Source organism: Erythrobacter sp. SN021, from assembly GCF_021864455.1.
Genome location: NZ_JAKKUW010000003.1, coordinates 424,903 through 478,384, shown reverse-complemented (window position 1 = coordinate 478,384; position 53,482 = coordinate 424,903). Strand labels below are relative to the sequence as shown.

Here is a 53,482-nt window from a genome sequence, read left to right as displayed (position 1 = left end):
TGTCCGCGAACTGATCGACGGCGATAACGCCATGCTCGAATTCACGACCGAGATGGACGGCATTCACGTCAACGGTATCGACCTCATCCGGTTCGACGAGGACGGCATGATCGCCGATTTCAAAGTGATGGTGCGCCCGCTGAAGGCAGTCAACAAAGTGTGGGAACAGATGGCCGCGATGCTGGAGAAGATGAAGGGCTGATCGGCCTTCCCTGTACCTCCTCCTCGGCGGCATGGTCGAATGGAATGCAGGGCAGCAATCCAGCACAGATAGCCGCTGCCATGCATTCAACCGCATGGCCCATCCACCGAGCACCGACGATTACATCCTGACCTCGCGTAGCTGTTTGCGCGCCACGTCCGCTCCGATCCAAATCGGGCAGCACTGCATCCGGTCCCGCCTGCTGTAGACGCATGCCCAAAGAGCCGAAAGATATCGGCATCTTTCAACAGGCGGGACCGAGACGCTACTGATTCATCGTCGCGAAGAAATCTTCGTTGGTCTTGGAATCCTTCATCTTGTCGAGCAGGAATTCCATCGCGTCGATCGTGCCCATCTGCATGAGGATCCGGCGCAGGACCCACATTTTCGAAAGCTTGTCCTTCTCGACAAGCAGCTCTTCCTTGCGCGTCCCGCTCTTGCCGACATCGAGCGCCGGGAAGATGCGCTTGTCCGCAACCTTGCGGTCGAGCACGATTTCGCTGTTGCCCGTGCCCTTGAACTCTTCGAAGATGACCTCGTCCATACGGCTGCCGGTATCGATCAGCGCGGTCGCGATAATCGAAAGCGATCCGCCCTCTTCGATATTGCGGGCGGCGCCGAAGAAACGCTTGGGGCGCTGCAATGCGTTTGCGTCGACACCGCCGGTCAGCACTTTGCCCGAGCTGGGCACCACCGTGTTGTAGGCACGGCCGAGACGCGTGATCGAGTCGAGCAGGATAACCACATCGTGCTTGTGTTCGACGAGGCGCTTGGCCTTCTCGATGACCATTTCGGCGACCTGGACGTGCCGGTTTGCAGGTTCGTCGAACGTGGAGGAAATCACCTCGCCTTTGACGCTGCGCTGCATGTCGGTGACTTCCTCGGGCCGCTCGTCGACGAGCAGGACCAGCAGGAAGACTTCCGGGTGATTATCCGTGATCGCTTTGGCGATGTTCTGCAGCAACACCGTTTTACCGGTGCGCGGCGGCGCGACGATCAGCGCACGCTGGCCCTTGCCCTGCGGCGAGATGATATCGATCACGCGCGCCGACTTGTCCTTGACCGTCGGATCGAGCGTGTCGAGCGTGAGCTTTTCTTCCGGATAGAGCGGCGTGAGGTTGTCGAAATTGGTACGATGGCGAACCGCGTCGGGATCGTCGAAATTGACCTTGTACAGTTCGGTCAGCGCAAAATAGCGCTCGCCCTCCCTCGGCGCACGGATTTCACCTTCGACCGTATCGCCGGTGCGCAGGCCCCATTTGCGGACCTGATTGGGCGAGACATAGATGTCGTCGGGTCCGGCGAGATAATTCGCCTCCGGGCTACGCAAAAATCCAAAGCCATCCTGCAGCACCTCGATGGTGCCGATGCCCATGATCTTTTCTTCGTAGTCCTCGTCCTCGGCCAGTTCGCGCAGAATGCAGAACATCAGGTCCTGCCGGCGCATCGTCGAGGCACCCTCGACACCCAGCTCCTCGGCCATTGCGACCAAATCTGCCGGAGTTTTTTCTTTCAAATCCTTGAGATGCATGTGTTTTACTCGGTATTCTCAGTTTGGGTGTCCGACGGGTCGGTATGGGCTTGGAGAAAGCGGACCCGGCCTCGTGCGAATGCGAGACCTCTAGCCGGGAGATGGCAGTGCAGTTACGCCCGCGCCGAATGGGCGTCAATCGGCAAAGCGATATTGCGGTGCCTCATGGGCGCCAAGCGAGCACGGAATATCGCAATGGCGCGGGTCAGAACGGCTTGACGACCACCAGCACCACGATGATGGCAAGCGCGATCCCCGGAAATTCCCCCCAGATACGCAGTTGCTTTTCGGTCATCGGTCGTTCGCCCGCGATCATTTTCTTCGCCCGCGCAACCATGATTCCATGGAAAGCCGTCAGGAGCACGACAAAGAGCAATTTTGCGTGGAACCAGCCCTGGTCCCAGGCGCCGATCGCCATCGCCAGGAGCAGACCCAAGACCCAGACCACAATCAGGCTGGGTGTCAGGATGACCTTGCGAAGCAGCCCCATTCGTTTCGCCCACAGGGCGGACGCCTCGGATCCCTCGGAGGCAGGGTGAAGATAAATCATCTGCCGTGGCAGCATGAACAATCCCGCCATCCAGAACACCATGAAAATGATGTGGCCGGCTTTGAGCCAGAAATAGGTCATCGCGAGAACATCCTGCATTGCACGATCATCTAGGGGCCGCGCCCGCCTCCGTCACCCTCGAAATCGCGAACCACTGCAATCAGTCGCTCGACATGCTCGATCGGAGTGCGGCGATCGATACCGTGGCCGAGGTTGAAGACATGCGGTCGGTCGGCAAATGCCTCCAGGATGAAGCGCGCGCGGCTTTCCAGGCGCTCGCTGCCAGAAAGGAGCAGCAGCGGATCGAAATTGCCCTGTACCGGCATGCCCTGGGGCAACTCGCGATGCGCCCAGACCGGATCGATTGTCTCGTCCACACCGACCGCCTGTACGCCCGTCTCGCGGGCATAGGCCGACAGCTTTTCGCCTGAGCCTTTGGGAAAGCCGATCACCGGCGTCGCCGGGTGGCGCCTGCGCAGTTCGGCAACGATTTTCGCATTCGGAGCGATAACCAACCGCTCGAACTCATCGGGAGCAAGGCTGCCCGCCCAGCTATCGAACAGTTGCACCGCTTCCGCACCGGCTCCGATCTGGCCGGAAAGATAATCGATGGTTTCTGTAACGATCCGATCGAGAATCGCATCGAGCTTGGCCGGATCGCGATAGGCCAGCGCGCGCGCTTCGTGCTGGTCGCGGCTTCCCTCGCCGGCCACCATGTAAGTCGCCACGGTCCACGGGCTCCCGGCAAAGCCCAGCATCGTCACCCCTTCGGGCAGGCGCCGACGACAGAGGCGTACCGTCTCGTAAATCGCGTCATAGCGCAAGGGATCGGGAGTCAGCCCTTCCAGTGCTGCATCGACAAGCGGCGGCGAGAGCTTGGGACCTTCGCCAGCAAGGAACTCCAGATGCTGGCCGATGGCATGCGGCACGATGAGGATGTCGGAAAACAGGATCGCCCCGTCGAAACCGAACCGCTCGATTGGCTGCAAGGTAATCTCGCAGGCCGCCTCGCTATCATAGGCCAAGGCGAGAAAACCGCCCTTTTCGGCGCGCAGAGCCCGATATTCGGGAAGGTAGCGACCGGCCTGGCGCATGAGCCAGAGAGGGACGCGTGCCCCCCGTTTGCCATTCAACGTGTCGAGAAGGAGACCGGGCATCGATGAGTCCAATCCAATAAATAATAGTATTTATATAGAGGTAGAAGGAGTCTGTTGGCCCTGTGGATTTCAGGGATAAGCGGCCCCTGCCCGATTTCTCCCGCGCTGCAAAGGGTGGAGCCGCAAATCCGACTCGCCAGCGGCCCTGAGTCGAGTCAAACTTATCCTCGCTGTCCCCACCCCTGCGCACAACTTCCATTTGCTGTGCGGGAATCGGCCCGCGAAGGACTCGTATCGGGGAGGTTTTTTGGTCCCGAACTTGTCGCCAGCTTTCTCCCGTGGTTTATGCCTCGCGTTCTCCACAGGCCCTAGGGTATCGAAATCTCCAACCGGATTCATCTCCACCTGCTGTCCGATTCCACCGGCGAGACGCTCGAAATGCTGGCGAAGGCGGCGCTTGCGCAGTTCGAGGATGCCGACGTGGTGCGGCATTTCTGGCCCATGGTCCGCAGCCGCCAGCACCTCGAACGCATATTGCCCGAACTCAAGGCCAATCCCGGTCTGGTGCTGTTCACCCTGGTTAATCCCGAAACGCGCGAACGGCTGGAACAAGCGTGCACGCAGTCGGGCCTTCCGGCGGTACCGATCCTTGATCGCGTGACCGAAGCGCTGGAAAAGGCGCTCGGCCAGGAAGCGCACGGGCGTCCCGGTCGGCAGCACGCCATGGATCAGGCCTATTTCAACCGGGTCGAGGCGATCCAGTTCACCATCGCGCATGATGACGGTATCGGATGGGAAGACTGGGAAGAGGCGGATATCCTGCTTGCGGGGGTTTCGCGCAGTTCCAAGACACCGACCAGCATCTATCTCGCCAATCGCGGCTACAAGGTGGCCAATATACCTCTGGTCGTGGAAAGTCCGCCACCCTCCAAACTGTTCGAGCTCAAACATCCGATGGTGGTCGGGCTGACCACCGCGCCCGAACGTCTCGTGCAGATCCGGCGTAACCGCCTGCTGACGCTCAATGAAGAGCGTCAGACCGATTATGTCGATAACGAGCGGGTGAGGGATGAAGTCAAGTTCGCCCGCCGGATGTTTGCCGACAATGGCTGGGCGGTAATCGACGTGACACGCCGCTCGATCGAGGAAACCGCCGCCGCCGTGATCCGCCTCTATAACGAACGAAAGGCGCGCGGAACGCGTCAGGGAGCCAAACCGATATGACACGGATCGCAGGGAGCGGTTTGATCCTTGCCTCCAACAGCGCCTCTCGCAAGGCGATGCTGGAGGCGGCGGGTATCGCTTTCACGGCAAAGGGCGCGGATGTCGATGAACGCGCCCTCGAAACCGAAATGGATGGAGCCGAGCCCGGGGAAATCGTGCAGGCGCTGGCCGCTGCCAAGGCTGCGGCGGTCTCCAACGGGCAGGCCGATGCCTTGGTGCTAGGGTCTGATTCTCTGGTCGAGGTCGATGGCAGACGGTTCGATAAACCCTCCAGCCGGGAAAATGCGGCAGAGCATTTGCGGTTCTTTTCCGGCAAGATCATGACGCTGCATAGCGCTGCGGCACTTGCGCGTGACGGCCAGATCCTCTGGGTCGGTTCCGATTTCGCGCGCTTGCGGGTGCGTGACCTGTCGGACGATTTCATCGCCGCCTATCTCGATGCGGAGTGGCCGGCAGTGAGCTATTGCGTCGGAGTATTCCGGATCGAAGGGCCGGGCGTGCAGCTTTTCGATAGCATTATGGGTGATCAGTTCACCGTGCTGGGTATGCCCTTATTGCAGGTTCTGGACGCTTTGCGCGGGCAAGGTGCGTTGCTGTCGTGACTCGATATGCCGAAGTGATCGGCGATCCGATCCGCCAGTCGAAATCCCCCGCGATCCATGAATTTTGGATAGAAAAGCTCGGTCTCGCGGCTGAGTATCGCGCGAAGCATGTCGAATCCGCCGCGCTCGAGGATTTCATCGCCGAACGACGCGGCGATGCGGACTGGCGCGGCTGCAATGTCACCATGCCGCACAAACAGGCGATCATGCCGCTCATGGACCGGCTCGAACCGCTCGCCAAACGGGTCGGAGCAGTCAACACGGTGGTAAAGGCGTCCGATGGCAAATTGGTCGGGCGGAACACCGACGTAGCGGGATTTCTGGAACCGCTGTCGGTTCGCCTGCGCAGCAAGCACTATTTCCGCATGGCTCGCGTGATCGGAACCGGCGGCGCGGCCCGGGCCATCGTGGCTGGATTGGCCGGAGAGGGGTTCACACTGGTTCTGGCGGGCCGAAACCCGGACAAGGCGCAAGCTCTGCTCGACGAGCTGGATCCGAGGGGGGAACACCATGCCGCTCCGCTAAGCCATTTTGCCGACGTCACCGATTTCGCCTTCGATGACCGGGAGGGATGCTGCGATCTCGTCGTCAACGCCTCCCCGCTGGGCATGCGCGGGCAACCCCCCCTAGCCTTTGATTGGTCCCACGCTCCGCCTGGCTCGATCGCTTACGATATCGTCACCGATCCGGTGGAAACCGAGTTCCTGCGCAAGGCGCGCGAGGCCGGCTTCGAAACCATAGACGGTCTCGCCATGCTGATCGGCCAGGCCGCCGCGGCGTTCACCCACTTCTTCGGTGTCGAACCGCCGCGGGATCATGATGCGGAACTGCGCGAAAGGCTGATGACGTGACTCGCCCCCTTATTATCGGCCTGACCGGGTCTATCGGCATGGGCAAGTCCACCGTGGCCGCGATGTTCGAAGCGGCGGGCGTTCCGGTGTTCGATGCCGACGCGGAGGTCCGCGCCATGCAGGGGCCAGGGGGCGCATTGGTCCCGGCCATCGAAAAGGCCTTTCCCGGAAGCACGGACGAGAACGGCGTTGCGCGAGACAAGCTTGGGGCACTGGTGTTCGGCGATCCGGAAAAGCTCGCCCGGCTCGAGGCGATCGTCCATCCTGCCGTCGCGGCAAGGCGGGAAGCGTTCCTGATCGAGCATGTCGGCGCGCCGATGGTGGTTTTCGATATCCCCCTGCTGTTCGAAAAGGGCGGTGCCGAAGCGGTCGATCAGGTGATCGTCGTTTCCGCGCCCGCCGAAACGCAGCGCATGCGGGTTCTCGCCCGGCCTGGCATGACCGAGGAAAAGTTCGCCCACATACTCGAACTCCAGGTCCCCGATTCGCAAAAGCGCGCCCGCGCCGATCATGTGATCGATACCGGGACGACCTTGGAGAAAACCGAAGACGCCGTGATTGCCCTGATCGCCGAATTGGGCGATTCGTACTCCGCTCGTCAAGCACCGTAACCCCCTTGTAATCTTGTTCGGCGAAGCCGATAGAAGACCCGATGCGTGAAATCGTGTTCGATACCGAAACCACCGGACTCGATCCCAAGACGGGGGACCGGATGGTTGAGATCGGCTGCATCGAGCTGGTCAATCTCGTGCCGACCGGCGAAAGCTACCACGCCTATTTCAATCCCGAGCGTGACATGCCTGCTGGCGCCGAGGCCGTGCATGGTCTGTCGTCGGCGTTCCTGTCCGACAAGCCGTTGTTTGGCGATCTGGCTGGCGAATTGCTCGATTTTATCGGGAGCTCTCCGCTGGTCGCGCACAATGCGGGGTTCGACTTTGGATTTCTCAATGCAGAACTGACACTCATCGACATGGAGCCTGTCTGCACCAGCAGGATGGTGGATACGGTGGCTCTTGCGCGCAAACGCCATCCCGGCGCCAAGCTGTCGCTCGATGCGCTGTGTTCGCGTTACGGAGTCGATCGGAGCCACCGGGTAAAGCATGGAGCACTGCTCGATGCCGAATTACTGGCGCAGGTCTATGTCGAGCTCAGGGGCGGCCGCCAGATCGGTCTCGAACTCGCGGCAGAGGCAGCTGCGGCACACATTTCCCGGCCGGTCGAAATCTCGGCAGTGCGTAAGGCACCTGTCGGCCCTCGGCGCGAACCGCGCCGACATACTCCCAGCGAGGCCGAACTGGCGCGACACAGGAACTTCATGGCCGGGATCGAGAACCCTTTATGGGGCTAGATCGCGGGCCATCGGGAACCGGCGGTGGGGCCGGGGATTTGGGATCGCTCGGGGGACGGTAAAGGAGAAAACGACAAGATGGATATACGTGTTTCCGGCCACCAGATCGATACCGGCGCAGCCTTGCAGGAGCATGTCGGCGATCGTTTGAACTCCATCGTCGAGAAATATTTCAACCGCGCGATTTCCTCGCACGTCACTTTCGGCAAGGGGCCTGGAGGTTCCTTCACGTCGGATATCGTGACTCATGTGATGCAGGGCCTGATCCTCAAGGGCCATGCCGAGGCGCATGACGTCCATCAGGCGTTCGACGCGGCGGCAGGCAAGATCGAAAAGCAGCTGCGCCGTTACAAGCGCCGCATCCAGGACCGTCACAAACAAGCCGCGCATGCGGTCCGGGAAGAAGAAGCCGCCTATACGATTTTCGGGGTGCCGGAACCCGACAATGACGAAGAAATCACCGCCGACAGCCCGCCGATCATCGCAGAAACCAAGGCGATCATTCCCGAATGCAGTGTGGCGGATGCCGTGATGCTGCTGGACCTCCAGAATGCCAATGGGCTGCTGTTCAAGAATGCGGGTAGCGGCGAACACAATATGGTCTATCGGCGTCACGATGGCTCGATCGGCTGGGTCGAGCCGCGCTGAGGGAGACCGCATTACCGTGACCGGGGCCGCAACCAGCGGGGCACAGCGCCATTATCGCGCGCTCGAGAGCCTCTATGCATCGGCGCCGGTCAATGCGCTGTTTTCCTCGCGGCTCGAAATAACCGGCGAAGGTACGGCGCGGATCACCTTCGACATCACGGAAGAGGTCTATCACGCGGCCGGGGCGGCGCATGGCACGATCTATTTCAAGATGCTCGACGATGCCGGGTTCTACGCCGCCAACACCTTCGTTACCGACCGTTTCCTGCTGACGACTTCCTTCAATCTGCATTTTACCAAACCGGTACGGGTGGGCGAAGTCGTGGCCGAGGGGCGCTGGGTGAGTGGACGCAAGCGCGTGTTTGTCGCCGAATCGCGGCTGGTCGATGCCGAGGGTGACGAGATCGGCCGCGGAACCGGCACATTCATGCGCTCGCACATCCCGTTGTCGAGCCTGCCAGGCTATCTGGCAAATCGCTGATTTGTATGGACGAACGTCTGCCTTCCCATATCGAGGTTTCCGGCCTGATCAGAGCGGTGGAAGGTGCGGGGGGCTTCGGAATGGTGCTGCAAAAGGGCGAGAAAGACGCAGGGGTCATTCTCGTATTAACCACACATAGTGGCAAAAATACCCGCCTGTGGGAGCGCATGCCCCAGCTCGACGGGTCCCGGCGCTTCATATGTACGCGTGAGCAAGACTCTGAAAATCGGGGAGAATTTGACGAGTATGTCGCGAAAAGGCGAGCTTCCGACCCCGATTGCTGGGTGATCGAGCTGGACGTCGAAAATGCCGAACGCTTCGTCGCAAGCGCGGTCGATTGACTTGACTTGATTTCAGTTGCGACTATTTGGCCGCCAACTTCGATGCGCAGGCGGCGTAGGACGGCAATGGGGTCGGCACGCTAGCACGCAGACGGGGGGTGGCCGGCAGGCCCGTTAACGGATCCGCCATCAAGGACGCAATCAACGCGCCATGGGTCCCAGCCTGCGACAGACCACCAACCGCTTAGTTGTCTGCCAATAATGATTCGCAAGTTCACTGGTTTCACCGCGCTTGTCGCGGCGATCGCCCTTACGACGTTTGCCGGAGCGGAAGGTTCCGGCGCCAACGCCCAGGTTGCGGCGCAAGCAACCGAAACAGCTACCACCGAAGCCCCCCTCACCGAGGAAGTGGTGCCGGTCTTCGTTGAAAACGAGGTGGTACAGGAGCTTCCCGCCCAGGCGGAAGCCGAATCCGAGAATTTCGCCGATGACGTGCCGCAAGCCGACAGCCTGCGTGCCCTCATCGATGCCATGCCCGCTGCGGGGCAGTTGTCCGAAGAATTGCAGTGCCTCGCCGGTGCGGTCTATTTCGAATCGCGCGGCGAACCGCTCGAAGGCCAACTCGCCGTCGCCAAGGTAATTATGAACCGCGCCGAAGATCGCCGTTGGCCCTCAAGCTACTGCGCCGTCGTGTATCAGCGGTCTCAGTTTTCCTTCGTCAAGAACGGCCGCATGCCGCGCATCAAGACCGGATCGGCGGCGTGGAAGCGCGCGCAGGCCATTGCGCGTATCGCCCATCGCGGCCTGTGGGACAGCAGCGCGGAGGATGCGGTGTATTTCCATGCGAAATATGTGCGCCCCGGCTGGAGCCGCCGCAAGGTAGCCGTGGCGACGATCGATACCCACGTCTTCTATCGCTGAGCCCGAGTTTCGCACAGGGATGCAGGGGCTGCCGCTTGCGCGGTGGCCCCTTCTCCTTGGGCTAGGTCAGCGTCAGTCTCGCAAGTCGGCCCATACGGGTGCGTGATCGCTGGCTTTCTCGCGTCCGCGATATTCCCTGTCGACACCCGCCGCGTTCATCCGGTCGGCCAATTCGGGCGACAGCAGAAGGTGGTCGATCCGGAAACCATGATCGCGCTGCCAGGCGCCCGCCTGATAATCCCAATAGGTCCATACGCCGCCCCGCGGGTTGAGCGTGTCGATTGCGTCCGTCCATCCGTCGGCTAGCAGTCGCGCATAGGCATCGCGTGATTCAGGTTGCATCAGCGCGTCCGAGGCCATCGCGCGGACCGACCACACATCCTTGTCTTCGGGGATGACGTTAAAATCGCCCAGCACCACCGCCGGAACCTGTTCTTCCCAGATGGCGCGCAATCTCGTGCGCAATTTCTGCATCCAGGCCAGCTTGTAATCGAATTTCGGCCCTGGCTGCGGATTGCCATTGGGCAGGTATAGATTGCAAATGCGCACGCCCCTTACCTCCGCCTCGAGATAGCGGGCCTGTTCGCCCTCTCCATCCTTCGGTCCGTCGATGCCCAGGCCGCGCTGAATCTCCACCGGCTTTTCGCCATCGGCAAGGATGGCGACGCCATTGAAACTCTTCTGGCCATGCCAGATCGCCTGGTAGCCGATGCTTTCGAATTCTTTGGCCGGGAAGCCCTCATCCATCGTCTTGATCTCCTGCAGGCAGGCGACCGTGGGGCGGGTTTCCTCGAGCCACTCCTTCAGGCGCGGCAGGCGGGCCTTGATCCCATTGATATTGAAACTGGCGATACGCATGGCGTGGGTCTTATGGCGTCGCCCCGGCCTTGGCTAGCATCAAGGCCGGCCGACACACGCGTTCTGCGCGTTACCCTCGCCAAGTGGGGGCCGGGCTGCGCAACCGACTGTGTCGCGGCGCCGGGGGAGCGTGCTAGCCTTTCCGAACAGGCGGGCGGGACCTTTAAATCCCGAAACTGGACCCACAGCCGCAACCGGCGGCCGCTTGGGGATTCTCGACCTTGAAAGCAGCCCCGCCGAGCGATTCGACGAAATCGACCGTGCTTCCGGCGACGAGGTCCATGCTGACTGCGTCGACCACCAGTTTCACACCGTCATTTTCGCTCACCGAATCGTCGCCTTCGGGCGACTCCGCGAGATCGAATTTATATTGGAAACCCGAACACCCGCCCCCTTCGACCGACAGGCGCAAGATTGCAGGCTTGGCCTGCTTCGCGGCGATCGCGGCAATGCGGGCCGCGGCGGCATCGGTCAGGGTCGGGGCGGTGGTCATGAGCTGGATGTAGGGAGCGCTGCGGCCGGTCTCAAGCGGTCTGGATATATTCGCGCATCGCTTCCGCCTCGTGCTGGATCTCGTCGAGCCGAGCCTTGACGAGGTCGCCAATCGAAATGAAGCCGCACATCTCGCCTCCATCGACGACCGGAAGGTGGCGAATGCGGCGGCGTGTCATCAAGGCGAGCGCTTCGAGCACCGGCGTATCGCGGTTCACGGTGATCGCCGGCGCGGTCATCACGTCGCCAAGCGGTCTGGAGAGGCATGCATCGCCTTCATCGGCAAGGCGGTAGATTACGTCGCGTTCGGAAAAGATGCCGACCACTTTCCCGTGTTCGGTTACGGGTATGGCGCCGATCCGTTTCGAGGCCAGAAGAGCGATGGCTTCGCGGACAGGTATGTCCAACGCACAGGAAATGATGTCCGAACTCGCGCGCCCTTCGATCAACCTGCGGATTTCCATACGCCATATCCTCCTGTGATGAAGTGGTCAGAATGCCATTTTCGACTCGAAAAAGCGAATCGGATTGCGGGGAAGCGTTGATTATCATGCCGGTGCGCGCCATGTGGCTTCGCGATGACGCAAAAATCCCTCCTCGACGATCCGGAAAGCGCGGCCTTTGCCTGGGCTCGCTTCAGGCGCATCATGCGCTTCATGTTCCTGCTGACCGTCGGGATCGTCGCGATCGCGCTGGCGCTGCTTTACAAATTCGGCGACGAAGAGGTGTCGATTCACTTCTACATCGCCACCGCACTCGGCGTCGGCTTCACCATGCTGCTCACCAGCGCGCTGATGGGGCTCGTCTTTCTGTCTTCGGGTACGGGGCATGACGAATCGATCGAGGAAGCGCGCAAGAAAACCGACTAGTCGCCCGGTCGGAGCCGGTATTCCTCGACCGGCACACCGCCGATCAGATGACGTTGGATGATCGCCTCGAGCACCTCCGGTTCGCACGAATGGTACCAGACATTGTCCGGCCAGACGACGGCGATGGGGCCTGAATCGCAGATTTGCAGGCAATCCGCCTTGGTGCGCTGAACCGTTCCTCCGCTCCCCGCCAGACCCAGCTCCTTGAGCCGCCGCTTCAGATAGTTCCAGGCCTCTTTCCCATCCGCGCGGCTACAGCATTTCTGCTTTTCCGACAGGGCGCAGAGAAATATCTGGCGTTCCGCGCGCGCACCGCCCGTCTTGGCCAGCGCTCGTTCGGCCTTGCGCAGCGATTTAGGCTTCACGGTCAAGGTACTTGAAGGCGCGCCTAGCTGCGCTTGCCGGCGATCCGGGATATCTCGGCCTTGACCAGCTCTTCGACCATTCCGGGAAGATTATCGTCGAGCCATTGCGCAAGCATCGGACGCAGCATCTCGCGAACCAGGCCCTCCAGCGAGGTTTCCCCAGAGCGCACGATTTGCGGTTGCTTGCCCGGTTCGGCCAACATGGCGAGCGCGGCGAAGTTCTGCCGCATGGCTTCGCGCGTATCGCCCCGGGTCAGCGCGTCTTCGGCGCTATCGTCATCGTCGAGAGCGGTTTCTTCCGGCAGCTCGAACACTTCTTCCGTCTCGCCGGAAGCGGCCGGTTCGGTTGCTTTTTCAGCGGGCGCTGCGCGTTTGCGCCGCTCGAGGATCGCACCGTCGCGATTGTCGCGCGCGATCACCTTCTTGATTGAGTCGAGAATTTCTTCGACCGAGGGTTCACCCGGTTGCTGCATCGTCTCTCAAGCCCCTGCTGGCGAATCGGTACGCCCCGATTCGGTACATTCCCTCAATAGCCTGATTCGGTCCCGGTTTCATCCTCTGGCGGAACATCGGCGTTCGGGGCCGGTACCGCAACGGTGCTGGTCGAGATCGCGACCGGTTCGGGATCGCGATCCCAATCCCATACGCGCCCGCGTACTCGCTCGTAATTTTCCGCCGGATCGTAAAGCAGGCCTTCGCCGATGAAGCCGAGGTCGCGGGCCTCTGCACGGCCCATCGCCGCGAGCAGCGTGAAACCTGCGACATAGGCATTGCGGCGAGCGGTGACGAGTTGGACGCGCGCATTGAGCAGTTCCTGCTCGGCATTGAGCACATCGAGAATCTGGCGGCTGCCGATCGAATTTTCCGCGCGCACACCCTCGAGGCTGAGAGCGGCCGCATCGACGGCGATCCGACTGCTTTCGATCACGGCGAGCGACGCCTGCCAGCTCGACCAGGCGGCCCGCACCTGCGCTATGATCTCGCGCTCGGTGGCGATCACCTGTTCCAGCGCTGCCGTCTCACGCGCCTGTGCCTGACGCTGGCGCGCCGCGGGCAGACCACCCTGGAAAATCGGAATGGTTACCCGCACGCCGGCATTGGCCGTCGTCTCTTCCTGAGCGATACCGCCCGCGCCACCGGCAAGAGTGTCGAAATAGTCGGTATAGGCCGTGTTTGCGAACAGGGACACATTCGGCAAGCGCCCCGAACCGGCCGCTTCGCTATCGAAACCGGCGGCCTCGGCCCGTTCCTTGGCGGCGATCAGATCGGGATTGCTGGCCAGCGCGGTATCGACTGCGGTTTCGACATTGGCCGGCAGATTGGGAAGCGGCGGCGGCGGCTGCAGGTTGGTCGGGGCGTCGCCTACCAGACGGATATAGGTTTCGCGAGCGCTGATGAGCGTGGCCTCTGCATTACGCAGATCGCCCTGAGCCAGTGCGAGGCGCGATTGCGACTGGGCCACGTCGGTACGGGTGAGGTCTCCGATTTCGAAACGGTCGCTGGTCGCCTGCACGTTGACCGACAGGACCTCCACTTGATTGGCGGAAAGCGAAACCAGCGCCTCGCTGCGCAGAACATCCATGTAAGCGGCGACAACCTGGTTGAAGAGCGCGCTTTCTATGGCGCGCAGATCGGCCTGCCCGGCAGTCACGCGTTCCTTGGCCGCCTTGACTGCGTTGCGGATCGCCCCGCCGGCATAGATCGGGACTTCCAGCCTGGGTCCGATCTGCAAGACCCTTTCCGGCGCGGTAAAGCTGTTGGGCGAATTCTTGATGAACTCGGTATAGGTCGCAGTCGTATTGATGCTCGGAATACCCCGGGCTTCGTTGATCGGTACATCTTCGTCGACTGCGCGTTGGTTGGCGCGGGCGGCAAGCAATGTCGGATTGTTCCGATAGGCCTGCGTCAGGGCTTCCTGGAGAGTGTCCGCATGGGCCGGCGCGGACAGTGCCAGCGCACCTGCGCTTACCCCCAGGACAAGATTTTTCGAAAACCCTCCGCGACGCATTCAGAAACTCCAGCTTTGCGGCCGGTCGAATGCGCCGAGCCGCGGGATCCCCATTTCGGCAAGCGGCAACAATGCCAGCGCCTTGCCCGATTTGCGGCCGGTGGCGAGACGGGTGACGCCGCGCTCGACCATGCCGGTTACGATCCGCCCGCCATCCGCCACCAGCTTGGCCAACGCGGCGGGCACATGTTCGATCGCCCCGTCGACCAGGACGAGCGTGTAGGCGCCCCGCTTTGCGCCATTGGCAGCCTTGTCGGGCGTGACCGTGTCGAGCTTCGCAACCAGCGGCTCTACCAGTGCGGGCAGATAACCGCTCCCGCCGTCGATCACGAGGACGCTGTCGTCCATCGTGGGGCGCGCTTCGGCCAGCATCGCGCCATGAAACAGCGGGGCGGGCAGGAATCCACCGCTCTCCAGCCTAATCGCGCGGTCCATATAGGCCGTGGCCTTCGCGGCCTGGGGGACGAAATCCTCGCGCGCCACGGTGCCCATGCGTTCGAGCACGAAAACGTCGTTGACGCCGCTGGTTCGCAACTGGCTGTCGAGCATCGCCTTGCGGGCGGCGGCATAATCGAGGCGGGTAGTGGTCAGGGTCATGGGTCGTTCCGCGAGCTGTATTACATCAATAACACGCTTATGCAAGCTCCGGTTGCCTTAGGCGCAAGGCCCGTTGTGGCCAAGCGCTTTGACCGATGGCGGCAAACGCGCCTATCGGGGAGCGCAAATCTGCAACATGGGAATTTGCGGCGATGAGCGACATGACCGTCATCAGCGAAAACGACTTGATCGAGAGCGTGGCCGACGCACTCCAGTATATCTCCTATTACCATCCGATGGACTACATTCGCGCGCTGGGCGAAGCCTATGAAGCGGAAAAAGGTCCGGCAGCGAAGGATGCGATCGCACAGATCCTCACCAACAGCCGGATGTGCGCCGAGGGGCATCGACCGATCTGCCAGGACACCGGCATCGTCAACGTCTTCGTCAAATGGGGAATGAATTGCCGCCTCGATAGCGACCGGTCCTTGCAAGAGGTCGTCGATGAGGGCGTGCGCCGCGCCTACAATCATCCAGACAACAAGCTGCGTGCCTCGATCCTCGCCGACCCGGCCTTCACTCGCCGCAATACGCGCGACAACACGCCGTCGGTGCTTTCGGTCGAAATGGTGCCGGGCAGCACGGTGAGCATCGATGTGGCCGCGAAAGGCGGCGGTAGCGAGAACAAGTCGAAGTTCAAGATGATGAACCCGTCGGACAATATCGTCGACTGGGTGATCGAGCAGATCCCGTCGATGGGTGCGGGCTGGTGCCCGCCGGGCATGCTCGGCATCGGCATTGGCGGCACGGCCGAGCATTGCATGAAGCTCGCCAAGCTGAGCCTGATGGATCCGATCGACATGGGTCAGCTCAAACAGCGAGGCGCGCGGAACGATATCGAGCAGCTACGCATCGACATCTTCGATGCCGTCAATGCCATGGGCGTCGGCGCGCAGGGACTGGGCGGTTTGTCGACCGTTCTCGACGTGAAAATTCTCGACGCACCCTGCCACGCGGCGGGCAAGCCGGTGGCAATGATCCCCAATTGCGCCGCCACGCGCCACGCGCATTTCACTCTCGATGGCTCAGGCCCTGCCTATCTCGAACCGCCCAGGCTCGACGAATATCCGCAGGTTACCTGGAAACCCGATGCGGCAGCCAGGCGAGTCGATCTCGATGCGCTCACTCCCGAGGAAGTGTCGAGCTGGAAGCATGGCGATCGCCTGCTGCTCTCCGGCAAGATGCTGACGGGGCGCGATGCGGCGCATAAGCGCATCAAGGACATGCTCGATGCGGGCGAAGAGCTGCCGGTCGATTTCGGGGGCCGGGCCATTTATTACGTCGGGCCGGTCGATCCGGTGATGGGCGAGGTGGTCGGCCCCGCCGGTCCGACCACCGCCACACGCATGGACAAGTTCACCGAGATGATGCTCGATCTCGGCCTCCTCGCCATGATCGGCAAGGCGGAACGCGGGCACAATGCGGTAGAGGTCATCTCCAGGTTCAAGGTTGCCTATCTGATGGCGACGGGCGGCGCTGCCTATCTGGTCAGCCGCGCGATCAAAGGGGCCAAGGTCGTCGCTTTCGAGGATTTGGGGATGGAAGCGATCTACGAATTCGAGGTGGAGGATATGCCGGTTACCGTTGCAGTCGATGCAGCGGGCAATAACGTCCACACACTCGCACCGGCCGAATGGCGTCGGCGGATCGCCGAAGGGGACCTTGAGCCCGCCGAATAGCAGGGCTCTCGACCAACCGCACAACCCATTCGACCGCCGCGCTGGCAATTGCGCGTTCGAATGGGCACATCGCAAAGCGTGTCGATCGATGAACGCCAGATGAATCCGCCAGATGAACGCCTGCCCGGCAAAGTTGTCTTTGCCTCGATGGTCGGTCTGTGGCTCTGCTATTTCCTTCTAATCACGCTTCGCGGTGTGGTTGTCGGTCTTGAATTCCAGGACGAGCTGCTCTGGCGCCGCGCGCTTGTCAGCGTGATCGGCGTAGGGGTGACGGCGCTCTTGTGGCTGTGCCTGCGTGCGGTGGAGAACAGGGCGCTGGGCATTAAGATTGCCGTTGCGCTGATCGCGGCAATGCCGGGCGCCATGATGATCGCGCAGGCCAATCGCTGGGTCTTTGATTCGATCGAAGCCAGGGTCGAGCAGCAAATGGGCAAGGAACGCGGTATCGCGTTGCGCCGCGACGATGCCGGGAATCTCCTGATCGACCTTCCGCGCAGCCAAATGGGCGAAGAGGTGGAAGAAGCGGAGCAATCGGTGCCGCAGAGCGTGGTCATCGCGCCCGCGCCCACCTCGCTCGATCAATGGCGGATGACATTCGACCTTGCGATCGGGCGGTATTTCCTCCTGCTTGCCTGGGCGGCGCTATTTCTAGCTCTCCTTGCCGGCGCACAGGCGCGTGCCGCGGAACGTCGGGGAGAACGGTTCCGTAGCGCGGCGAAGGCGGCCGAGCTGCGCTCCTTGCGCTATCAGGTGAATCCGCATTTTCTGTTCAACACGCTCAACTCGCTCTCTGCGCTCGTCATGACGGGCAAAGCCGAACGCGCCGAGCAGATGATACAGACGATATCCCGGTTCTACCGCCACAGCCTTGCCGACGATCCGACCGGCGATGTGACTCTGGAGGACGAGATCGATCTCCAGGAACACTATCTGGAAATCGAATCGGTCCGCTTTCCCGAGCGCTTGAAGGTGAAGGTCGATCTCCCGTCCGAACTGGCCGGTTTCAAGGTCCCTGGCATGATTCTACAACCACTCGTGGAAAATTCGGTAAAATACGGCGTCTCGGCATCAAGCAGGCCAGTGACCGTCACGATCGCTGCGCGCGAGGAATATGGGCGGCTCGTGCTCACCGTTGGCGATGACGGGCCAGGTGCCTCCGGGAATCACGGCTTCGGCATAGGTCTGGCCAATGTCCGCGACCGCCTCGAAGCCCGGTTCGGCAATGCCGCGACGATCGTTTCCGGGCCATCGTTGACCGGCTATGAAACCGAGCTGAGGATACCGATGGTGAAGCATGGCTGAGGAAGAAACCGAAAAACTCAAGACCCTGATCGTCGATGACGAGCCCCTGGCAGTCGAGCGGATGCAGGTGATCTGTTCGAAGATCGGCGAGCTGCAGGTCGTCGGCACTGCCAGCGATGGCGCGCAGGCCCTGCGTCTGGTCGATGCGCTTACGCCCGACCTCATCCTGCTCGATATGACCATGCCGGAAGTGGACGGAATGTCGGTGGCCAAATCGCTGGCCAAGAAAGCGGAGCGACCGGCGGTGGTCTTCGTTACCGCGCATGACAATTACGCGGTCGAAGCTTTCGATCTCGATGCCGTCGATTACGTGCTCAAGCCGGTCAAGCCCGAGCGGCTGGAACGGGCCGTGTCGCGCGCGCTCGCCCGGAGAGGCGATAGTGAGAGGAACGACAGCACGTGGTTGGACGAGTTGTGGATTCCGCACCGTTCGGAACTGATCCGCATTGCAACGTCCGAAGTTGGCCGGATCGATGCAGAGCGTGACTATGTCCGCCTGCATGTCGGGGAAGGCGAGGCCGCGAGGACCTATCTTCTCCTGCAGACCATTGCCGGGCTGGAAAAGCGGTTGGACCCCGCGAAATTCATCCGCATTCACCGCTCGACCATCCTTCGCAGAGATCGCATTACCGGCCTGCGGCATGATGGTCTGGGGGTCTGGTCGGTCGAACTCGCCGACGGGGAGGCGCTGCGGATCGGCCGAACCTATCTGCCGAAGGTGAAGGCGATGGCTGGGCGCTAAAGGCGCCCGCGCCCTACATACCCGACATTGTGAAGCGTGTCAGAGATGCGTGTGAGACATGCCGAGCGGCGGTGTGCTCGGCCTGCCCACTGCCCGCTCGATTGCAGCGGACAAAAAGTGACCCCGGCCGGGGGACTGCATCCGGCCGGGGTCGGTGGTTGGGCGGACTGGGGGTTTCAGCCGCCCAAGGACTCGTCCTTGATGCGCGCTGCGATCTGCTCGCTGGCGCTGATCTTGACCGCCTCATAACACTCGCGTGAGCTTGGGCTGCGGACCCTGGTTCCAGTGCGCTGGCCTCGGAAGCCGCATGCTTCACGCGCTGCTGCATCGATACGTCGTTCGAGAATCTTCTGCCCTGCTGCCGTGTCGAGATTGAGATCCTTGTAGGCGACGCTTACCGATTCGGCCTGCGCCGTGGTAGCGGACAGGGCGAGGCCCAGGGCGGCGAGTGTAGCGAGAGGTGTCTTCATGGTATCATCTCCGGGTCTGCGGCCGACTCTATCGATGAGGGGAAACGCCTGCCGCACCAACTGTATTACATGGCTACATCTGTAATCACACCTCCCGTTCGACAGGCAGCACAGCGATTTGACCGGAGGTGTAGATTTGCCGACCAATGGTATTTGGCCATCGGCGGACGACGAGCGTAAGACACTCGTCCTATGTCGCTCGGTATTATCTTCATGCTCGGGATCGTGAATTTCGCGCTTCACAGGGCAGTTCTCGATTCGAACCACCCCTTGCTCGATACGCTGCCCGCCTCTTTCCGATCGGGTGGTGGGCGATTTGCCCTGGCCTTCGAATTCGTGGTTTTGCTCACGGCCATGCTTCTGGCCGGTCATGGCTGGCCCGCAGCGGCCTGGGCATATGGGTTTTACAGCTTCCTCAACGGAATAACCGCGTGGCTGATACTGAATGGCCGTATGTGACTGCGGGAACCGGGCGCGCGTTTCGGCGCTTCATCGTTATGGGTTCCCCACGTTCCTGGTTGGTCGTCAATTCGCGCAGCGGTAGCAATAGTGACGCCGCGTACGATTCTTTGCTGGGCGCGTTGGCCATGCGCGGCTTGTCTCCAGATCGGATTGTGGAGTTTCCCGCTCAGGCTTTGCCAACGCCGACCAGCCTTCGGGATGATGGAGTGACGCGTCTGGTCGTCTTTACCGGCGACGGTAGTCTGAATGCGGTGATTGCCGCTCTGTCAGGATGGGACGGCGAGATTCTGGTCCTACCCGGTGGCACGATGAATCTCATGAGCGCGCGCCTTCACGGGCAGGATGTCGCATGCGAAGAGATACTCGATTGCATTTCCCGGGGTGCCTACCGCCCAATTCGCCCCATGATGGCGCGTTGCGACGCAGGCAGTGCGCTTGCAGGCCTTCTGGTAGGCCCTGGGACGGCATGGGCGGAAGTGCGCGAGGCGATGCGTGACTTTGACGTTGCTGGTTTGGCCCAGGGTGCCGGCGAGGCCATAGCCGAGACGACCGGCGGCTCGCGCGTGCGTCTGATCGAACCGGTGATCGGCCATAAGGATGGCTATCCGCTGATCGAACTGACTCCAAGCCATCGCGGGCTGCAGGTCGACGGCTATCGTCCCGAAAGCGCCAGCGATATCCTGCAGCAAGGCTGGGCGGTTCTGCGGCGACGATTTCGCGAAGGGCCTCATGAGCGGCTGGGTCTGCTCGACAGGGTGCGAATGGAAAACTGCGCCGGCGAACCCTTGCAGGTCCTGATTGACGGAGAGCCGGCGACTCTCCCCTCGCAGGCGGAATTCACTGTAGCTGATTGCCCCGTCGACCTGCTAGCGACATCCCATGGCTTCTGACTTCCGGCGGATTTTTCACCTCTCCGACATTCATTTCGGGCTGGAGAACAATCGCGCGCTCGACTGGGTAAAACAGGAAATCGCGGAGAAGAGGCCCGATGCGGTCGCAATCACAGGCGATTTGACGATGCGAGCGAGGCATCGCGAATTTGCCGCGGCAACCCGCTGGATCAACTCGCTAGAGGCGCCTGTCACGGTCGAAGTCGGCAATCACGACATGCCGTACTTCAACCCGATCGAACGGTTTTTTGCGCCCTACAGGCGGTTTCGCGGAATGGCGGAAAAGGTCGAGAAGGAGCTCGATCTCGGCAGACTCGCGATTATCCCGCTCAAAACGGCGGTCCGCATGCAGCCGCGGCTCAACTGGTCGAAGGGCTGGGTGAGCAACAGAGCACTTGAGCGGTGTCTTGATGCACTCGACGCTCTTCCCAGCGGAACGCGTGCGCTGGTGGCAGTGCATCATCCCTTGCGTGAAGTCGGGACTCAGGGAACGGCCCTTACCAAGCATGGCGGCAAGGCGCTGCGCGAACTGGCGAAACGCAATGTCGAAGCCGTTCTGTCAGGTCACGTCCACGATGCCTTCGACATCTTGGAGAAGACCAGCGAAGGACCGGTTCGGATGATCGGTGCGGGCACCTTGTCCCAGCGCACGCGATCCACCCCGCCCAGCTTCAACGAGATCGAGTGGGACGGCGAGAAACTGAGCGTCTATGTGCGCAATCTGCAGGATGTGGACACGCGAGACATGCAGATCGACGACGTTCCGGAGAACGCGCTGCCGCCACGACAGGAGGGTGAGCCGGTCGCTCCGATTCGCCAGGTGCCCCGCGTGGATCCTCCCATCCATTAACCACCAAGACTAATCCCGTTCGTCACCGCTCTGGAAATGCGCTCGCGTTCACGAAAGGATGCGCAACGTTACAAGGGGGCTAAACGATGGAACTCGTCAAGGCAGTGCCACTGGGCGCCATTCTCACTCTGATAGTGGCGCTGACGATCGGGTCGCAGGGGTCCAGGGGCGGTCAGTTGGCGATTTTCCGGGTGGAGCTTCACCAGTTTGATTTCTGGTGGTCCTGGCCGCTCTTCATAGGTGGCACCGCGCTGGCCTGGGGCATTATGCTGTTACAACGCTAAGCGGACACGCAAGAAAGAAGGGCGGCCCCTCGCGGAACCGCCCCCCTTGGTGATCGAATGATCGGGTAAGGCCTTAGCGCTTCGAGAACTGGAAGCTGCGGCGTGCCTTGGCGCGGCCGTACTTCTTACGCTCGACCACGCGGCTATCGCGGGTCAGGAAGCCAGCGGCCTTGACCGTGCCGCGCAGCGCGGGCTCGTACTTTGCGAGAGCCTGCGAAATGCCGTGCTTGACGGCGCCGGCCTGGCCCGAAAGGCCGCCGCCGCGAACGGTGGCGACGACATCGTACTGGCCTTGGCGATCGGTGATCGTGAAGGGCTGGTCGATGATCAGGCGCAGCGTCGGACGTGCGAAATAGACTTCCTGGTCCTTGCCGTTGACAGTGACCTTGCCGCTGCCGGGCTTGAGCCACACGCGAGCGGTAGCGTCCTTGCGGCGACCGGTGGCATAAGCGCGGCCTTCCTTGTCCAGCTCCTGCTCGCGCAGGGGGACTTCGGCGGTGGCTGCGATATCGGCGGCGTCGCCCTCGGGCGCGTCACCGGCGATGTCCTTCAGATCGGCGAGATCCGAGACGGTTTCGTTCTTGGTTTCGTTCGGCGATTCGGGGGCCATTACGCGACAACCTTGTTCTTGCGGTTCATCGAGGCAACGTCGAGCTTTTCGGGCTTCTGGCCGTCATAGGGATGCTCGGTGCCGGCGAATACGTGGAGGGCGCGCATCTGTGCACGGCCAAGCGGGCCACGCGGAATCATGCGTTCCACGGCCTTCTCCAGGACGCGCTCGGGAAACTTGCCTTCCAGCACCTTGGCCGGAGTGGTTTCCTTGATGCCGCCCGGGTGGCCGGTGTGCTTGTAATACACCTTGTCGTTCAGCTTCTTGCCGGTGAACTTCACCTTGTCGGCATTGACGACGACGACGTGGTCGCCGCAATCGACGTGCGGGGTGTAGCTCGGCTTGTGCTTGCCGCGCAGGATGTTGGCGATAATCGCCGCGACACGACCGACGACGAGACCTTCGGCGTCGATGATGTGCCACTTCTTTTCGACCTCTGCCGGTTTGATCGACCGGGTGGTCTTCGTGAGAGCCTTCATGGCTGGTTTCCGTTCCTAGTGTTCGTGCCGGGTCCCTAAGGCGCCGGCGTCAGTCGGCGAATCCGCGCAAACGGATCCGCAAAGCGGGCGGCAAATGACGTTCCTTGACGCTGTAGTCAAGCAATTCCGCGCGTGTCAGGGGAGGTAAAATAAAACCACAGCCTATTCGAGGCGCAGAGACCAGCTTTCGCGAGCCAGGCGCGCATCGTCCCTTACCCGAGTGGCAATTCGGCGTTCGAACGTATCGAGCAAGCCTCCCGGACCAGCGCTGGCCTTGAGAAATACAGAAACCTGGCCTTCCTCTCCCCCAGGCAGTGTCAGCGTCCTGCGTTCGCTTGCCTCCCCCACTACCGGAAAGAAGAGATCCGCCGGAATCTTTCTCGTCATGGCGTCGGCCGAGCTGGCCAGACGATCGAGATAGGCCTTGCTTTCGTGCAATTGGCCAAGTGTGTGGCCCGCACGTTCCAGCACGGCCATGGCCGCCTTCACTGCTTCGGCCTTGCCAGCGGCCGATCCGGTTGCTTCGCCTACAATCCTGCCGTCCATGTCGAGACGCGCGGGGAATGGTCCGGAAGAGCGCCGTTCGCGCTCGATGGCGGCGATGGGCTCGAGATGAGCGGGGGCGACAACCCGGCTCGATATCTGTTCGCCGGTGACCAGTGCCGTCTCGCCATCGGTTTCGAAGCGTCCACGCCATGCGCGCGCGACCAGCAGTGTGGCTCTACGCGCCATTTCCCGTTCGAGCTCTCGGCGGAGGATGAATTCGCCACGCGGGAAGGTGATTGCGGTGCCCTGCGCAGCGAAGGCCGGACCGCCAGAAATGAAGAGCATGGCTGCTGAGGCCAGTCCGGTGAAAAGCTGTAGACTCTCCCTGCGGTCGATCGTTCTCAACAATGCCCCCGTTTGTCGACGTTATATAGCACCGAGCCAGCGTTGCGTTGCCCGCCCGGCTGCGTCGCAATTCCAGCCCACTATTGCGGGGGTATCATAGGGGTGCAAGTCTTCGAGACGCGCAATGGCCCGCGCGAGCAGTTTGCTCGACGTCTTCAAAAGGCAGGGGGCTTCCTCGCCTTCATCGACCGTTCCCTCCCACATGAAGATCGATCGGACCGGCGAGCCGATATTAATGCAGGCCACGAGGCGTTCCTCGATCAGAGCACGGCCTATGGCCTCTGCGCTCGCCGCATCCGGGAAGGGACAATAAATCAGCGCGGTCACGATCTGCGACCGAGCGCGTGGGCACCCCAGGCGAAGCTGGCGACCAGCAGCGCGCCGACCACTTGGTGCGCCACCGCGACCCATAGCGCGACGCCGGTCCAGACCGTCGCGATCCCGAGCAATATCTGTGTACCGAAGGCAGAATGGATCGCGATCGAGGCCGGTCGCGCGAGCGGTTTCACCTGTCTCGCCATCACGACCAGCGCCACCACCGCGACCCAGGCCCACCAGCGGTGCAGGAAGTGTATAAGGAAGGGATCGTGTGTGATCGCGTAAAGGAAGCCGCGCGAACTGTCATATTCGGGAACCAGCCGCCCCTGCATCAAGGGCCAGCTGTCCGAGGCGAGCCCGGCGTTGAGGCCCGCCACCCACGCACCCAGAAGGAGCTGGATGAAAAGGATGCCGCCAGCCCAGCTCGCCGTGAAGACCCAGCGCGCGGGCCTGGAATTGCCCCTTGCCAGTTGCCTGAGGTCGAGCGCGGTCCAGACCAGCCCGCCAAGCGTGAAAAGCGCTGTGAGCAGGTGGATGGAAAGCCAGAAGTGACTCACATCGGTCATCGTTCCGGCAAGTCCGCTGCGCACCATGAACCAGCCGAACACGCCCTGGAGCCCACCCAGGGCCAGCAGCGCCACCAGCCGCCATTTGTAGCCCTGCGGGATCGCGCCGCGTATCCAGAACCAGGCGAGCGGCAACGCAAAGGCCAGTCCGATCAAGCGGCCCAGCAGGCGGTGAAACCACTCCCAGAAAAAGATGAACTTGAAGGCGGCGAGATCCATGCCCGCTGGTCCGGTGACATTCTTGTATTCGCCGGTGGCCTTATAAAGATCGAATTCGGCCTGCCACGCGCTTTCTGTCAGCGGCGGGATGGCACCGGTAATCGGTTTCCACTGGGTGATCGACAGGCCGCTTTCGGTCAAACGTGTGATACCGCCCACGGCGACCATCAGAACAACCATCGTCGCGACGACGAGTAGCCAGTTTGCCAAGGCGACCGGTCGCGTGTTTCTGCTGGTTTCAGACATGGCTCTGTCTGTGGTTTCCACGCGAGCGCAGTGCAAGTGCAAAACGGACAAGCGCCAGCCCGGCCGTCGCAATCGATGAAAAGAGACGATCCCCAAGCGGTTTTCCTTGAAACGGGATACAACATAACATAACTGCCATGCCATGCTGCAACGCGCCATCTTGCCGATTCGTCGGAGGCTTGACCGGGCGGGAATTTTTCTTTCCGGGGCCTGTGCATTGCATTGCCTGCTGTCGATCGTGCTCGTGTCGGGCCTGGGAATTGGGGGCGAACTTTTCCTGGCTCCCGAAATTCACGAGATCGGGCTCCTGCTGGCAACCCTGATCGCGGGCGTGGCGATCGGTTGGGGCGCGCTGCGCCACCGCATGGCCGCACCCTTTGTCATTGCCATGACCGGCCTCACTTTCATGGGTGCCGCGCTGGCGGTTCCGCACGGTATCAAGGAAGCCGTCCTGACCATCATCGGCGTCGCGCTGGTTTCGTTCGGACATATCCTCAATCTGCGCCATGTGCATTCCTCCGCTTGCAAGGAACGCTGCGGGGACTAAGTCGGGCGGCATGATTGCCCTGACCGTAAACGGCGAGAGCCGCCGCACTGCCGCCACCACCATCGCTCAGCTCGTGCAAGAGCTGGAACTCGATCCCGCCAAGGTCGCGGTGGAGCACAATGGCACCATCGCGCCGCGCAGCGCCCTCGCCGATCACGCGATCGCCGAGGGCGACACGCTGGAAATCGTTCATTTCGTGGGGGGCGGCCAGGGCGATGATACATGGTCGGTCGCCGGGCGCACATTCACAAGCCGCCTGATCGTGGGCACCGGCAAGTACCGGGATTTCGAGCAGAATGCCGCCGCGCTCGAGGCATCGGGTGCGGAAATCGTCACCGTGGCCGTGCGCCGCGTCAATGTCAGCGATCCGAAAGCGCCGATGCTGACCGATTACATCGATCCGAAGAAAGTCACCTATCTGCCCAACACTGCTGGCTGCTTCACTGCGGACGATGCGATCCGCACACTGCGGCTGGCGCGCGAAGCCGGCGGTTGGGACCTCGTCAAGCTGGAAGTCCTGGGCGAAGCCAAAACGCTCTATCCCGATATGCGCGAAACACTCACCGCGACCGAGACCCTGGCCAAGGAAGGGTTTCTGCCGATGGTCTATTGCGTCGACGACCCGATCGCCGCCAAGCAGCTCGAGGATGCGGGCGCGGTCGCCGTCATGCCACTGGGCGCGCCGATCGGCTCGGGTCTGGGAATCCAGAATCGCGTCACCATCCGCCTGATCATAGAGGGTGCAAGCGTTCCGGTGCTGGTCGATGCGGGCGTCGGCACAGCCAGCGATGCGGCGGTGGCGATGGAACTCGGTTGCGACGGTGTGCTGATGAACACCGCCATCGCCGAGGCCCAGGACCCGATCCGCATGGCCCGCGCGATGAAGCTGGCGGTCGAGGCGGGGCGCGATGCCTATCTCGCGGGTCGGATGGCAACGCGTAAATATGCCGATCCGAGCAGCCCGCTGGCCGGATTGATCTAGCCCCTGGAAGGCGACGCCCGAACATTCGCGAAGACACGCAGCGCGAGGGGATACTGTGCCTATCGGCCCGAAGGCCGAACGGCGAAAGCGCAGGCAGTCAGTCCAGCGCTGACCCGGCTTACCGCTTGTTAACCATATTCGGTGACACTCGACCTCGTAGCTAGGGAGTGCCGATCATGGCCGTAACGGGTACCGCATCGATCACTATTGCCGAAATGCGCGAGTTCGCCGGACTGACCGCCGCCGAGCAGCGCTATATCCGCCGCAGCCTCGATATCGGCCTCGGCCGCTGCGATGCCTTTCGCATCTGGGGCCGTAATGCGAGCGAGAACGCCGCAATCCGCAGCCAATATGTCGCCTATCAGGAACTGAAAGCGCTGCGCCAGTCGATCCCCGAACAATCGGGCCTCGACAGCGTCGAAGGCTTTGTCGGGAAGCTTACCCGGGTTGCCGCCTTCGATCTGGCGCAGGAGCGGATCGACAGCTTTTCCGCCTTCCGCTTCCTCTATGAACGCTTGATCTCCGCCGATGTTCGTCCGTGGCTGCCAAGCGCCTTCTGCGCCGCCGCCGCGCTGCCGCACATCCGCCCGGAACGCCGCAAGATGCTGCTGCAGTCGCTCAGCGAAGCCGCCGCCACCGCCCCCGGCTGGAGCGACCGGGCGCCGAGTTTCTATCCCGAATTCATCGAGGAAGTGGCGGCTTAGGCCCGATACAGCCTATCGAGCCGCTCGCCGTAGCGTTCCTTGATCTTGTGCCGGCGGATTTTCATCGAGGGGGTCATCTCCTCGTTCTCGATGGTGAAGGGCTCGTCGGCAAAGGCGAACTGGCGGACCTTTTCGACCACCGAGAGGTCCTTGTTCACGCGATCGATCGCAGCGCGTATGGCATTGCGGAATTCGGGTAGCTCCTGGACCTTCTTGCAATCGAACTGCTTGCCCTGCGCCCGGCACCATTCGAGCGTCCATTCGGCATCGGGCACGATGAGGCCGACGATATAGGGCTTCTTGTCGCCCGCCACCATCGCCTGACCGATCTCTGGCTGTAGCGTCAGCATGCCCTCGACCTTTTGCGGGGCAATGTTGTCGCCTTTGTCGTTGACGATCATGTCCTTCTTGCGGTCGGTGATGACGATCCGGCCCTTCTCGTCGAGATGGCCTATATCGCCGGTGTGCAGCCAGCCGTCCTTGATCGTACGCGCGGTCTCGCTCTCATTTTGCCAGTAGCCGTGCATGACCAGCTCGCCGCGCACGAGAATCTCGCCATCCTCGGCGATCTTGATGTCGACCCCGCGCATGGCCGGGCCGACCGAATGCATCGCAATCCCCGCCGCCGGACGGTTGCAGCTAATCACCGGGCCGGCCTCGGTCTGGCCATAGCCCTGCAGCATGGTCAGGCCCATCGCGTCGAAGAAAATGCCGACTTCGGGATTGAGCGGCGCTCCGCCGGAAACCATGGCCTTGATCCGCCCGCCGAAGCGTTGACGAATTTTGGGTTTGAGCAGGCGGGTAACTGCGAAATCCTTGAGCCCGTCGCCGAATTTCGCGCTATCTGCTGCACGCCGTTCCCCCACTTCGAGCGCGGTGTTCATCAGCTTTTCCGCGAGCCCGCCCTGCTTTTGGATCTGCTTCATGATCCGGGTGCGCAATACCTCGAACAGGCGCGGAACGACGACCATGATCGTGGGCCGGGTCTCCTCGATATTGCTGGCGAGCTTTTCGAGTCCCTCGGCATAATAGATCTGTGCGCCAACGCTGATGGGCAGATACTGCCCGCCAGTATGTTCGTAGGCATGGCTGAGAGGGAGGAAGGAAAGAAACCTTTCATCTTCGGCAATACCGAAATCCTCGATCAGGATTTCCGCTGCCCCCGCAACGTTGCACAGGATTGCACCGTGATGCTGGAGGACGCCGCGCGGAGCCCCGCCCGTGCCGCTCGTATAGATAATACAGGCGGTGTCGCCGCGGCCGATGCCGGAAATCCGCTGTTCCACGGCGCCGCGCGCGGCAGACGCCTCGCCTTCGAGCATTTTATCCCAGCTATGGAAGGTGAAGCTGCCCGATTGCTGCCGGTGCAGATCGTCGATACCGATCACATGTTCCGCAATGCCCGAAGCCTGAAGCGCGCCGTGGAGCGGCCTGAGCAGTTTCTCGGTCGATACTATGACCGCTTTCGCGCCCGAATTGTCGAGAATGTGGACGTGATCGCGTTCCGTATTGGTCGTATAGGCCGGGACGGTGATGCAGCCCGCCGCCATAATGGCGAGATCGGAGATACACCATTCAGGGCGGTTCTCGGATACCAGACACACCCGATCGCCGTCTTTCAGGCCCAATCCGCGTAAATTTTCCGCCAGAAGGCACATTTGGTCGGCTGCTTCACGCCAGCTCAGCGTTTGCCAGGAGCCATCGATCTTGGCGCCGAGAAAAGGCTGGTCGGCCTTTTCGTCGGCGCGCTTGAGAAAGAGTTCGACGAGATTGTTGGCTGAATCGATATCCGTCAGCACGGCAGGCTCCTCAGCAGTTCCTATTATATATGTCGTTTTATGGGCACGGGCTTAGGATGCCCGCTGCGCTACGGCAAGCCGCCGACCATGCGGATCACGGTGTGTGGATTTGGTCCGCGAGTCTCGGATCGCGGGCCGCTTTCCAACCTGCGGCGGTGCGCAGAACCGCGCCGCCCTTCACCGGCGCCTCGCGGAGAAATACCTGCCGATGGCCCAAGGACCGGAAAACATCCGCCCGATCCTCGAGCCAGGTCCCCTTCTCGAGCAACAGACGATCGCCAAAGGCCATGACGAAGGGCAGGCCGAGGATTTCGTCGGCCGAAAGCTGAAAATCGATCGCTCCGATGATGGCGCGCGCGGTCTGTACGGGGATGGTGCTGCCGCCGGCAGCGCCCACGGCGAGGAACGGCTTGCCTTCAGGGTCCCAGACGACCGTCGGCGACATCGAGCTGCGCGGTCGTTTGCCGCCCTCGACCCGATTGGCGACGAGCTTGCCGTCGACGACCGGCGAACGGCTGAAATCGGTCAGTTCATTGTTGAGGAAGAAGCCCCCTGCCATGAGCCCCGAGCCGAATGCACCTTCGATGGTCGAGGTGTAGCTGACCATTGTGCTGTCTGCGTCGACGACCGCGAAATGGGAGGTGCCGTGTTCTTCGGGCTCGTTCCCGTCCGCTGCGGCGGTGGGTGCACCTTCCGGAATGCCCGCAGTGACCGTGCCGAGGGCCGCGCCCGCCTCGATCAGCGCGCTGCGCGAGCCGAGATAATCCGGATCGATCAGACCCGCGACCGGGACCGAAACGAAATCGCTATCGGCGAGGTAAAGCTCGCGATCGGCATAGGCGAGGCGCTGCGATTCGATGAAGAGGTGCCACGTCGCCGGGTTGTCCACCCCCAGGGCTGTCAGATCGAACCGTTCGAGCTGGCCGAGAATCTGCAGCACGGCGATACCACCCGAGGTCGGCGGACCCATGGTGCATATCCGATAGGCGCGGTAGGTGCCGCATACGCCATCGCGCGTTTTGGCTTCGTAACCGGTGATGTCCGCATAGGACATGGCGCCATCGCGCGGCGTGTCCGCGGAAACCGTTTCGGCGATCTCGCGGGCAAGGCTGCCCGTATAGAAAGCTCTCGGCCCCGCCGCCGCGATCGCTTCGAACGTCCTGGCCAATCGTTCATTGGTCAGACGGGTTCCGACGGGAAGAGGATTGCCTGCAGCATCGAAGAATATTGCACGCGCCTCCTCGGTATGCGCGGACCGGTTCTTCGCTCGTTCGAGCATGCCATGCAGGCGCGGGTTCATCTCGAACCCCTCGCGCGCAAGCCGGATCGCCGGATCGAAAAGGGTCGCCCAGCCAAGCTTGCCATGCGCCGCATGGGCCTTGGCCGCCAAGGCGATGTTGCCCGGGACACCGACCGACAACCCGCTGCGGACCGCTTCCATATAGGGCAGCACGTTCCCTTCCTCATCAAGGAACCTTTCCGGGGTGGCCGCCGAGGGCGCCGTTTCCCGTCCATCGAAGGTGCCGACGGACCCGTCCGCCGTTCCGCGCACCAGGAAGCCGCCGCCTCCAATGCCCGAACTCTGCGGTTCGACGACGGTCAAGGCCAGCATCACGGCAATCGCCGCATCGGTCGCGCTTCCGCCCCGAGCGAGCATGTCTTCGCCGGCGGCTTGCGCACGGGGATCGGCCGCCGAAACCGCTCCCGCGAAGGCGGGCACTGTCGGCGCGGTGTCGATAACGGGGTGAGGGGTTGTGGCGCAGCCAGCAAGGGCTATTGCCATCAGCGGGCCGGAAAATATCCTGATCATCCGCCGCTGCCTATTCGCTTCCGACCGCTTCCGCAATCGACGCGAACCCATCCCGGCGCATTAGCTTCTCGACGCCCCGCAGGATGCGGCGCGGCAGGCCGGGGCCTTCATAGACCATGGCGCTATAGAGCTGGACGAGGCTCGCGCCCGCGCGGATACGCGCCCACGCATCCTCGGCACTGGCAATACCGCCGACACCGACCAGCGGCACCGCTCCGCCGGTGGCCACGCGAAAATCGCGCAACCGTTGCTGGGCAAGGTCGCGCAAGGGGGCGCCCGACAGGCCCCCGCTTTCGTTCGCATAGCTGCTTTTGAGCGGGGGACGTGCGATCGTGGTATTGGCTACGATCAACGCGCCCAGCTCGCGCTCGACGGCGATACGCGCAATCGCGTCGATATCCGCTGGCTCGAGGTCCGGCGCGACTTTCAGGAAAACGGGCGGACCGCCTTCGCCGCGTGCGTCGATGACGGCGTCGAGCAGGCCCGTCAGCGCGCCTTCGTCTTGCAAAGCACGAAGGCCCGGCGTGTTCGGGCTGGAAATATTGACGGCGAGATAGGATGCAAATGGCGCCATGAGCCGGGCCATGACCGCGTAATCGGCGGTCCGATCCTCGCTGTCCTTATTCGCGCCGATGTTGATCCCGACAATCCCTGGGCGGCTTGCGCGCTTCGCGAGACGAGTCAGCGCGTCCTGCGCTCCGCTATTGTTGAAGCCCATCCGATTGATGACACCGCGGTCCTCGACCAGCCGGAAAAGGCGCGGCCTGGGGTTGCCCTTTTGTGGGCGCGGAGTGATCGATCCGACTTCGGCAAATCCGAAACCGAGACCGAGCAGCTGATCGGGGACCTCGGCGTCCTTGTCGAAGCCGGCCGCCATCCCGAGAGGATTTGGAAAAGCGAGCCCTGCGACCTCTACTGCCAGAGGACCGGCGTGCTGCGGTCCGGCCCGTGGGGAAAAAAACAGCGCTTTCACAGTGAGGCGGTGCGCACGCTCTGGATCGAGAGCGAAAAGGGCGGGGCGGGCGAGGTCGAACAACATGCCAGCGCCATGCCGTCTCATGCTTCCGCTGTCGAGGTTTCCGGGGCTGGGCGAGGCGCGCAATATGCAAGCAGGGCACAAAGAAAAACTCGCATTTTGAGGCCTGTCGCTTGCATACAATCAATTGTCACAGACTCCGCCTAACACGCTGTTGCGACCCGAAGGGCTCGGAGCAGTTCTGCAACGAGTTCTCGACTTCAGGGGGCGGTCTTCACAGGCCGCCCCCTTTTTTATGGAGAGCGGCTTTCTGTGGCGCGTGGCGAGCGAATGGAATTATTTCTTCATATTGCAATTGCGAGCGCAGCGCTTTTGGCGTATTTATACAATTTACTGGGTGAGGCAGGGAACGGGACAGGGGTTTGTCGGGTCTTCCGGGTGACGACGCGTCACAATTTTTCGAATTCGTAGCCGCGCCGCCCGAGCTCGCGCCATACCTGAACTCGCTCTACATCTGGCGCAGCCCGGACGATCAGCTAGACGATGTGCTGCCGGCTTATTCGGGCCAGATGGTGGTGTTCGCGCAGGGTCTCGGTCGGATGCAGTTCGATGGTGACGACGTTGGTGAAACGAGCGATGCCTTCTTTCTCGCACCCCTGTGTCAGGCGCGCCATTTCAGCGTTTCGGGTCCGGCCACATTATTCGGCGTATCGCTGAACTTCCGGGGGTGGGCGGCTCTTTCGGGGCTGTCGGTTCACGATTACCACGATTGTTTCCTGGAGCCCGGAATGGTGCTCGGGGCAGGTCTCGCGGATGAATTCGGGGCGCTGGCCGAACAATGGAGAACCGATCAGCTCGATGATGAAGGTTTGCTCGATGCTATGTGCGATATCGTCAGGCGGGGCATTTCGCAGCTGCCCGAGCAACATCTCGCCGTGATCGACCGGACGCTCGAATGGCTGTCGAGCTCGTTCAAGCCGGACCTTGACGACCTTTACGAACGATTGCCCTATTCCAAGCGGCAGTCGCAGCGGCTGGTCGCGCAATTCTTCGGGCAATCGCCCGTTCGGTTGGTGCGCCGCTATCGCGCGGTGCGCGCTGCCACTCTCCTCTCCATTCCGCAGCTGCCGGAAGAGCTCGAAGCGGAAATCCGTGAGGCATTTTACGATCAGGCGCATCTCATCAAGGAGATCCGCTTTTTCACCGGGCGCACGCCCAAGCGCCTGCAGCCCGATGCCGGCTCTCCCATCAACGACATGCTGGGGCCTGATGGCTACAGCTCGGTCGACCTGTTCGGCTCGGGCGAGGCGGAGCAACTGGGCAGGGACCCGCTCGCCGACAGCTAATTGCTAACGACTCGCAAGACGGCGATTCTCGTTGAAATGGCGTTTTTACGCGCCTACTTGACCAATCAGACCGATTTGGTCCGATTAAGCCTGGCGTTGCCGAGTTGCCGATATGAGATTGTCCAACCTTGCCGATTATGCCGTCGTCGCCATGTGCGCGGCCTCGCGCCATTGCGGCGGGGGAAAGACCAGCGCCGCCGAACTGGCCGCCGAAACCGGGCTGCCGGTGCCCACGGTGCAGAAGCTGGTCAGCAAACTCTCGACGGCGGGCCTGCTGCGCTCGACACGCGGTGCCGGTGGCGGGTTGCAATTGGCCCGGCCGGCGGCGGCGATCACCGTGGCCGACATTGTCGAGGCGGTAGAGGGGCCAATAGCGCTGACCGCCTGTGTCGAGGGCGCGGATTGTCTTGTCGAGCATGATTGCTCGGTCAAACCGCATTGGCCGGTCGTGAACGAGGCACTTCGTGGTGCGCTGGCGGCGATCCCGCTGACCCAGCTTGCCCGAACAAGAGAGATTGCATGATCGAAGAACTGGACATTCAGGCCAACCCCGAAATGGATGCCGAAGCGAAGGAAGCTGCCGAGAGGGCGGCCGAATACGAACATGGCTGGTCGGCCGAGATCGAAACCGAATTCGCCGAAAAGGGACTGACCGAGGACACCGTCCGCTTCATTTCCGCCAAGAAGGGCGAGCCCGAATGGATGCTCGACTGGCGGCTCAAGGCGTTTCGCCTGTGGCAGGACATGGAAGAGCCTGATTGGGCCAAGCTCGGCTATCCTGAAATCGATTACCAGGACGCCTATTATTACGCGGCGCCCAAGAAGAAGGAAAAGCTCAAGTCGCTCGACGAGCTCGATCCGGAGATCAAGGCGGTTTACGACAAGCTCGGCATTCCGGTGGCGGAACAGGAGGTGCTCGCCGGGGTCGAGGGCGCGCGCAAGGTTGCGGTCGATGCGGTGTTCGACTCCGTCAGCGTGGCCACCACTTTCCGCGAGGAGCTGAAGAAGGCAGGCGTCATCTTCCTCTCGATCAGCGAGGCGATCAAGGAATATCCCGACCTCGTGAAGAAGTGGCTCGGCAAGGTCGTGCCGCAGCATGACAATTTCTTCGCCACACTGAACAGCGCAGTCTTCTCCGACGGCACCTTCGTCTACGTGCCCAAAGGCGTGCGCTGCCCGATGGAGCTCAGCACCTATTTCCGCATCAATGCCGAGAATACCGGCCAGTTCGAACGCACGCTGATCATTGCCGAACCGGGCAGCTATGTAAGCTATCTCGAAGGGTGCACCGCGCCGATGCGCGACGAGAACCAGCTCCACGCCGCCGTGGTCGAGCTGGTCGCGCTCGAAGATGCGGAGATCAAGTATTCGACCGTCCAGAACTGGTATCCGGGCAATGCGGAAGGCGTGGGCGGAATCTACAATTTCGTCACCAAGCGCGGGCTGTGTCAGGGCGCGCGCAGCAAGATCAGCTGGACGCAGGTCGAAACCGGCAGCGCGGTGACCTGGAAATATCCCAGCTGCGTGCTCAATGGCGAGGACAGCGTGGGCGAGTTCTACTCGGTCGCGGTGACCAACAATTACCAGCAGGCCGATACCGGCACCAAGATGATCCATAACGGGCGGGGCAGCCGCTCGACGATCATTTCCAAAGGCATTTCGGCGGGCAAGTCGAACAACACCTATCGCGGGCTGGTGCGCGTGGCCGCCAACGCAGACGGCGTGCGCAACCGCACCGAATGCGACAGCCTGCTGATCGGCGACCAGTGCGGTGCGCACACCGTGCCCTATATCGAGGTGAAGAACCCCGGCGCGCAGATCGAGCACGAGGCGACCACCAGCAAAATCAGCGACGACCAGCTCTTCTACGCCATGCAGCGCGGCCTCGATGACGAGGAAGCGATGGCGCTGATCGTCAACGGCTTCGCCAAGGACGTGCTGAAGGAACTGCCGATGGAATTCGCGGTCGAAGCGCAGAAATTGCTGGCGATCAGTCTGGAAGGGAGTGTGGGGTGACCGAACGCAAGACCCTCCAGCTCCGCGATCCTTCCGAGACCGCCGACGACACCCCCGCGCTCAAGAAGAAGGGCCGCGGGTGGGAAATTTCGGAGAAGCGGCTCGACAAAATTCATGAGCGTGCACGTTACCTGCGGCGCCATGCGAGCCCGGCGCACAAGGCGCTCGCGGCGCGCTTCGCAAAGGAAGATTTCGGCAAGTACAAGTTTACCCGGCACACCGTGGTCGGCTCGGCGATCCTCGACTTCGTCTCTCACCCGCTCGGCCTTGCCATCGCAATCGACGAAGAAGATCAAAACGACACCCTCGCCAAGCGCCGGGACAAGAGCCTCGCCAGCGTCGGCGTCGAAGTGTTCCGCGTGCCCGCCGCGACCATCCTCGAAGATGTCGAGGAGGCGATGAAGCCGATCTTCGCCGCCATGAACGCGCGCTACCGCGACAAGCAGACCGCACGCCGCGAACACCAGTCAAAATACGGCGCGACCCCGCGGCGGAGTCGCCCGATCGGCGGGCCGAGAGACCGCCGATGACGCGCTCACACCCCTCTCCCGTCATCCCGGACTTGATCCGGGATAGTGCTTCTCTTTCTGGCGCTGCGCTCAAGACAGCACCGGCCCCGGATCAGGTCCGGGGCGACGACAATCTGGAAATCGCATCATGCTGAAAATCGACAATCTCCATGCCGAAATCGACGGCAAGACAATTCTGAACGGGCTCACGCTCGAAGTGCCTGCGGGCGAGGTCCATGCGATCATGGGTCCCAATGGCGCCGGCAAGTCGACGCTGTCCTATGTATTGGGCGGACGGCCCGGCTACGAGGTTACGCAGGGTTCGGTCGAGTTCAACGGGCAGGACCTGCTCGATCTCGAACCGCACGAACGCGCGGCGGCCGGCCTGTTCCTCGGCTTCCAGTATCCCGTGGAGATTCCCGGCGTGTCCAACCTGCAATTCCTGCGCGAGGCGCTCAACTCGCAGCGCAAGGCGCGTGGGCAAGAAGCGTTGACCGGCGGTGAATTTCTCAAGCTTGCCAAGGACAAGGCGGGCTTGCTCAAGCTCGATCCGGAAATGCTCAAGCGGCACGTCAATGTCGGCTTTTCGGGCGGCGAGAAGAAGCGCGCCGAGATGGTCCAGATGGGCATTCTCGATCCGAAATTCGCCGTGCTCGACGAGACCGATAGCGGCCTCGACATCGACGCACTGCGCGTCGTGGGCGAAGGGATCAATGCGATCATGCGCGACCCGGCCAAGGGCGTGCTGCTGATCACGCACTACCAGCGCCTGCTCGAAGTGGTGAAGCCCGACAAGGTCTCGATCCTGTCGCAGGGCCGGATCGTGCGTACCGGCGGCCCCGAACTGGCAATCGAGCTTGAAAGCGAAGGGTATGATGCGGTGATGGCGGATGCCTGAAGCAGCCGAACTTCCCACAAGGCGCGAAGAGGCCTGGCGTTATTCCGCGGTCGAGCGCTTGCAGGGCGAGGCGCTGGACGACTGGCGTGTGATCGATATCGCGCCGTGCGAGACCTTCCGCGAGACGCTCCTCATCGCCGATGCGGCGGATACGAAGCCCACCGAACTGCACCGCTGGCGTGTGAGTGTCGGCGAGGGCGCGCGCTGCGAGATTTTCGCCGTGCTCTCCTCGGCCGAATTCGCGCGGCTGGAGATCGAGGTGACCCTCGGCAAGGGCGCGCATTTCGAACTTGGCGGCATTACCGTGGGTGGCCGCGAGACGGTGCGCGAGATCGTCACCCGCACTATCCATGCCGAACCGGAGGGCACCAGCAACCAGACCGTTCGTGCGGTTCACTGGGGCCACGGCACGGGCAATTTCCTCGGCAATATCGACGTCGTACGCCATGCTCAGAAGACCGATGCGGCGCAGGACTTCAAAGGGTTGCTGCTCGAAAAGGGCGCGAGCGTGAATGCCGTGCCGCAGCTCGAAATCTTCGCCGACGACGTGAAGTGCGCGCATGGCGCCAGTGTCGGCCAATTGGACGAGACCGCGCGGTTCTACATGGCGGCACGCGGCCTTTCGCCCGACCTTGCCCGCCGTCTGCTGGTACAGGCCTTCCTCGGCGATGCGCTCGTCTCGCTCGACGACGACGAGACGCGCGAGTCGATGATGGGCATTGCGCTCGACAAGGTGGACAGGGCGCTATGAGCGAAGCGGCGACCTTGACCCGGAAAGCGGACTTCCCCGGCCTGCTGACTGCCGATGGGCAGCCGTGGCATTATCTCGACACGGCGGCTTCGGCCCAGAAGCCGCAAGCTGTGATCGACGCCATGTCCCGTGCGCTCGGCACGGACTATGCCACGGTTCATCGCGGGGTCTATTCGCGCAGCGCGCAGATGACGCTCGGCTACGAATCCGCGCGCCGCCGGGTGGCCGATTTCATGGGTGCCAGGAGCGAGAACGAAATCGTTTTCGTGCGCGGCGCAACCGAGGCGATCAATCTCGTCGCGGCGAGCTGGGGCATGGCCAATATCGGAGAGGGCGACCGGATTGTCCTTTCCACGCTGGAGCATCATTCGAACATCGTGCCCTGGCAGATGGTGGCCGAGCGTACCGGCGCGCAGATCGACGTCTGCCCGCTCACCGAAGACCACCGGATCGATCTGGGCGCGCTCGAGGCACTGCTGACGCCGCGCACCAGGCTGGTTTCCCTGGCGCATGTCTCGAACGTTCTGGGCAGCGTGCTCGATGCGCGTGAAGCCGCCGATCTGGCGCATTCGGTCGGCGCGAAGATCCTGCTCGACGGCTGCCAGGCCGCGCCGCGCATGGCGCTCGACATGGCGGCGCTCGATTGCGATTTCTACGCTTTCTCGGGCCATAAAATCTATGGACCCACCGGCATCGGCGTGTTGTGGGCACGCGAGGACATCCTCGATGCCATGCCCCCCTGGCAGGGCGGCGGTGCGATGATCGATCGCGTCACCTTCGAGAAAACCACCTACGCCCCGCCGCCGCAGCGCTTCGAGGCGGGCACGCCGATGATTACCGAGGCGATCGCGCTGCATGCGGCCATCGATTATGTCGATGCGCTCGGCCCGGACCGCCTGTTCGCGCATGAAAGCGCGCTGGCGAAACAGCTCCGCGACGAACTGCGTTCCATGAACTCGGTCACATTGTTCGGGCCGGAGGTAAGCGCGGGCATCGTCAGTTTCGCGCTTCAGGGGGTTCATCCGCACGATCTCGGCACCATATTGGATGAAGAGAATGTTGCGATCCGTGCGGGCCACCACTGCGCGCAGCCGCTGATGGACCACCTCGGCGTTCCCGCCACCGCCCGGGCGAGCTTCGGGCTCTATTCCGACGAAAGCGACATCGCTGCGCTGCTGCGCGGTATCGAAAGGACCCAGAGGATCTTCGGATGAACGACGATCAGGACAAGGATTTCATTGCAGCGCCGTCCCCGGCGGATACCGTCATGGACAAGCCGCCGCGCGCGCGGGTCGAGGACGCCGTCGATCCGGAGGAGAGCCCGCGCGAAACCATGGAGCGCAAACGCGACTATCTCGAAGGCTTTCTCCAGAAAAAGCCCGAGAACGTGCCCGCCGGTGCGCCCGGCGGCGACTTGTATGAAGCGGTGGTCGCCGCGCTCAAGGAAATCTACGATCCGGAAATTCCGGTCAATATCTACGATCTCGGACTGATCTATGGCGTCGAGGTGGACGATGAGAGCGACGTGACCGTCACCATGACGCTGACTACACCGCATTGCCCGGTCGCCGAAACCATGCCCGGCGAGGTCGAATTGCGCGCCGCCAGCGTACCGGGTGTTCGCGATGCGGAAGTCAATCTCGTCTGGGACCCGCCTTGGGGGCCGGACAAGATGACCGACGAGGCGCGTCTCGAATTGGGAATGCTGTGATGAGCGACACCAAGACCCGTCCCGCCCCCAAGGCTGCCGTCATCCTGACGCCCGCCGCCGAACAGCGCGTCGCCGATCTTATGGCCAAGGCGCCCGCCGACGCGATCGGCGTCAAGCTGTCGACCCCGCGTCGCGGCTGTTCGGGCCTTGCCTATTCGGTCGATTACGTCACCGAGGAAGCCAAGTTCGACGAGAAGATCGAAACGCCCGGCGGCGTTTTCTACATCGACGGGGCCAGCGTGCTTTATCTCATTGGCAGCACAATGGACTGGGTCGAAGACGATTTTACAGCCGGCTTCGTGTTCGAAAATCCCAATGCCAAGGGCGCATGCGGCTGCGGTGAAAGCTTTATGGTGTGAGGGCATCCCCGATGCCCTGATTGCCCTTTTGGGACTCGGTAGATCGCCCATGGGGCGGCTATACTACCGCAAAATCTCTACTTAAGCTCGAAGGTCGCGGATCGGCGTAGACTGGGGGTCTTCCAAATGCCGATGAAATGGCGCACCCGACAGGATTCGAACCTGTGACCTCTGCCTTCGGAGGGCAGCGCTCTATCCAGCTGAGCTACGGGTGCGTATGGTGCCGTTAAGCGAGCGGGGCGCTTAGCAAAGCCAGCGTGCGCCCGCCAGCCTTAAAACGGATTGGCGGAAATGACGATGGGGGCGTTAGGCTTTTCGCAAGACTGGCCGCCTAGTCCTGCTGGGCATGAACGCGATGTCCCACCCGTTCGATCTGGTTCACGCCACCATGCTGCCGCCCACCCAGGTCGGGCAGCACGAAACGCCGAACAGCACCTTATTGGCACAGCGATGGGAAGCGGTTCATGAAGCCGCCGCCGCGGTGGGCAATCTGGCCCAGCTTGGCCGCGAGCCACTCTCCCGGGAAATCATGGGGCTGCCTGAGCGGGCCGCTGTAAGGGGCGGCTGGCATTACGACAGCGTCGCGCGCGGGATCGATGATCTTGCCGCGATGATGGAACCCGGTCTGCGGGCGCTTCTGTCGTTGACTGCACAGGGACAGGATACGACTGCCGCCGCACTTACCCTCTGGCGCGAATTTCACACCGCGCGGGCGGCGATCGTTGCTATCCTCGACGCTGCTTGAGTTTCGAAAAATCGACGGCGACCGCAATGTCGCCGGTATAGGCCCCGGCGCGGTTAAGCCTTGACGATGTTCGGGGTATGTTCCATTTCGCCGACATGACGGAATCGCTTCTGGACGGACTTACCGCTTCTCATGTCGCGCGGGGCGTAGCGCGGCTGTTTGCGCGCAACGACATATGGTGCCTGGCCGAAATGCCGCTGCGTTGCGGGCGGCGGGCGGACCTTATGGGTGTCGATCCGAAGGGGCGGGTCATCATCGTCGAAATCAAGGTCCAGCGGGGCGATCTGCTGGGTGATGGCAAATGGCCCGATTATCTCGATCATTGCGATCGTTTCTACTGGGGAGTGCCCCCGGGGTTCGATCACAGCCCGCTGGACGGCGAAGGCTATCGACCGGACAGTTGCGGAATCATCGTTGCCGATGGCTATGACGGGGAAATAGTGCGGCCCGCGCCGCTCGTCCCGCTGGCCGCGGCGCGGCGCAAGGTCGAAATCGAACGGCTTGCCCGCGCTTCCCTGCGCCGCGCCACGGTGGCGTTCGATCCGCATTGCTCGCCATGGGGTGCGATCGAATAGTTTTTGCCGGTTCCCCAGCAGGCGATCGCGCAGTAGGGTCGATTGCACGATGTGGATCGCGATCACTCTTTCCGCCCTTGCCATGACCGCGATCGTGGCCGGGCGCTATCTTGCCTCGAGCGGGATTTTCGCGGCGATCACCAATCGCGTGCGGCCGGGGTATCACGCTGGCCTCGGCAGCCAGATTCGCAGGGAGATCGGCTGGTCGCTCGTCTCGGCCGCGATTTACGGCATTCCTGCGGGCGTGGTCGCGTGGGGCTGGCAGGAGCGTGGGTGGACGCAAATCTATATGGATCCGGGCGCCTATCCGTTGTGGTATCTGCCCCTGGCCCCGCTGCTCTATCTGCTGGCGCATGACGCCTGGTTCTACTGGACGCACCGGTTGATGCATCGCCCGAACCTGTTCCGCACCATGCACGCCGTTCATCATGCAAGCCGCCCCCCGACCGCATGGGCGGCGATGAGCTTTCACCCGTGGGAGGCGATCACGGGCGCGGTGGTCATACCGGTTCTGGTTTTTGTCATCCCGATCCATGTCGCCATGCTGGGCGTGGTATTGATCGTGATGACGGTGATGGGGGTCACCAACCATATGGGCTGGGAAATATTCCCGCGGCGACTGGTTCATTCCAAGTTAGGCGGATGGCTGATAACGGCCAGCCATCACCAGCGCCATCATGAAGAGTATCGATGCAATTACGGCCTCTATTTTCGTCACTGGGATCGTTTTTGCGGTACCGACAAGGGGCTCAGCCCCAACATATGAGCCGGTTGGGCGCGGTAGCCTTCCTGCCGCTCGGCGCGGTGCTTGCGGCCGCCTCGCCCCCTGCGTCCCCCGAAGACGGGGCGCTTTCCGGAGCCACGATCAGCGTGACCGTGACCGAACTGCGCAATGCCAAGGGTATCGTGCGCGCCTGCATGACTACCGACGAAGGCAAGTTTCCGCGCTGCCGCGGCGTCGCGGGAGCGCACGGAGCCACGGCCGAAGCGCGCGAGGGGAGCGTGACCTTTACCTTCGCGGGCGTGAAGCCCGGCCGCTATGCCATTGCCCTGCTGCATGACGAGAACGCCAATGGAAAGGCCGACCGCGCACTGGGCATGATGCCCAAGGAAGGGTTCGGCTTTTCGCGCGATGCGAAGGTGCGGATGGGGCCACCCCGATTTTCCGAAGCCGCTTTCGACATCGGCACAGAGGATCGCGCGCTGACTATAAGGATGCGCTACATGCTCTGAAATTCTCCCGCAAACGGCCCGTTCCATGGTTAATTTCCTTAATCATATCTTTACTGCGCGACGTCCATATCGATGCCGAATGGGCAGAACTCTCGGGAGCCAATGCAGTGATGGACAGGCTAGGCGGTTTTTTCGGCTCGCGTGAAGCGGAGGAAGACTGCGACGACGACTATGTCGAGCCGTTCGACGCCGATATCGAGCCGCCGCCCTCGCCTGTTGGTCAGGACGAACGCCGGATGCAGGTACGCGCCTATAATCACTGGGCGGGTCTGCTGGGCGATCTCAACTTCCCGCCGATCGCAGACCTCGAGCCCGGCACGCTGAAGGATTTCGGCCCCTATTCGGTCCTGCTGGATCTCTCTGACGATGTCGAGGATCCGAAAATCGGCTTTGTGGGCGCCGAATTGGCGGCCGAGTGCGGTCCCACGGAAGATTTGGTCCGGCTTTCCGAAGTTCCCAGCCGATCGGTGCTCAGCCGCATTACCGATCATTACATGCAGATCCTCGCGAATGAGGCGCCAATCGGTTTCGAGGCCGAATTCGTCAACGAAACCGGGGCCTCGGTCCTCTATCGCGGAATTCTGCTGCCCTATTCGAGCGACAACGCGACGATCGACTTCATTTATGGGGTGATAAACTGGAAGGAAATGGCCGACCGGGAAACCGCCGACGCCCTGCTGCTCGAGCTCGATCAGGCGCTCGGCACAATGGACGAATACGGCTTGGACGGCGAGGACACGATCGACACGGTCGAAACGCTTGCGGCCTCTACGCATGGCCGCCATGACCGCGGGGTGCTCGAACTCGGGGATCGTGCGATGATGGACAGCCACGGATCGGGAGCGCTGCCGCGACCGGCGTTCGGACCTGCCGAAGAACATGGCGGTGCCGACGAGGCACCCGGCCGTGCATCGCAGGCCTCCGCCGCGCCGCGCATGGATGCGCTGGGCAATCCGGTCGGCACCCATGTCGCCGACGACGAGTTCGGTGGCGCGGGCGACGATTTCGACGATTTCGACAGCGGTATGAAGACCGCCGCCGATTACGGACTGCCCGAATGGGATGAGGACGAAGAAGACGAGGAGGATGTCGACGGGGTCGTCGACCCTCTGGCCGACGAAGATACCGCGAGCAGCCTTGTCGCGCTGGTCAGCCGCAATGAACGCACGAAGAAAACCGTTCTTCTCTCGCGCAGCGCACCCGTAGCCACTCTGCCGCATGGCTATGGGGACGAGGAAATAGCTGCGTCGCCGCGCCAAGCCGAATTCGATGCGGAGCGGTTCGAAAAGCCCACGGATCCCGTCGCCCGATATGGAACCCTTTCCGAAGCTGGCGAATCCGGCATCGCCGCGGAAAATGAGACTGTCGGGGCCGATGCGCATACGGAACCTGCGGGCAAGGCCATCGCGACGAACACCGGGGCGGAGGAGATTCCCGCCGATGCGCAGGCCTCACCGGAAGGTTTGTACGATTGCCTCGCCGCAGCGCGCGAGATGGCGCAAACCGCGCAGAACACGGAAGATCGCAGCCGCAAGGCGCTTTATGCCGCTGTCGGCCGAGCCTATGATTTCAGCCTCGAAGCGCAGCAGGCACCCGACGATTTCGACGAGCTTTTGAATGAAAATGGGCTGACTTTCCAAGACCGCGCGCCGATGACCCCGGTGGTCAAGCTGGTCTTCGGTGCCGATTACGACAAGACGCGCCTGACCGAATACGCCGCCGTTCTGATGCACGCCCACCGTGTCGGCGTGGAGCGCGGCAAGCTGACCGCATTCCTTCGCGAGGCGGAGGGGGGCCTCAAAGGCGTGGTCCAGGCGGAACGCCGCGCACGAAAGGAAGAACAGGGCAAACCGGTCGCCGACGAGAAAGCGGTACGTCCGGCGCTGGCCGGGAAATTGCGCGCGCTGGACCCGCTCTCGCTCGCCGAACTGGACGAGGAAGGCGCCGAATTCGCGCTTGTGATGGTTCGCCGCACGCCCGAGGGCGCGCTGGAAATTATTGGCGAAGTGCCCGAGGATATCCCGCTCGTGGAACGCGCGGCGCGCAAGCTGCTCGGCTAGAACGGCACTTCCACAAAGGGCTTGTCGGCGCTGCGCCGCAACGGCTAGCGCGGGGCGATGCCGTTCCTGCCTACCGCGTCCGTCCGTATCCAGCCTTATTTCGGTTACCGAAATCGAGAACGATTGCGCATTACAGCGCGCGCGTTGCGATCGCGGGTGGGCCGGTTCGAGAAACGCGGCAAATGGCGCGCCGCCAAAACGATGCTGGGCCAATTCGCCAGCCACGAGGTCGCGGAATTTCCCGTCGAGCTCGAAATCGCGCGCCCCGGCGCCAATAGCCAGCGCCATCAGGGCCTGACCGATAAGGAAGGCTTCGTCCATTTCGACATTCGCCTCGATCCCGAATGGTCTTATGACGATCATCCGGCCTGGGAAACCGTGGTCTTTCACTGGAAGACGGCGGGAGAGGAGCAGTGCCTCGATGCGCATGTGATCGCTCCTGGCACCGACACTGCCCTGGCCGTCATTTCGGATATCGACGATACGATCATCGAAACGGGAATTACCGGCGATTTCCGCAAGGTCATGCGCAATTGGCGGCGCGTTCTGATGCAGATGCCCGAAGAACGCATCATCGTGCCCGGTGCGGATGTTTTCTACAATGCCCTTGGCGGCGGCGACGTGCTGGCGGAAGGCGAGGGTCATGTAGGAGAAACCCAGCCGGCCACGCATCGGCCCTTTTTCTACGTATCGTCCAGTCCGTGGAATCTGTTCAGCTATCTCGTCACCTATATCCGGGGTCGCGGTCTGCCGCTGGGGCCGATCTTCCTGCGCGACTGGGGGCTCAACCGCGAAACCTTCGGTTCGTCGAGCCACGGTGCGCACAAGCGCGCGGCGATCGACGGTATCCTTGGCGCCTATCCCGACATGAAGTTCGCCCTGATCGGCGACGACAGCCAGGGCGACCTCACCGCTTTCGCCGATGTGGCGCTGGAGAATCCGGATCGCGTGCGCGCCATATTCATCCGCAAGGTCGGTGACGCGATGAGCCCCGAAGAATTGAACGCGAAGGCAAAGCTGAAGGCCGCGAACATACCGCTGTGGCTGGGCACCAGCTACGATACGGGGCACAAGTTTCTGGCGTCGGTGGGGCTGTTGGCGGACGAGGAGGCTAGGGCGATCGTCGATTCGGTCGAACGAACCGATCCTTCGGCCGCCGGGTGAGCCGCCCGATGAAGCTTCTGATCGGCGTCGTGGCGGTGCTGGCTGTGGCGGGCGGCATGCTGATGCTGGCAATCCGCAATAACGGGCCTGCGGTTCTCGACGCGATCGACAGGCTGACCGGGGGGACGCGGGGTGTCGTGCTCGTCGCCAAGACGAGCTATGGCGGGCATCCGGATCACCAGCTGCGCATCTACGCGCCTGCCGCCGCGACGCAGCCGCTCCCGGTGGTGGTCTTCGTTCATGGCGGGAGCTGGCGCTGGGGCGATCCCGACGATTACAATTTCGTCGCTCGTTCGCTGGCGCCCGAGGGTTTCCTGGTGGTGCTCGCAGGCTACCGACTGGGCGAGGACGGGCGCTACCCGGCCATGCTCGAAGATACGGCTTCCGCCATCGCGCACGCTGCGCGTCTCGCGCCTCGCTATGGCGGCGACCCGGCCAGAATGGTGCTGGCGGGCCATTCCGCCGGTGCCTATAATGTCGTGCAAACCGCGCTGGAGGAGAAGTGGCTGGCAGACGGCCCGGGCCGCATACGCGGCGTCGTGGGACTGGCCGGGCCTTACGATTTCTTCCCGTTCGACAGCGAATCGACCATCGCCAGCTTCGGTTCGGTCGAGGCAGGAGCTGCGAGCCAGCCGGTCAATCACGCCCGCGGCGATGCGGTGCCCATGCTGCTGATTCATGGCGAGCGCGACACGCTGGTCAAGCCGCGCAATACGAGCGCCCTGTCCCGTGCCCTGCGCGCAGCCGGCGCACCGGTCGAAACGCTGTTTTATGAGGAGTTCGATCACAATGCGCCGCTGGTTTCACTGGCCAGTCCCTGGCGGCGATCGCGCGATGTCGACAATGCGCTGATCGATTTCGCACGTCGGGTGAGCGAGGTTTCAGTTCCGGTTCAGGCCGAAACCCCTTAGGCTGCCCGCCAATGCGCCTGATTGCCCGCCTGCTCGCCATTCTTGCCGCCGCCATGCTCGCGGCGCAGCCGGTCGCCGCCCAGTCGATCCTGCGCGATGCGGAGACCGAGGCGTTTCTCGACGAGATATCCGCCCCCCTTATCGCCGCGGCGGGGCTCGAACCGGAGAATGTGGATATCGTTCTCGTCAACGACCGCTCGATCAATGCCTTCGTCGCCGGCGGGCAGATAGTCTATATTCATTCGGGTCTGATCGAGGCCGCAGACTCCGCCGAGGAAGTTCAGGGCGTGATCGCCCATGAGCTCGGCCACATTACCGGCGGTCATATCCTGCGTTATGGCGAAGGCGCGGCCTCCGCGACCAAGATTTCGCTGCTCTCGGTGCTCGCCGGGATCGGCGCCGCGCTGGCCGGGGCGGGCGAGGCGGCCATGGGCGTGATGGCGCTGGGCCAGCAGGCCGCGCTCGGCCAGTTCCTGTCCTTCAGCCGGACGCAGGAATCCTCGGCCGATTTCGCGGGCGCCGAATATCTTTCGAAGGCGGGAGTTTCCGGCCGGGGGTCGCTGACCTTCTTCGGCAAGCTGCTCAACCAGGAATATCGTTATGGCTACAGCCAGAGCGACGAGGCCGGCTTTTATCGTACCCACCCCTTGTCGGGCGATCGGATTGCCGCGCTGCGCGAAGTCTATGAAAAGGACCCGGCCTGGGATCGGCCGCCCAATGCACGCAACCAGGCCAATTTCGACCGCGTGAAGGCCAAACTGACCGGTTACATCGCCAAGCCTTCCGCAACCCTGCGAGACTATCCCGAAACCGATCAGTCGATCCCCGCGCTCTATGCCCGTGCCTATGCCTATCACCAGAACGCCCGGGTGGACCGCGCGCTCGATGCGGCGGATGCGCTGATCGCGACGAGCCCGGACGATCCCTATTTCCTCGAACTCAAGGGGCAGGTGCTGCTCGAATCGGGGCGCCCGGGCGAAGCGCTCGATCCGCTGCGCCGCGCGACTGCCCTGACCAATTCCGAACCCCTGATCGCCAGCATGTTCGGCCATGCGCTGATCGCGACCGAAGATCCGGCCAATTACGAAGAGGCCGAACGCGTATTGCGCGCCGCGGTGGGCCGCGACCGGCGCAACCCGTTTGCCTGGTACCAGCTCGGCATGGTCTATGCCGCCCGTGGCGACACCGCCCGGGCGCGGCTGGCGACGGCGGAGCAACAGGTGATGAGCGGACAATATGCGCTCGCGCTGCGCAGCGCCCAGGCGGCCGAGGGCGGGCTCGAGCGGGGAACGCCCGACTGGATTCGCGCGCAGGATATAGGCATGCAGGCGCGCGCGCTGCTGGAACGGCAATGCGAAATGGAACGCGGGCGCAATTGCGCACCGCGCTGACTGACGGATTAGGGGCCTTATGAGAAATCATCTGCTGACCGCGCTGATCGCGCTGGTGTTCGGCTTTGCCGGTGCCGCGCTGTGGTCGCTGTCCGGCCTCGGCAACGGCCAGACTCGCGACTATTTGCTCGCCAATCCGCAGATCCTGCCCGAGATGGCCGAAGCCTATCAACGCGGGGATGCGCAAAACCGACTGGCGCAGATCGCGGACGAAGTGAAGCAGCCCTTCCCCGGCGCGGTGCTTGGCAATCCCGACGGATCGAAAGTGCTGGTCAAGTTCACCGATTATGGCTGCACCTATTGCCGCCAGTCGGTCGCAGCGATCGACGAGCTGATCGCCACCGATCCCGAGCTCAAGGTGGTGGTGCGCGAATGGCCCATTTTCGATGGCAGCGAACAGGCTGCGCGCATGGCGCTCGCGGCAGCGAAACAGGGCAAGTATCCCGCCTTCTATCACGCCATGTTCGAACAGGGTCCCCCAAGCGAGGGCACGATTGCCCGCGCCGCGCAGATTGCCGGGCTCGACATTGCCGCCGCCGAGGTTTTCGCGCAGTCCGACGAAGCGACCGCCGAACTGGCGAAGACCATGGCTTTCGCCCGCACATTGCAATTCACCGGCACGCCGAGCTGGGTAGCGGGCGGCGAGGTGATCGAGGGGCTGGTTCCCGCCGAACGGCTCGCCAAGGCGCTCGACGCCGAAACCTAGGCGCTCACTCCTCTTCCAGTGCCTTCGCATAGGCCGAGGCGATCGGTTTCGCCATCACGCGGCGCACCATCGGTTCGAAGAACTCAAGCGGTTCGCTGTCGTAATCGGGATCGAACGCTGCCTGATCGTATTTTTCGCAAAATTCGCGGCAGGCCTCGAAATGGGGATGATCCGCGAACTTGTCGCGCGCATTCTGGTCCATGCCGAGAAAATGAAAATAGTAATAGCCCTGGAAGGCACCGTGATTCTGGCAGATCCAGTGCACTTCCTCGCTCACGAAGGGCTTGATAATCGAGGCGGCGACTTCGGGATGATTGTAGCTCCCCAGCGTGTCTCCGATGTCGTGCAGCAGCGCCATTACGACATATTGCTCGTCGCGCCCGTCGCGATGTGCACGGGTCGCGGTCTGCAGGGAATGCTCCAGCCGACAAATCGGAAAGCCTCCGAAATCGCCGTCGAGTAGCTTGAGATGGTCCAGCACACGGTCGGGCAACCCCTTGGCAAAGGCGCGATATTCGCCGCCAATGATCGCCCAGTCTTCGGCCGTGCCTTCCTTCATCTCGCGGAACTTGGCGCGTTCGCTGGCTGCATGTTCGATATTTTCCTGCACGCCCATCGCGTCTCTCCCTCGCTTCGGCTGTCGGCGGCACTCTAGCGACTGGCGCAGTTCGTCGCAATTGCGCTAGGGGTTCCCGCACATGGCCGTGTTGCCCATCCGACCCACGCCGTTCTTCGAGAACAAGAACCAGGCGTTCTGGAACCTCCAGCTGGCTGGCTGGGGCGGGGCGACACTGCTGCGCGCAATGTCGGCGCTGGCGAACGACCTCCCGCCCGACCGGCTGGTCATCAATCTGATTTCCACCATCACCGGATTTTCGATCAGCCTGCTGCTGGCCGTCACCTACAATCGGCTAATCCGCCAAAAGCCACTCGTCACATGGGGCGCGACGACCGTGGTTCTTGCGATCGCGACCGGAATCTATGCCTTCATCGACAGTTGGGTTCTGGAAGTAGCGGGCGGCGCGACGAGCCAGAATTTCGCCAAGCTGTTCATCGGTATCTACTTCTTCAACCTCACCCTGCTCGGCGCCTGGTCGGCGCTGTATTACGCGATCAATTTCTTCCTCCAGGTGGAAGAACAGGCCGATCGGCTCGAACGGCTGGAAGCGCAGGCGACCAGCGCGCAGCTCGCCATGCTGCGTTACCAGCTCAACCCGCATTTTCTGTTCAACACGCTCAATTCGATCAGCACGCTGGTGCTGCTCAAGCAGAGCGAGACGGCCAATGCCATGCTGACCCGCCTGTCGAGCTTTCTGAGGCATACGCTGGTCACCCAGCCGGGCGGGAAAGTGACGGTTGAGCAGGAGGTCGAGACATTGCAGCTCTATCTCGGCATCGAACAAATGCGTTTCGAGGAGCGCCTGCGCTCCACCTTCCGCATCGAACCGGAGGCGGCAAAGGCCCAGCTGCCGGCCATGCTGCTGCAACCGCTGGTCGAAAATGCGATCAAATACGGCGTCAGTCCGCAAGAGGAGGGTGCAGAAATATCGATCGCAGCGCAGGTGGTCGGCCCGCGCCTGCGCGTCACCGTGTCCGATACCGGCCCCGGCATGACGATGAACAATACCGAGGACGGTCTGCCAGCCGTCAGACCCAGCCGTGCGCGGCGCGATTCGACCGGCGTCGGCCTCACCAATATTCGCGACCGGCTGGCCCAGGCCTATGGCGAGGAACACCGCTTCGAAATCCGGTCGCCCGAAAGCGGCGGGTTCTCGGTGCTGATCGAACTCCCCTTCGAAACGGAGGAGGCCGAGGCGTTAAGCCGCGAGCAAGCCCCCGGCGCCCAAGTCGAACCCGTTAAGAAACCTGCGGCTCGCCCGGCCGTTACACCCTCACCAACACCCCCGAAAGCACACCAGGCATCATGACTATTCGAACCATCCTCGTCGACGACGAGAAGCTTGCGATCCAGGGCCTCCAACTGCGCCTCGAACCCTTTGAAGACGTCGAAATCATCGAGACCTGCCAGAACGGTCGCGAAGCGATCCGCGCGATCAAGACGTTGAAGCCCGATCTCGTCTTCCTCGATATCCAGATGCCCGGTTTCGATGGCTTTTCGGTCGTCCAGGGCGTGATGGAGATCGATCCGCCGCTGTTCGTTTTCGTCACCGCCTTCCAGGAACATGCGATCCGTGCCTTCGAAGCCAATGCGGTCAATTACCTCATGAAACCGGTCGACGAGGACAAGCTCGCCGACACGGTCGAACGCGTGCGCCAGCGGCTTGCCGAAAAGAAATCGACCGAAGAGGCGGAGAAGCTCAAGAACGTTCTCTCAGAGGTCGCTCCCGAAGCTGCGGAAGGCTTCGCCGGCGAGGAGGCGGAGGCGTCGAGCAGGTATGAGAAGCTCATCAACGTCAAGGATCGCGGCCAGATCTTTCGTGTCGAAACCGACACGATCGAGCATATCGAGGCGGCCGGCGATTATATGTGCATTTATACCGGCGACAATTCGCTGATCCTTCGCGAGACGATGAAGGACCTCGAACGCCGTCTCGACCCGCGCAAGTTCCAGCGCGTCCACCGCAGCACGATCGTCAATCTCGACCAGGTGCGGCAGGTGAAACCGCACACCAATGGCGAATGCTTCCTGGTGCTCGACTCGGGCGCCGAGGTTAAGGTCAGCCGCAGCTACCGCGACGTGGTGGCGCGCTTCGTGCATTAGTTTGCTTTTCCCACCGACATCCGTCGGTGCGTCCTCGCTAGACGTGCAGCAAGCTGCACCCGCTGCGGGCGGGCGCCCTTGCCGGGCCTCCCCCGGCCCGGTTAGGAGCACTTCATGGCTTTCCAACTCTCCGGTTTCGACCTTTCCGCTTTCGTCCGCGACACTCTGGACGAGGATCTCGGCGAGGGTCTGGCGGGCGGCGGGCGCGACGTCACCAGCGAAAGCGTGATTCCCGCCGAGGCGCGCTTTGCGGGCGTGATGGATACGCGCGACGCAATCCATGTGGCCGGCCTTCCGGTCGCGGCAGCTTTCTTTCGTGCGCTCGATCCGGACATGAGCGTCGATCTTCTGGTGGAAGAAGGCGCGAGCGTGCCGGCGGGCACCGATCTCATGCGGCTCGAAGGCAATGCCCGCGCCATGCTGACCGCCGAACGCAGCGCGCTCAACACCGTCCAGCATCTCTCGGGTATTGCCACGATGGTCGCCGAATATGTTCGTGCGATGGATAATCCTGGCTGCACCCTGCTCGATACGCGCAAAACCATTCCGGGCCTGCGCATGCTTGAAAAATACGCCGTGCGCATGGGTGGCGGGTCGAACCACCGCATGGGCCTGTGGGATGCGGCGATGATCAAGGACAATCATGTCCTCGTCGCCGGTTCGGTCGGCGAAGCGGTGCGCCGCGCGGTCGAAGCCGGAGTGAAGGACATCATCTGCGAGGTCGACCGGATCGACCAGATCGAGCCCGCTTTGCAAGCCGGGGCGACCCGCCTCCTGCTCGACAATATGGAACCGCCGATCCTGCGCGAGGCCGTGGCGCTGGTCGCGGGCCGTGTGCCGACCGAGGCGAGCGGGGGTATCAATCTGGATACCATCCGGGCGAAAGCCGCCACCGGGGTCGATTACGTATCGGTCGGCCGCCTCACCCAAAGCGCTCCGGCTGCCGATATCGGTCTCGACTTTACCCCCTTGTGATTTGCGGGCATTCTTTCCCGTCGAAAACGGGGGGAATTAGGAATGCGACCGGTTTCTATCCTATGGTTCGAGCGCCTGTTTCTGCTCAGCCTTGTGCTCGTTCTCGTCAACAGCGTGGTCCAGTACGACGCTTTCCTGGCACAAATCCGGAGCGATCCTGCCCTTGCCGCCATGGGTCCGGGCAATGGCTTCGCCGTCGGCGTGATCGCGATCAGCCTGCTGATTCCCTTGATCCTGTGGTACTTCATCGCCCGCCGCGCGAGCGTAATCGCGAAATGGATGCTGGTGGTCCTGACCGCTTTCGGGCTGCTGTTCGTGAATTTCGATCCCGCAACCATGTTTAATCCCGCCAGGCTGACGAGCCTGGTGGTCACGGTTCTCCAGCTTGCGGCCATCGCCTTGCTTTTCCGCGCCGATGCCAGGGCTTGGCTTAGCCGAACTGACGATCATGCGGCGCCCTAGCCATGGCGTCGTCCTGCTGCTCGCCGCGGCGCTGCTTCCCTCCGCACCGCTTGCCGCGCAGCATTACCAGTGCGATTTGCCAACCAGCCTGCGCCTGCCGCAAGTAACTCCCGATGCACCGCCGCGCCGCCTGCCGATCACCGGCTACACGCTGGCGTTGAGCTGGAGCCCGGAATTCTGCAAGCCGCGCAAGGGCCAGCGCCGCCATGCGCGCCAATGCAGTGGACGCGAGGGGATGTTCGGCCTGGTCGTCCATGGGCTCTGGCCGCAAAGCGGGCGGAGCTGGCCGCAATGGTGCCCTGCCCCCCGCGCCCCCTTGCCGCGCGAGGTGGCGGCAAACATGTGTATCTCGCCTTCCGCCGCGCTCCTTGCGCGCCAATGGGCCAAGCATGGCGCCTGCATGACAAAGCGCCCTGCAACCTATTTCAAAGTCACCCGCATATTGTGGCGGGGCCTGCGCATCCCCGACTTCGATCGCGTGAGCCGCGAGGACGGCCTCACCGCAGGCACCATCCGCACCCGCTTCACCGATGCCAATCCCGACTGGCCGCGCGAAGCAGTCGGCGTGAAGCTCAACGCGCGGGGATGGCTCGAAGAACTGCGCCTGTGCTACGACAAACGCTTCATGCCCGCGACCTGCGACCGGGCGCGCTTTGGAGCGCGGAACGAGGCGGCGGCGAAGATATGGCGGGGGTTGTAGCTAGTTCACCGAGATGGTCTTTTCCGTGACGGATGGAAGCACATCATCGAGCCAGTCATGGGACTGCAATGCTGCGGAGTCATCCCAGTGCAGCTCGTCGCCGTCTACCCAGAAGTAGAATGAACTGGAGGTCTCGGACTCGAGACAAATCCCTACCATTGTTCTGTGCCAGACAAGTTCAGCGATCCGGTCAATTGCAAGGCCAGAAAGCGTCGGGAAAAGATCCCGCGTAACGTCGGACAGTTCTGTCCTGCCGAATTCGTCCATCTCCGTGGGGCTGGACAGTGGATCGCTATCAAGGATCATTCTCTGACCATCGCCGGCGACCCGCAAGCGCAGCGTTTTCCCGTTCGTGAAACTTAGGAGTAGGCGAAGAGGCGGGCCATTAGGTTTCTCATTGAAATAGTGCCTCTCCGCAGTGATCGAGGTCAGCTTCATCGCCGCTCCCTGAAAAACTCGCGCAACAATTCCGCCGCCCTCGCCTCGCCGATACCGGC

General features: G+C 62.4%; 66 protein-coding genes and 1 tRNA gene (2 of these 67 running past the window's edge). 44 read left to right on the top strand and 23 right to left on the bottom strand.

The window, feature by feature from the left end; translation table 11 throughout:
* Positions 1-202, top strand: the 3' portion of a protein-coding gene (locus L5849_RS09870; RefSeq protein WP_236925431.1) for a nuclear transport factor 2 family protein. 197 nt of this gene lie to the left of the window's left edge; the window shows 202 of its 399 coding nt (coding positions 198-399); its start codon lies beyond the left edge, outside the window; the stop codon is at positions 200-202.
* A 265-nt stretch (positions 203-467) separates the two neighbouring features.
* On the opposite strand, the gene rho is transcribed toward L5849_RS09870, so the two are convergent.
* The 3 genes from rho to hemE form a co-directional block, all read right to left on the bottom strand.
* Positions 468-1,733, bottom strand: coding sequence for a transcription termination factor Rho (gene rho, locus L5849_RS09865; RefSeq protein WP_115415573.1), 1,266 nt, complete (start codon positions 1,731-1,733; stop codon positions 468-470).
* 205 nt (positions 1,734-1,938) lie between these two features.
* Entirely contained in the window at positions 1,939-2,382 is a 444-nt protein-coding gene (locus L5849_RS09860; RefSeq protein ID WP_236925430.1) for a CopD family protein, read from the bottom strand.
* Between the two features lie 11 nt (positions 2,383-2,393).
* Positions 2,394-3,440, bottom strand: a complete 1,047-nt coding sequence (hemE, locus tag L5849_RS09855; RefSeq protein ID WP_236925429.1) for a uroporphyrinogen decarboxylase — start codon at positions 3,438-3,440, stop codon at positions 2,394-2,396.
* A gap of 321 nt (positions 3,441-3,761) precedes the next feature.
* Here hemE and L5849_RS09850 point away from each other — a divergent pair, with 321 nt between their 5' ends.
* The 9 genes from L5849_RS09850 to L5849_RS09810 all read left to right on the top strand — a co-directional run bounded on the left by L5849_RS09850 (position 3,762) and on the right by L5849_RS09810 (position 9,736).
* A complete protein-coding gene (locus tag L5849_RS09850) occupies positions 3,762-4,604 on the top strand; it encodes a pyruvate, water dikinase regulatory protein (protein ID WP_368735733.1) in 843 nt (280 codons plus the stop codon).
* Positions 4,601-5,206: a nucleoside triphosphate pyrophosphatase gene (locus tag L5849_RS09845; RefSeq protein WP_236925427.1), complete on the top strand. Its 606-nt coding sequence runs from the start codon at positions 4,601-4,603 to the stop codon at positions 5,204-5,206. The genes L5849_RS09850 and L5849_RS09845 overlap by 4 nt, the downstream gene beginning before the upstream one ends.
* Positions 5,203-6,057, top strand: a complete 855-nt coding sequence (gene aroE, locus L5849_RS09840) for a shikimate dehydrogenase (protein ID WP_236925426.1) — start codon at positions 5,203-5,205, stop codon at positions 6,055-6,057. The genes L5849_RS09845 and aroE overlap by 4 nt, the downstream gene beginning before the upstream one ends.
* Positions 6,054-6,668 (top strand): dephospho-CoA kinase, encoded by a 615-nt coding sequence (gene coaE, locus L5849_RS09835; RefSeq protein ID WP_236925425.1) that lies wholly within the window; start codon positions 6,054-6,056, stop codon positions 6,666-6,668. The genes aroE and coaE overlap by 4 nt, the downstream gene beginning before the upstream one ends.
* Before the next feature lie 41 nt (positions 6,669-6,709).
* Positions 6,710-7,405 (top strand): DNA polymerase III subunit epsilon, encoded by a 696-nt coding sequence (dnaQ, locus tag L5849_RS09830; RefSeq protein WP_236925424.1) that lies wholly within the window; start codon positions 6,710-6,712, stop codon positions 7,403-7,405.
* 78 nt (positions 7,406-7,483) lie between these two features.
* Entirely contained in the window at positions 7,484-8,053 is a 570-nt protein-coding gene (gene hpf, locus L5849_RS09825; protein WP_115415566.1) for a ribosome hibernation-promoting factor, HPF/YfiA family, read from the top strand.
* Positions 8,054-8,069: 16 nt separating this feature from the next.
* Positions 8,070-8,534, top strand: a complete 465-nt coding sequence (locus L5849_RS09820; protein ID WP_236925423.1) for a PaaI family thioesterase — start codon at positions 8,070-8,072, stop codon at positions 8,532-8,534.
* 5 nt (positions 8,535-8,539) lie between these two features.
* Positions 8,540-8,875, top strand: a complete 336-nt coding sequence (locus L5849_RS09815) for a DUF1491 family protein (RefSeq protein WP_115415564.1) — start codon at positions 8,540-8,542, stop codon at positions 8,873-8,875.
* Between the two features lie 201 nt (positions 8,876-9,076).
* A complete protein-coding gene (locus tag L5849_RS09810; RefSeq protein WP_236925422.1) occupies positions 9,077-9,736 on the top strand; it encodes a cell wall hydrolase in 660 nt (219 codons plus the stop codon).
* A gap of 72 nt (positions 9,737-9,808) precedes the next feature.
* Here the strand turns inward: L5849_RS09810 and xth are convergent, their stop codons facing one another.
* The 3 genes from xth to L5849_RS09795 all read right to left on the bottom strand — a co-directional run bounded on the left by xth (position 9,809) and on the right by L5849_RS09795 (position 11,550).
* Complete coding sequence (xth, locus tag L5849_RS09805; protein WP_236925421.1) at positions 9,809-10,594, bottom strand: exodeoxyribonuclease III; 786 nt, start codon at positions 10,592-10,594, stop codon at positions 9,809-9,811.
* Between the two features lie 163 nt (positions 10,595-10,757).
* Positions 10,758-11,087 (bottom strand): iron-sulfur cluster assembly accessory protein, encoded by a 330-nt coding sequence (locus L5849_RS09800; RefSeq protein WP_115415561.1) that lies wholly within the window; start codon positions 11,085-11,087, stop codon positions 10,758-10,760.
* A 31-nt stretch (positions 11,088-11,118) separates the two neighbouring features.
* A complete protein-coding gene (locus L5849_RS09795; RefSeq protein WP_236925420.1) occupies positions 11,119-11,550 on the bottom strand; it encodes a CBS domain-containing protein in 432 nt (143 codons plus the stop codon).
* Positions 11,551-11,664: 114 nt separating this feature from the next.
* Here L5849_RS09795 and L5849_RS09790 point away from each other — a divergent pair, with 114 nt between their 5' ends.
* A complete protein-coding gene (locus L5849_RS09790; RefSeq protein WP_236925419.1) occupies positions 11,665-11,955 on the top strand; it encodes a hypothetical protein in 291 nt (96 codons plus the stop codon).
* Here the strand turns inward: L5849_RS09790 and L5849_RS09785 are convergent.
* The 4 genes from L5849_RS09785 to L5849_RS09770 are packed head-to-tail and all read right to left on the bottom strand — an operon-like array spanning position 11,952 to position 14,925.
* Positions 11,952-12,320 (bottom strand): (2Fe-2S) ferredoxin domain-containing protein, encoded by a 369-nt coding sequence (locus L5849_RS09785; protein ID WP_236925418.1) that lies wholly within the window; start codon positions 12,318-12,320, stop codon positions 11,952-11,954. The genes L5849_RS09790 and L5849_RS09785 overlap by 4 nt on opposite strands.
* 23 nt (positions 12,321-12,343) lie before the next feature.
* Positions 12,344-12,793: a DUF2497 domain-containing protein gene (locus tag L5849_RS09780; protein ID WP_236925417.1), complete on the bottom strand. Its 450-nt coding sequence runs from the start codon at positions 12,791-12,793 to the stop codon at positions 12,344-12,346.
* A 53-nt stretch (positions 12,794-12,846) separates the two neighbouring features.
* Positions 12,847-14,328 (bottom strand): TolC family outer membrane protein, encoded by a 1,482-nt coding sequence (locus tag L5849_RS09775; RefSeq protein WP_236925416.1) that lies wholly within the window; start codon positions 14,326-14,328, stop codon positions 12,847-12,849.
* Complete coding sequence (locus L5849_RS09770; protein WP_236925415.1) at positions 14,329-14,925, bottom strand: protein-L-isoaspartate O-methyltransferase; 597 nt, start codon at positions 14,923-14,925, stop codon at positions 14,329-14,331. It lies immediately after the preceding gene.
* A 161-nt stretch (positions 14,926-15,086) separates the two neighbouring features.
* Here L5849_RS09770 and L5849_RS09765 point away from each other — a divergent pair, with 161 nt between their 5' ends.
* Genes L5849_RS09765 through L5849_RS09755 form a run of 3 tightly spaced genes read left to right on the top strand, consistent with a single transcriptional unit; the run spans position 15,087 to position 18,648 of the window.
* On the top strand, positions 15,087-16,604 hold the full coding sequence (locus L5849_RS09765) for a fumarate hydratase (protein WP_370459221.1): 1,518 nt from the start codon (positions 15,087-15,089) through the stop codon (positions 16,602-16,604).
* Between the two features lie 60 nt (positions 16,605-16,664).
* Entirely contained in the window at positions 16,665-17,906 is a 1,242-nt protein-coding gene (locus tag L5849_RS09760; protein WP_234041526.1) for a sensor histidine kinase, read from the top strand.
* Positions 17,899-18,648, top strand: coding sequence for a LytTR family DNA-binding domain-containing protein (locus L5849_RS09755; protein ID WP_236925413.1), 750 nt, complete (start codon positions 17,899-17,901; stop codon positions 18,646-18,648). The genes L5849_RS09760 and L5849_RS09755 overlap by 8 nt, the downstream gene beginning before the upstream one ends.
* A 176-nt stretch (positions 18,649-18,824) precedes the next feature.
* Here L5849_RS09755 and L5849_RS09750 read toward each other — a convergent pair whose 3' ends face one another.
* Positions 18,825-19,118, bottom strand: a complete 294-nt coding sequence (locus L5849_RS09750) for a UrcA family protein (protein WP_236925412.1) — start codon at positions 19,116-19,118, stop codon at positions 18,825-18,827.
* A gap of 192 nt (positions 19,119-19,310) precedes the next feature.
* Here L5849_RS09750 and L5849_RS09745 point away from each other — a divergent pair, with 192 nt between their 5' ends.
* From L5849_RS09745 to L5849_RS09730, 4 genes are all read left to right on the top strand, one after another.
* Complete coding sequence (locus L5849_RS09745) at positions 19,311-19,577, top strand: hypothetical protein (RefSeq protein WP_236925411.1); 267 nt, start codon at positions 19,311-19,313, stop codon at positions 19,575-19,577.
* A 38-nt stretch (positions 19,578-19,615) separates the two neighbouring features.
* Positions 19,616-20,470, top strand: coding sequence for a diacylglycerol kinase family protein (locus tag L5849_RS09740; RefSeq protein ID WP_236925486.1), 855 nt, complete (start codon positions 19,616-19,618; stop codon positions 20,468-20,470).
* Complete coding sequence (locus L5849_RS09735; protein ID WP_115415552.1) at positions 20,460-21,320, top strand: metallophosphoesterase; 861 nt, start codon at positions 20,460-20,462, stop codon at positions 21,318-21,320. The genes L5849_RS09740 and L5849_RS09735 overlap by 11 nt, the downstream gene beginning before the upstream one ends.
* Before the next feature lie 86 nt (positions 21,321-21,406).
* Complete coding sequence (locus L5849_RS09730; RefSeq protein WP_115415551.1) at positions 21,407-21,604, top strand: hypothetical protein; 198 nt, start codon at positions 21,407-21,409, stop codon at positions 21,602-21,604.
* Positions 21,605-21,677: 73 nt separating this feature from the next.
* On the opposite strand, the gene rpsI is transcribed toward L5849_RS09730, so the two are convergent.
* The 5 genes from rpsI to L5849_RS09705 all read right to left on the bottom strand — a co-directional run bounded on the left by rpsI (position 21,678) and on the right by L5849_RS09705 (position 24,933).
* Positions 21,678-22,214 (bottom strand): 30S ribosomal protein S9, encoded by a 537-nt coding sequence (rpsI, locus tag L5849_RS09725; RefSeq protein ID WP_115415550.1) that lies wholly within the window; start codon positions 22,212-22,214, stop codon positions 21,678-21,680.
* Entirely contained in the window at positions 22,214-22,693 is a 480-nt protein-coding gene (gene rplM, locus L5849_RS09720; RefSeq protein ID WP_115415549.1) for a 50S ribosomal protein L13, read from the bottom strand. The genes rpsI and rplM overlap by 1 nt, the downstream gene beginning before the upstream one ends.
* 162 nt (positions 22,694-22,855) lie before the next feature.
* On the bottom strand, positions 22,856-23,584 hold the full coding sequence (locus L5849_RS09715) for a hypothetical protein (RefSeq protein WP_236925410.1): 729 nt from the start codon (positions 23,582-23,584) through the stop codon (positions 22,856-22,858).
* 21 nt (positions 23,585-23,605) lie between these two features.
* Positions 23,606-23,911 (bottom strand): divalent-cation tolerance protein CutA, encoded by a 306-nt coding sequence (gene cutA, locus L5849_RS09710; RefSeq protein ID WP_236925409.1) that lies wholly within the window; start codon positions 23,909-23,911, stop codon positions 23,606-23,608.
* Entirely contained in the window at positions 23,908-24,933 is a 1,026-nt protein-coding gene (locus L5849_RS09705) for a COX15/CtaA family protein (RefSeq protein WP_236925408.1), read from the bottom strand. Before L5849_RS09705 ends, cutA begins: the two co-directional genes overlap by 4 nt.
* A 160-nt stretch (positions 24,934-25,093) precedes the next feature.
* On the opposite strand from L5849_RS09705, the gene L5849_RS09700 reads away from it, so the two are divergent.
* The 3 genes from L5849_RS09700 to L5849_RS09685 all read left to right on the top strand — a co-directional run bounded on the left by L5849_RS09700 (position 25,094) and on the right by L5849_RS09685 (position 27,166).
* Positions 25,094-25,480, top strand: coding sequence for a MerC domain-containing protein (locus L5849_RS09700; RefSeq protein WP_370459213.1), 387 nt, complete (start codon positions 25,094-25,096; stop codon positions 25,478-25,480).
* Between the two features lie 10 nt (positions 25,481-25,490).
* A complete protein-coding gene (gene thiS, locus L5849_RS09690; RefSeq protein ID WP_305040840.1) occupies positions 25,491-26,462 on the top strand; it encodes a sulfur carrier protein ThiS in 972 nt (323 codons plus the stop codon).
* A gap of 176 nt (positions 26,463-26,638) precedes the next feature.
* Positions 26,639-27,166, top strand: a complete 528-nt coding sequence (locus tag L5849_RS09685) for a hypothetical protein (RefSeq protein ID WP_115415543.1) — start codon at positions 26,639-26,641, stop codon at positions 27,164-27,166.
* On the opposite strand, the gene L5849_RS09680 is transcribed toward L5849_RS09685, so the two are convergent.
* The 3 genes from L5849_RS09680 to L5849_RS09670 all read right to left on the bottom strand — a co-directional run bounded on the left by L5849_RS09680 (position 27,163) and on the right by L5849_RS09670 (position 31,814).
* Complete coding sequence (locus tag L5849_RS09680) at positions 27,163-28,965, bottom strand: long-chain fatty acid--CoA ligase (RefSeq protein ID WP_236925407.1); 1,803 nt, start codon at positions 28,963-28,965, stop codon at positions 27,163-27,165. The two genes, L5849_RS09685 and L5849_RS09680, sit on opposite strands and share 4 nt — an antisense overlap.
* A 94-nt stretch (positions 28,966-29,059) precedes the next feature.
* Entirely contained in the window at positions 29,060-30,775 is a 1,716-nt protein-coding gene (gene ggt / locus L5849_RS09675) for a gamma-glutamyltransferase (protein WP_236925406.1), read from the bottom strand.
* A gap of 10 nt (positions 30,776-30,785) precedes the next feature.
* The gene (locus L5849_RS09670; RefSeq protein WP_236925405.1) at positions 30,786-31,814 is read right to left on the bottom strand and encodes a quinone-dependent dihydroorotate dehydrogenase; all 1,029 of its coding nucleotides are present in this window, start codon (positions 31,812-31,814) and stop codon (positions 30,786-30,788) included.
* 359 nt (positions 31,815-32,173) lie between these two features.
* On the opposite strand from L5849_RS09670, the gene L5849_RS09665 reads away from it, so the two are divergent.
* The 9 genes from L5849_RS09665 (at position 32,174) to L5849_RS09625 (ending at position 39,341) form a co-directional block, all read left to right on the top strand.
* Positions 32,174-33,097 (top strand): hypothetical protein, encoded by a 924-nt coding sequence (locus tag L5849_RS09665; protein ID WP_236925404.1) that lies wholly within the window; start codon positions 32,174-32,176, stop codon positions 33,095-33,097.
* A gap of 112 nt (positions 33,098-33,209) precedes the next feature.
* Positions 33,210-33,620, top strand: a complete 411-nt coding sequence (locus L5849_RS09660) for an SUF system Fe-S cluster assembly regulator (protein ID WP_115415538.1) — start codon at positions 33,210-33,212, stop codon at positions 33,618-33,620.
* The gene (gene sufB, locus L5849_RS09655; RefSeq protein WP_236925403.1) at positions 33,617-35,113 is read left to right on the top strand and encodes a Fe-S cluster assembly protein SufB; all 1,497 of its coding nucleotides are present in this window, start codon (positions 33,617-33,619) and stop codon (positions 35,111-35,113) included. The genes L5849_RS09660 and sufB overlap by 4 nt, the downstream gene beginning before the upstream one ends.
* Complete coding sequence (locus L5849_RS09650; RefSeq protein ID WP_236925402.1) at positions 35,110-35,643, top strand: DUF559 domain-containing protein; 534 nt, start codon at positions 35,110-35,112, stop codon at positions 35,641-35,643. Before sufB ends, L5849_RS09650 begins: the two co-directional genes overlap by 4 nt.
* Positions 35,644-35,770: 127 nt before the next feature.
* A complete protein-coding gene (sufC, locus tag L5849_RS09645; RefSeq protein WP_115415534.1) occupies positions 35,771-36,520 on the top strand; it encodes a Fe-S cluster assembly ATPase SufC in 750 nt (249 codons plus the stop codon).
* Positions 36,513-37,271: a SufD family Fe-S cluster assembly protein gene (locus L5849_RS09640; protein WP_236925401.1), complete on the top strand. Its 759-nt coding sequence runs from the start codon at positions 36,513-36,515 to the stop codon at positions 37,269-37,271. The genes sufC and L5849_RS09640 overlap by 8 nt, the downstream gene beginning before the upstream one ends.
* On the top strand, positions 37,268-38,485 hold the full coding sequence (locus L5849_RS09635) for a cysteine desulfurase (protein WP_236925400.1): 1,218 nt from the start codon (positions 37,268-37,270) through the stop codon (positions 38,483-38,485). The genes L5849_RS09640 and L5849_RS09635 overlap by 4 nt, the downstream gene beginning before the upstream one ends.
* Entirely contained in the window at positions 38,482-38,982 is a 501-nt protein-coding gene (locus L5849_RS09630; RefSeq protein WP_236925399.1) for an SUF system Fe-S cluster assembly protein, read from the top strand. The genes L5849_RS09635 and L5849_RS09630 overlap by 4 nt, the downstream gene beginning before the upstream one ends.
* Positions 38,982-39,341 carry an iron-sulfur cluster assembly accessory protein gene (locus L5849_RS09625; protein ID WP_115415530.1) on the top strand — a complete coding sequence of 120 codons (360 nt, stop codon included), beginning with the start codon at positions 38,982-38,984 and terminating at the stop codon, positions 39,339-39,341. The genes L5849_RS09630 and L5849_RS09625 overlap by 1 nt, the downstream gene beginning before the upstream one ends.
* Before the next feature lie 138 nt (positions 39,342-39,479).
* Here the strand turns inward: L5849_RS09625 and L5849_RS09620 are convergent.
* Positions 39,480-39,556, bottom strand: a tRNA-Arg gene (locus L5849_RS09620).
* 131 nt (positions 39,557-39,687) lie between these two features.
* Here L5849_RS09620 and L5849_RS09615 point away from each other — a divergent pair.
* From L5849_RS09615 to L5849_RS09575, 9 genes are all read left to right on the top strand, one after another.
* Positions 39,688-40,086, top strand: a complete 399-nt coding sequence (locus L5849_RS09615) for a hypothetical protein (RefSeq protein WP_236925398.1) — start codon at positions 39,688-39,690, stop codon at positions 40,084-40,086.
* 77 nt (positions 40,087-40,163) lie between these two features.
* Positions 40,164-40,661 carry an MmcB family DNA repair protein gene (locus tag L5849_RS09610; protein ID WP_236925397.1) on the top strand — a complete coding sequence of 166 codons (498 nt, stop codon included), beginning with the start codon at positions 40,164-40,166 and terminating at the stop codon, positions 40,659-40,661.
* A gap of 49 nt (positions 40,662-40,710) precedes the next feature.
* Positions 40,711-41,427: a sterol desaturase family protein gene (locus L5849_RS09605; protein WP_236925396.1), complete on the top strand. Its 717-nt coding sequence runs from the start codon at positions 40,711-40,713 to the stop codon at positions 41,425-41,427.
* A complete protein-coding gene (locus L5849_RS09600; protein WP_236925395.1) occupies positions 41,424-41,894 on the top strand; it encodes a DUF2141 domain-containing protein in 471 nt (156 codons plus the stop codon). Before L5849_RS09605 ends, L5849_RS09600 begins: the two co-directional genes overlap by 4 nt.
* A gap of 110 nt (positions 41,895-42,004) precedes the next feature.
* Positions 42,005-43,954: a hypothetical protein gene (locus tag L5849_RS17205; RefSeq protein ID WP_370459220.1), complete on the top strand. Its 1,950-nt coding sequence runs from the start codon at positions 42,005-42,007 to the stop codon at positions 43,952-43,954.
* 123 nt (positions 43,955-44,077) lie between these two features.
* Positions 44,078-45,118, top strand: coding sequence for a phosphatase domain-containing protein (locus L5849_RS09590; protein WP_236925394.1), 1,041 nt, complete (start codon positions 44,078-44,080; stop codon positions 45,116-45,118).
* A gap of 8 nt (positions 45,119-45,126) precedes the next feature.
* Complete coding sequence (locus tag L5849_RS09585; protein WP_236925393.1) at positions 45,127-46,029, top strand: alpha/beta hydrolase; 903 nt, start codon at positions 45,127-45,129, stop codon at positions 46,027-46,029.
* An 11-nt stretch (positions 46,030-46,040) separates the two neighbouring features.
* Positions 46,041-47,420 (top strand): M48 family metalloprotease, encoded by a 1,380-nt coding sequence (locus L5849_RS09580; protein ID WP_236925392.1) that lies wholly within the window; start codon positions 46,041-46,043, stop codon positions 47,418-47,420.
* Positions 47,421-47,439: 19 nt separating this feature from the next.
* Positions 47,440-48,126, top strand: a complete 687-nt coding sequence (locus L5849_RS09575) for a DsbA family protein (protein ID WP_115415476.1) — start codon at positions 47,440-47,442, stop codon at positions 48,124-48,126.
* Between the two features lie 4 nt (positions 48,127-48,130).
* On the opposite strand, the gene L5849_RS09570 is transcribed toward L5849_RS09575, so the two are convergent.
* The gene (locus L5849_RS09570) at positions 48,131-48,742 is read right to left on the bottom strand and encodes an HD domain-containing protein (protein ID WP_115415475.1); all 612 of its coding nucleotides are present in this window, start codon (positions 48,740-48,742) and stop codon (positions 48,131-48,133) included.
* An 82-nt stretch (positions 48,743-48,824) separates the two neighbouring features.
* Between L5849_RS09570 and L5849_RS09565 the strand changes: the two genes are divergently transcribed.
* The 5 genes from L5849_RS09565 to L5849_RS09545 all read left to right on the top strand — a co-directional run bounded on the left by L5849_RS09565 (position 48,825) and on the right by L5849_RS09545 (position 52,985).
* Positions 48,825-50,054, top strand: a complete 1,230-nt coding sequence (locus L5849_RS09565) for a sensor histidine kinase (protein ID WP_236925391.1) — start codon at positions 48,825-48,827, stop codon at positions 50,052-50,054.
* Positions 50,051-50,848, top strand: a complete 798-nt coding sequence (locus L5849_RS09560) for a LytTR family DNA-binding domain-containing protein (RefSeq protein ID WP_115415473.1) — start codon at positions 50,051-50,053, stop codon at positions 50,846-50,848. The genes L5849_RS09565 and L5849_RS09560 overlap by 4 nt, the downstream gene beginning before the upstream one ends.
* Before the next feature lie 114 nt (positions 50,849-50,962).
* Positions 50,963-51,823: a carboxylating nicotinate-nucleotide diphosphorylase gene (gene nadC, locus L5849_RS09555; RefSeq protein WP_115415472.1), complete on the top strand. Its 861-nt coding sequence runs from the start codon at positions 50,963-50,965 to the stop codon at positions 51,821-51,823.
* Positions 51,824-51,865: 42 nt separating this feature from the next.
* Positions 51,866-52,285 (top strand): hypothetical protein, encoded by a 420-nt coding sequence (locus L5849_RS09550; protein ID WP_115415471.1) that lies wholly within the window; start codon positions 51,866-51,868, stop codon positions 52,283-52,285.
* Positions 52,272-52,985, top strand: a complete 714-nt coding sequence (locus L5849_RS09545; RefSeq protein WP_236925390.1) for a ribonuclease T — start codon at positions 52,272-52,274, stop codon at positions 52,983-52,985. Before L5849_RS09550 ends, L5849_RS09545 begins: the two co-directional genes overlap by 14 nt.
* Here L5849_RS09545 and L5849_RS09540 read toward each other — a convergent pair whose 3' ends face one another.
* The gene (locus tag L5849_RS09540; protein WP_236925389.1) at positions 52,986-53,423 is read right to left on the bottom strand and encodes a hypothetical protein; all 438 of its coding nucleotides are present in this window, start codon (positions 53,421-53,423) and stop codon (positions 52,986-52,988) included.
* A protein-coding gene (locus tag L5849_RS09535; protein ID WP_236925388.1) for a nucleoside deaminase crosses the window boundary here: on the bottom strand, positions 53,420-53,482 show its final stretch. Its footprint extends 393 nt past the window's final position; 63 of the gene's 456 nt are visible here — the last part of the coding sequence; its start codon lies beyond the right edge, outside the window; it ends in the stop codon at positions 53,420-53,422. Before L5849_RS09535 ends, L5849_RS09540 begins: the two co-directional genes overlap by 4 nt.

What these genes read in the sequence shown, in the direction of transcription:
- rho (WP_115415573.1), bottom strand. Translation starts at nt 1,733, where the DNA reads ATGCATCTCAAGGATTTGAAAGAAAAAACTCCGGCAGATTTGGTCGCA.
- L5849_RS09860 (WP_236925430.1), bottom strand. Translation starts at nt 2,382, where the DNA reads ATGCAGGATGTTCTCGCGATGACCTATTTCTGGCTCAAAGCCGGCCAC.
- hemE (WP_236925429.1), bottom strand. Translation starts at nt 3,440, where the DNA reads ATGCCCGGTCTCCTTCTCGACACGTTGAATGGCAAACGGGGGGCACGC.
- L5849_RS09845 (WP_236925427.1), top strand. Translation starts at nt 4,601, where the DNA reads ATGACACGGATCGCAGGGAGCGGTTTGATCCTTGCCTCCAACAGCGCC.
- dnaQ (WP_236925424.1), top strand. Translation starts at nt 6,710, where the DNA reads ATGCGTGAAATCGTGTTCGATACCGAAACCACCGGACTCGATCCCAAG.
- hpf (WP_115415566.1), top strand. Translation starts at nt 7,484, where the DNA reads ATGGATATACGTGTTTCCGGCCACCAGATCGATACCGGCGCAGCCTTG.
- L5849_RS09815 (WP_115415564.1), top strand. Translation starts at nt 8,540, where the DNA reads ATGGACGAACGTCTGCCTTCCCATATCGAGGTTTCCGGCCTGATCAGA.
- L5849_RS09810 (WP_236925422.1), top strand. Translation starts at nt 9,077, where the DNA reads ATGATTCGCAAGTTCACTGGTTTCACCGCGCTTGTCGCGGCGATCGCC.
- xth (WP_236925421.1), bottom strand. Translation starts at nt 10,594, where the DNA reads ATGCGTATCGCCAGTTTCAATATCAATGGGATCAAGGCCCGCCTGCCG.
- L5849_RS09800 (WP_115415561.1), bottom strand. Translation starts at nt 11,087, where the DNA reads ATGACCACCGCCCCGACCCTGACCGATGCCGCCGCGGCCCGCATTGCC.
- L5849_RS09795 (WP_236925420.1), bottom strand. Translation starts at nt 11,550, where the DNA reads ATGGAAATCCGCAGGTTGATCGAAGGGCGCGCGAGTTCGGACATCATT.
- L5849_RS09790 (WP_236925419.1), top strand. Translation starts at nt 11,665, where the DNA reads ATGACGCAAAAATCCCTCCTCGACGATCCGGAAAGCGCGGCCTTTGCC.
- L5849_RS09780 (WP_236925417.1), bottom strand. Translation starts at nt 12,793, where the DNA reads ATGCAGCAACCGGGTGAACCCTCGGTCGAAGAAATTCTCGACTCAATC.
- L5849_RS09775 (WP_236925416.1), bottom strand. Translation starts at nt 14,328, where the DNA reads ATGCGTCGCGGAGGGTTTTCGAAAAATCTTGTCCTGGGGGTAAGCGCA.
- L5849_RS09770 (WP_236925415.1), bottom strand. Translation starts at nt 14,925, where the DNA reads ATGACCCTGACCACTACCCGCCTCGATTATGCCGCCGCCCGCAAGGCG.
- L5849_RS09765 (WP_370459221.1), top strand. Translation starts at nt 15,087, where the DNA reads ATGACCGTCATCAGCGAAAACGACTTGATCGAGAGCGTGGCCGACGCA.
- L5849_RS09760 (WP_234041526.1), top strand. Translation starts at nt 16,665, where the DNA reads ATGGGCACATCGCAAAGCGTGTCGATCGATGAACGCCAGATGAATCCG.
- L5849_RS09755 (WP_236925413.1), top strand. Translation starts at nt 17,899, where the DNA reads ATGGCTGAGGAAGAAACCGAAAAACTCAAGACCCTGATCGTCGATGAC.
- L5849_RS09750 (WP_236925412.1), bottom strand. Translation starts at nt 19,118, where the DNA reads ATGAAGACACCTCTCGCTACACTCGCCGCCCTGGGCCTCGCCCTGTCC.
- L5849_RS09745 (WP_236925411.1), top strand. Translation starts at nt 19,311, where the DNA reads ATGTCGCTCGGTATTATCTTCATGCTCGGGATCGTGAATTTCGCGCTT.
- L5849_RS09740 (WP_236925486.1), top strand. Translation starts at nt 19,616, where the DNA reads ATGGGTTCCCCACGTTCCTGGTTGGTCGTCAATTCGCGCAGCGGTAGC.
- L5849_RS09735 (WP_115415552.1), top strand. Translation starts at nt 20,460, where the DNA reads ATGGCTTCTGACTTCCGGCGGATTTTTCACCTCTCCGACATTCATTTC.
- L5849_RS09730 (WP_115415551.1), top strand. Translation starts at nt 21,407, where the DNA reads ATGGAACTCGTCAAGGCAGTGCCACTGGGCGCCATTCTCACTCTGATA.
- rpsI (WP_115415550.1), bottom strand. Translation starts at nt 22,214, where the DNA reads ATGGCCCCCGAATCGCCGAACGAAACCAAGAACGAAACCGTCTCGGAT.
- rplM (WP_115415549.1), bottom strand. Translation starts at nt 22,693, where the DNA reads ATGAAGGCTCTCACGAAGACCACCCGGTCGATCAAACCGGCAGAGGTC.
- L5849_RS09705 (WP_236925408.1), bottom strand. Translation starts at nt 24,933, where the DNA reads ATGTCTGAAACCAGCAGAAACACGCGACCGGTCGCCTTGGCAAACTGG.
- thiS (WP_305040840.1), top strand. Translation starts at nt 25,491, where the DNA reads ATGATTGCCCTGACCGTAAACGGCGAGAGCCGCCGCACTGCCGCCACC.
- L5849_RS09685 (WP_115415543.1), top strand. Translation starts at nt 26,639, where the DNA reads ATGGCCGTAACGGGTACCGCATCGATCACTATTGCCGAAATGCGCGAG.
- ggt (WP_236925406.1), bottom strand. Translation starts at nt 30,775, where the DNA reads ATGATCAGGATATTTTCCGGCCCGCTGATGGCAATAGCCCTTGCTGGC.
- L5849_RS09670 (WP_236925405.1), bottom strand. Translation starts at nt 31,814, where the DNA reads ATGTTGTTCGACCTCGCCCGCCCCGCCCTTTTCGCTCTCGATCCAGAG.
- L5849_RS09660 (WP_115415538.1), top strand. Translation starts at nt 33,210, where the DNA reads ATGAGATTGTCCAACCTTGCCGATTATGCCGTCGTCGCCATGTGCGCG.
- sufB (WP_236925403.1), top strand. Translation starts at nt 33,617, where the DNA reads ATGATCGAAGAACTGGACATTCAGGCCAACCCCGAAATGGATGCCGAA.
- sufC (WP_115415534.1), top strand. Translation starts at nt 35,771, where the DNA reads ATGCTGAAAATCGACAATCTCCATGCCGAAATCGACGGCAAGACAATT.
- L5849_RS09640 (WP_236925401.1), top strand. Translation starts at nt 36,513, where the DNA reads ATGCCTGAAGCAGCCGAACTTCCCACAAGGCGCGAAGAGGCCTGGCGT.
- L5849_RS09635 (WP_236925400.1), top strand. Translation starts at nt 37,268, where the DNA reads ATGAGCGAAGCGGCGACCTTGACCCGGAAAGCGGACTTCCCCGGCCTG.
- L5849_RS09630 (WP_236925399.1), top strand. Translation starts at nt 38,482, where the DNA reads ATGAACGACGATCAGGACAAGGATTTCATTGCAGCGCCGTCCCCGGCG.
- L5849_RS09625 (WP_115415530.1), top strand. Translation starts at nt 38,982, where the DNA reads ATGAGCGACACCAAGACCCGTCCCGCCCCCAAGGCTGCCGTCATCCTG.
- L5849_RS09615 (WP_236925398.1), top strand. Translation starts at nt 39,688, where the DNA reads ATGAACGCGATGTCCCACCCGTTCGATCTGGTTCACGCCACCATGCTG.
- L5849_RS09610 (WP_236925397.1), top strand. Translation starts at nt 40,164, where the DNA reads ATGTTCCATTTCGCCGACATGACGGAATCGCTTCTGGACGGACTTACC.
- L5849_RS09605 (WP_236925396.1), top strand. Translation starts at nt 40,711, where the DNA reads ATGTGGATCGCGATCACTCTTTCCGCCCTTGCCATGACCGCGATCGTG.
- L5849_RS09600 (WP_236925395.1), top strand. Translation starts at nt 41,424, where the DNA reads ATGAGCCGGTTGGGCGCGGTAGCCTTCCTGCCGCTCGGCGCGGTGCTT.
- L5849_RS17205 (WP_370459220.1), top strand. Translation starts at nt 42,005, where the DNA reads ATGGACAGGCTAGGCGGTTTTTTCGGCTCGCGTGAAGCGGAGGAAGAC.
- L5849_RS09585 (WP_236925393.1), top strand. Translation starts at nt 45,127, where the DNA reads ATGAAGCTTCTGATCGGCGTCGTGGCGGTGCTGGCTGTGGCGGGCGGC.
- L5849_RS09580 (WP_236925392.1), top strand. Translation starts at nt 46,041, where the DNA reads ATGCGCCTGATTGCCCGCCTGCTCGCCATTCTTGCCGCCGCCATGCTC.
- L5849_RS09575 (WP_115415476.1), top strand. Translation starts at nt 47,440, where the DNA reads ATGAGAAATCATCTGCTGACCGCGCTGATCGCGCTGGTGTTCGGCTTT.
- L5849_RS09570 (WP_115415475.1), bottom strand. Translation starts at nt 48,742, where the DNA reads ATGGGCGTGCAGGAAAATATCGAACATGCAGCCAGCGAACGCGCCAAG.
- L5849_RS09565 (WP_236925391.1), top strand. Translation starts at nt 48,825, where the DNA reads ATGGCCGTGTTGCCCATCCGACCCACGCCGTTCTTCGAGAACAAGAAC.
- L5849_RS09560 (WP_115415473.1), top strand. Translation starts at nt 50,051, where the DNA reads ATGACTATTCGAACCATCCTCGTCGACGACGAGAAGCTTGCGATCCAG.
- nadC (WP_115415472.1), top strand. Translation starts at nt 50,963, where the DNA reads ATGGCTTTCCAACTCTCCGGTTTCGACCTTTCCGCTTTCGTCCGCGAC.
- L5849_RS09550 (WP_115415471.1), top strand. Translation starts at nt 51,866, where the DNA reads ATGCGACCGGTTTCTATCCTATGGTTCGAGCGCCTGTTTCTGCTCAGC.
- L5849_RS09545 (WP_236925390.1), top strand. Translation starts at nt 52,272, where the DNA reads ATGCGGCGCCCTAGCCATGGCGTCGTCCTGCTGCTCGCCGCGGCGCTG.
- L5849_RS09540 (WP_236925389.1), bottom strand. Translation starts at nt 53,423, where the DNA reads ATGAAGCTGACCTCGATCACTGCGGAGAGGCACTATTTCAATGAGAAA.